Origin of the sequence: Alistipes dispar (genome assembly GCF_006542685.1) — a bacterium.
Lineage (GTDB): Bacteria > Bacteroidota > Bacteroidia > Bacteroidales > Rikenellaceae > Alistipes > Alistipes dispar.
Genome location: NZ_AP019736.1, coordinates 1,854,501 through 1,905,000 on the forward strand (window position 1 = coordinate 1,854,501; position 50,500 = coordinate 1,905,000).

Annotated in this window: 33 protein-coding genes, 3 tRNA genes and 2 rRNA genes (1 of these 38 running past the window's edge); 21 read left to right on the top strand and 17 right to left on the bottom strand. The window is 60.9% G+C overall.

Annotated features, from left to right (window positions below; genetic code table 11):
• Positions 1 to 130: 130 nt before the first annotated feature.
• Positions 131 to 712 (top strand): flavin reductase family protein, encoded by a 582-nt coding sequence (locus FME97_RS07820; protein WP_141428762.1) that lies wholly within the window; start codon positions 131 to 133, stop codon positions 710 to 712.
• Positions 713 to 1,010: 298 nt separating this feature from the next.
• On the opposite strand, the gene FME97_RS07825 is transcribed toward FME97_RS07820, so the two are convergent.
• On the bottom strand, positions 1,011 to 1,895 hold the full coding sequence (locus tag FME97_RS07825; RefSeq protein ID WP_141428764.1) for a helix-turn-helix domain-containing protein: 885 nt from the start codon (positions 1,893 to 1,895) through the stop codon (positions 1,011 to 1,013).
• 212 nt (positions 1,896 to 2,107) lie between these two features.
• On the opposite strand from FME97_RS07825, the gene FME97_RS07830 reads away from it, so the two are divergent.
• From FME97_RS07830 to FME97_RS07900, 15 genes are all read left to right on the top strand, one after another.
• Positions 2,108 to 2,683 carry a DUF3575 domain-containing protein gene (locus FME97_RS07830; protein ID WP_162852161.1) on the top strand — a complete coding sequence of 192 codons (576 nt, stop codon included), beginning with the start codon at positions 2,108 to 2,110 and terminating at the stop codon, positions 2,681 to 2,683.
• Positions 2,684 to 2,694: 11 nt separating this feature from the next.
• Positions 2,695 to 4,215: an OmpA family protein gene (locus tag FME97_RS07835; RefSeq protein ID WP_141428766.1), complete on the top strand. Its 1,521-nt coding sequence runs from the start codon at positions 2,695 to 2,697 to the stop codon at positions 4,213 to 4,215.
• A gap of 63 nt (positions 4,216 to 4,278) precedes the next feature.
• Entirely contained in the window at positions 4,279 to 5,985 is a 1,707-nt protein-coding gene (locus FME97_RS07840; RefSeq protein WP_141428768.1) for an Mfa1 family fimbria major subunit, read from the top strand.
• 159 nt (positions 5,986 to 6,144) lie between these two features.
• Positions 6,145 to 7,149 (top strand): FimB/Mfa2 family fimbrial subunit, encoded by a 1,005-nt coding sequence (locus FME97_RS07845; RefSeq protein ID WP_141428770.1) that lies wholly within the window; start codon positions 6,145 to 6,147, stop codon positions 7,147 to 7,149.
• A gap of 39 nt (positions 7,150 to 7,188) precedes the next feature.
• Positions 7,189 to 9,474 (top strand): hypothetical protein, encoded by a 2,286-nt coding sequence (locus tag FME97_RS07850; RefSeq protein WP_141428772.1) that lies wholly within the window; start codon positions 7,189 to 7,191, stop codon positions 9,472 to 9,474.
• Positions 9,471 to 12,017 (top strand): hypothetical protein, encoded by a 2,547-nt coding sequence (locus FME97_RS07855; protein ID WP_141428773.1) that lies wholly within the window; start codon positions 9,471 to 9,473, stop codon positions 12,015 to 12,017. Before FME97_RS07850 ends, FME97_RS07855 begins: the two co-directional genes overlap by 4 nt.
• Before the next feature lie 9 nt (positions 12,018 to 12,026).
• On the top strand, positions 12,027 to 16,751 hold the full coding sequence (locus FME97_RS07860) for a BACON domain-containing protein (protein ID WP_141428775.1): 4,725 nt from the start codon (positions 12,027 to 12,029) through the stop codon (positions 16,749 to 16,751).
• Between the two features lie 16 nt (positions 16,752 to 16,767).
• A complete protein-coding gene (locus FME97_RS07865; RefSeq protein ID WP_162502067.1) occupies positions 16,768 to 17,745 on the top strand; it encodes a DUF5106 domain-containing protein in 978 nt (325 codons plus the stop codon).
• Positions 17,742 to 18,956, top strand: coding sequence for a clostripain-related cysteine peptidase (locus tag FME97_RS07870; RefSeq protein WP_141428778.1), 1,215 nt, complete (start codon positions 17,742 to 17,744; stop codon positions 18,954 to 18,956). The genes FME97_RS07865 and FME97_RS07870 overlap by 4 nt, the downstream gene beginning before the upstream one ends.
• Position 18,957: 1 nt before the next feature.
• Positions 18,958 to 19,356 carry a hypothetical protein gene (locus FME97_RS07875; RefSeq protein ID WP_141428780.1) on the top strand — a complete coding sequence of 133 codons (399 nt, stop codon included), beginning with the start codon at positions 18,958 to 18,960 and terminating at the stop codon, positions 19,354 to 19,356.
• An 87-nt stretch (positions 19,357 to 19,443) separates the two neighbouring features.
• Positions 19,444 to 19,758, top strand: coding sequence for an HU family DNA-binding protein (locus FME97_RS07880; protein ID WP_141428782.1), 315 nt, complete (start codon positions 19,444 to 19,446; stop codon positions 19,756 to 19,758).
• Between the two features lie 84 nt (positions 19,759 to 19,842).
• On the top strand, positions 19,843 to 21,027 hold the full coding sequence (locus FME97_RS07885) for an OmpA family protein (RefSeq protein ID WP_141428784.1): 1,185 nt from the start codon (positions 19,843 to 19,845) through the stop codon (positions 21,025 to 21,027).
• A gap of 82 nt (positions 21,028 to 21,109) precedes the next feature.
• Positions 21,110 to 21,640 (top strand): outer membrane beta-barrel protein, encoded by a 531-nt coding sequence (locus tag FME97_RS07890; RefSeq protein WP_141428786.1) that lies wholly within the window; start codon positions 21,110 to 21,112, stop codon positions 21,638 to 21,640.
• A gap of 299 nt (positions 21,641 to 21,939) precedes the next feature.
• Positions 21,940 to 22,632: an aquaporin gene (locus FME97_RS07895; protein ID WP_141428788.1), complete on the top strand. Its 693-nt coding sequence runs from the start codon at positions 21,940 to 21,942 to the stop codon at positions 22,630 to 22,632.
• A gap of 249 nt (positions 22,633 to 22,881) precedes the next feature.
• Entirely contained in the window at positions 22,882 to 24,090 is a 1,209-nt protein-coding gene (locus FME97_RS07900; protein WP_141428790.1) for a site-specific integrase, read from the top strand.
• Positions 24,091 to 24,122: 32 nt separating this feature from the next.
• On the opposite strand, the gene FME97_RS07905 is transcribed toward FME97_RS07900, so the two are convergent.
• The 12 genes from FME97_RS07905 to FME97_RS07960 form a co-directional block, all read right to left on the bottom strand.
• Complete coding sequence (locus FME97_RS07905; protein ID WP_141428792.1) at positions 24,123 to 25,220, bottom strand: SGNH/GDSL hydrolase family protein; 1,098 nt, start codon at positions 25,218 to 25,220, stop codon at positions 24,123 to 24,125.
• Positions 25,217 to 26,539 carry an alpha amylase family protein gene (locus tag FME97_RS07910; RefSeq protein WP_141428793.1) on the bottom strand — a complete coding sequence of 441 codons (1,323 nt, stop codon included), beginning with the start codon at positions 26,537 to 26,539 and terminating at the stop codon, positions 25,217 to 25,219. The genes FME97_RS07905 and FME97_RS07910 overlap by 4 nt, the downstream gene beginning before the upstream one ends.
• Positions 26,536 to 28,404, bottom strand: coding sequence for an FAD-dependent oxidoreductase (locus FME97_RS07915; protein WP_141428795.1), 1,869 nt, complete (start codon positions 28,402 to 28,404; stop codon positions 26,536 to 26,538). Before FME97_RS07915 ends, FME97_RS07910 begins: the two co-directional genes overlap by 4 nt.
• Positions 28,405 to 28,423: 19 nt before the next feature.
• Positions 28,424 to 29,854, bottom strand: coding sequence for a calcineurin-like phosphoesterase C-terminal domain-containing protein (locus FME97_RS07920; protein WP_141428796.1), 1,431 nt, complete (start codon positions 29,852 to 29,854; stop codon positions 28,424 to 28,426).
• Positions 29,855 to 29,868: 14 nt separating this feature from the next.
• Entirely contained in the window at positions 29,869 to 31,035 is a 1,167-nt protein-coding gene (locus FME97_RS07925; protein ID WP_141428384.1) for a n-acyl-d-glucosamine 2-epimerase, read from the bottom strand.
• Positions 31,036 to 31,089: 54 nt separating this feature from the next.
• Positions 31,090 to 32,163 (bottom strand): DUF4434 domain-containing protein, encoded by a 1,074-nt coding sequence (locus FME97_RS07930; protein ID WP_141428798.1) that lies wholly within the window; start codon positions 32,161 to 32,163, stop codon positions 31,090 to 31,092.
• A 10-nt stretch (positions 32,164 to 32,173) separates the two neighbouring features.
• Positions 32,174 to 33,556: an alpha amylase family protein gene (locus FME97_RS07935; RefSeq protein WP_141428799.1), complete on the bottom strand. Its 1,383-nt coding sequence runs from the start codon at positions 33,554 to 33,556 to the stop codon at positions 32,174 to 32,176.
• A 61-nt stretch (positions 33,557 to 33,617) separates the two neighbouring features.
• Positions 33,618 to 35,279: a DUF5018 domain-containing protein gene (locus FME97_RS07940; protein ID WP_141428801.1), complete on the bottom strand. Its 1,662-nt coding sequence runs from the start codon at positions 35,277 to 35,279 to the stop codon at positions 33,618 to 33,620.
• A 22-nt stretch (positions 35,280 to 35,301) separates the two neighbouring features.
• Entirely contained in the window at positions 35,302 to 36,960 is a 1,659-nt protein-coding gene (locus FME97_RS07945; protein ID WP_141428803.1) for a RagB/SusD family nutrient uptake outer membrane protein, read from the bottom strand.
• Between the two features lie 19 nt (positions 36,961 to 36,979).
• Entirely contained in the window at positions 36,980 to 40,171 is a 3,192-nt protein-coding gene (locus tag FME97_RS07950) for a SusC/RagA family TonB-linked outer membrane protein (RefSeq protein ID WP_162502068.1), read from the bottom strand.
• Between the two features lie 56 nt (positions 40,172 to 40,227).
• Positions 40,228 to 41,553 carry an alpha amylase family protein gene (locus FME97_RS07955; RefSeq protein WP_141428805.1) on the bottom strand — a complete coding sequence of 442 codons (1,326 nt, stop codon included), beginning with the start codon at positions 41,551 to 41,553 and terminating at the stop codon, positions 40,228 to 40,230.
• A gap of 24 nt (positions 41,554 to 41,577) precedes the next feature.
• On the bottom strand, positions 41,578 to 42,606 hold the full coding sequence (locus tag FME97_RS07960; RefSeq protein WP_141428806.1) for a phosphodiester glycosidase family protein: 1,029 nt from the start codon (positions 42,604 to 42,606) through the stop codon (positions 41,578 to 41,580).
• Between the two features lie 880 nt (positions 42,607 to 43,486).
• Here FME97_RS07960 and FME97_RS07965 point away from each other — a divergent pair.
• Complete coding sequence (locus FME97_RS07965) at positions 43,487 to 44,053, top strand: hypothetical protein (RefSeq protein ID WP_141428808.1); 567 nt, start codon at positions 43,487 to 43,489, stop codon at positions 44,051 to 44,053.
• A 250-nt stretch (positions 44,054 to 44,303) separates the two neighbouring features.
• Here FME97_RS07965 and FME97_RS07970 read toward each other — a convergent pair whose 3' ends face one another.
• From FME97_RS07970 to FME97_RS07990, 4 genes are all read right to left on the bottom strand, one after another.
• On the bottom strand, positions 44,304 to 44,840 hold the full coding sequence (locus FME97_RS07970; protein WP_141428810.1) for a hypothetical protein: 537 nt from the start codon (positions 44,838 to 44,840) through the stop codon (positions 44,304 to 44,306).
• A gap of 1 nt (position 44,841) precedes the next feature.
• Positions 44,842 to 46,128 carry an RHS repeat domain-containing protein gene (locus FME97_RS07975; RefSeq protein ID WP_162502069.1) on the bottom strand — a complete coding sequence of 429 codons (1,287 nt, stop codon included), beginning with the start codon at positions 46,126 to 46,128 and terminating at the stop codon, positions 44,842 to 44,844.
• Positions 46,129 to 46,746: 618 nt separating this feature from the next.
• Positions 46,747 to 46,828 (bottom strand) — tRNA-Leu (locus tag FME97_RS07985).
• A gap of 79 nt (positions 46,829 to 46,907) precedes the next feature.
• Positions 46,908 to 47,522 (bottom strand): signal peptidase II, encoded by a 615-nt coding sequence (locus FME97_RS07990; RefSeq protein ID WP_141428813.1) that lies wholly within the window; start codon positions 47,520 to 47,522, stop codon positions 46,908 to 46,910.
• A gap of 766 nt (positions 47,523 to 48,288) precedes the next feature.
• Between FME97_RS07990 and FME97_RS07995 the strand changes: the two genes are divergently transcribed.
• The 4 genes from FME97_RS07995 to FME97_RS08010 form a co-directional block, all read left to right on the top strand.
• Positions 48,289 to 49,814: ribosomal RNA gene (locus FME97_RS07995) — 16S ribosomal RNA — on the top strand.
• 103 nt (positions 49,815 to 49,917) lie between these two features.
• Positions 49,918 to 49,991, top strand: a tRNA-Ile gene (locus FME97_RS08000).
• Between the two features lie 14 nt (positions 49,992 to 50,005).
• A tRNA-Ala gene (locus tag FME97_RS08005) sits at positions 50,006 to 50,079 on the top strand.
• Positions 50,080 to 50,170: 91 nt separating this feature from the next.
• Positions 50,171 to 50,500, top strand: a 23S ribosomal RNA gene (locus FME97_RS08010) (it continues 2,543 nt past the right edge of the window).
• The 16S and 23S rRNA genes sit together here with 2 tRNA genes alongside, the layout of an rRNA operon.

A 50,500-nucleotide genomic window follows, 5' to 3' on the forward strand; every position in this document is an offset into this window, starting at 1 on the left:
TTTTCTGCCGCCGGGATGCGGACGGGCTCCGGTCTTCGCCCCGTTTGGACGGGTTTCGCCCCGGTGTGGCCGGCGCGTCGTTTGGTGCTGCTTCCGGATTGTGCTATCTTTGTTCCCGAATTCCGATCGTATGAAACAGAACTGGAAACCCGGTACGGTGCTGTATCCGCTGCCGGCGGTGCTGGTGAGCTGCGGCGCCACCCCCGAAGAGTACAACATGCTGACAGTGGCCTGGACCGGGACGGTCTGCACGACGCCGCCCATGTGCTATATCTCCGTGCGGCCCGAGCGGCATTCCTATGCGGTCATCCGCCGCACGGGCGAGTTCGTCATCAACCTCACGACGCGTTCGATGGCGCGCGCTACGGACTGGTGCGGCGTCCGTTCGGGGCGCGATTTCGACAAGTTCCGCGAGACGGGGCTCACGCCCGTTCCGGCCGAACGGGTCGCGGCGCCCCTGATCGCCGAGGCGCCCGTCAGCATCGAGTGCCGCGTGCGTCAGGTGCTGCCGCTGGGCACGCACGACATGTTCCTGGCCGAAGTGGTGAACGTGCAGGCGGACGAAGCCTATATCGACCCCGCCACGGGGCGGTTCTGCCTCGAACGGGCCGAACCGATCGTCTATTCCCACGGCGAGTACTTCGCGCTGGGCGATGCGCTGGGCCGTTTCGGGTGGTCGGTCCGCCGGAAACGGCGGAAGCAGGGGCGGTGACGCTCCGGAACCGCGGAAACGGGGCGATTTTTATTTGGATTTTCCGCAATATTCCCTATATTTGTGAAGTCATGGTCTATTCTCAATAGAGCATGACTTTTTTCTTTTCGGAAAGAATTCTTTTTTACTCGGTGCAAATTTAGCGACTTTCCGCCCGTCGCGGTTCTCCGTACGTTCCATCCTGTTGCCGCTTTCGGTCAAAGTCCGGAAGTCGGATGCCGGGCCGGCGTTTCCGACGGGCGGGCGATCCGGCTGACGCATGACGTATCGGTGTGAATGCCAGTGAGATATTGCGTGACTATCTGCATGACACGTCCTTGCGGTATCTGCGTATCAGCTCCGACGGCGTACAGTGGAAATTCGCTTTGCAGAAGCGGTTGAAGCTGCTGTGCGAGTCGAAGCCGAACTTGGCCATGAGGTCCTTGATCGTCGTCTCCGGACAGGCGATCTCTCCGACGATGCGCTGGCATGTCTGTTTCAGCATCCAGTCGTGGGCCGTGTCGTTGAACTCGCTCTTGAACCGGCGCAGGAAGGTGCTGCGGCTCATGGGCGAGAGGTCGATCAGCTCCTTGAGCGAATGCACCTTCCGGTAGTTTTCGAAGACGAAATTGCGGAAGTCGAACGACCGACTGACGATCGGGTAGAAGAGCCCGGCGATCTCCTCCTTGCTGTAAAACCCGCGCAGATAGAAAAAGAGCTCCCGGTGTTTCATTTCGTGCAGGTGCGCGCAGCTCATGCCGTTCTTCAGGCAGAAGACGAGCAGGTCGAAGAAGGCGGTGAGCGGATACCGGATCTCGGTGGGGCGGAAATCGTAGCGCAGTTGCCGGCACAGCGTGTGATAGCTTTGCAGCACGAGCCGGTCGCAGCCGCTCTCGGGTTTCTCGAAGGCCATGTCCAGCAGCCGGACCCGTGTGAGCGTCCGTCCGCTGAACGCCGCCGAACGCGGTACGAGGATCATCTCGCCGGCCGAGAAGTCGCGGCCCGAGAACTGGTTGCAGTCGAGCGAGCAGCGCCCTTCCAGCAGGATCAGCAGGTGGTTCCTCCGCACGGTGTCGAGCCGTTCCGTTTCGCCGGCTTCGAGCTCTTCGTAGATGAAGCCGCTCCCGACGTCGGCCCGGTAGTGGTTGCAGGTCTGGTGTTCGCCTATATATAATAGGTCGTGCAGCAAAAGGGGGTTTTTCATGGGTCCAATCTGTTATTCGTTACGTTATGTTTCAGCAGTGTTTCAGCAAACGGTTTTGTTGTCGCTTGGTTTCCAGCAGGTTCCCGCTCCGGAGCCCGTCCGTTTCGGAATACGCCGCGCGCTGAAACGTATTTCCGTTTTATGTCGTTGAAAATCAGTTGTCGGCAGCCGGTCCGCTCTATTGAGAATAGAGCAGGGCGGAAGACAACGATATGAACAGAGTTTTACTGCCGTTTCTATTGATGCTGTTTTGCGGAATCGCGGAGGCGCATGCGCAGCGGCTGGCCGTCAAGAGCAACCTGCTCTACGATGCGACGACGACGGTCAATCTGGCGCTGGAGGCGGGATTCTCCGCGCGCTGGTCCGTGGACCTCTCGGGGAATCTCAATCCGTGGACTTTCTCCGGCAACCGGAAGGTGAAGCACTGGCTGGTGCAGCCCGAAATCCGGCGGTGGAACTGCGAGGCGTTCAACCGTGGCTTCTGGGGCGTGCACCTGTTGGGCGGACAGTACAACGCCGGCGGATTCCGGGTTCCGCTGCTGCCGACGCTCCGCCATACGCGCTACCAGGGATGGATGGTCGGCGGCGGCATAAGCTACGGCTACCATTGGTATCTTGGAGCGCACTGGAATCTCGAGGCGACCGTCGGTCTGGGGTATATCTATACGCGCTACGACCGGTTCGAGTGCTACCGTTGCGGGCGGGTCACCGGCCGCGACGAGCACCACGGCTACTGGGGCCCGACGCGTATCGGTATTTCGGTCGTCTATCTTTTCAATCACAAATAACTTTTGTCGGCATGAGGAAATTCTATCTTTTGCTCGTTTCGCTGTTCGTCTCCCTCGCCGGAGGTTCCGGAACGCTCCGGGCCCAGTTCCGCGGGGACATTCGGATGACATGCAAGCGGCTCGACGTGGACCGCGACGATTCGTTGCGGCTGGAGTTCGAGTTCCTGATCCGGAACCGGGCCGTCAATACCTGCCAGAGCTGGACGTTCGTGCCCGAGCTGAGTACGGCGGACGGGAAGCACTTCCGCTATTTTCCGCGCGTGGTGATCAACGGGAGGAACCGGCGGCGGATGACGGATCGCCGGAACCGTCTGACACGCAGGTTTTGGAGCGAGGAGCAGCCTTATCAGACCGTGAACGTGGCGGACGAGGAGCAGACGCTCGTGGACTATGCGGCGGCGGTTCCCTACGAGGAGTGGATGGGAGGCGCCTCGCTCAAATTGCAGGAGGTGCTCGCCTCCTGCGGCGGCAAGCGGCAGTTGCTCACCGTCGCGCTCGGCGACCGGATCGCCTTCCCGGCGCTGGAGCCTTACGTTCCGCAGGTCTCGGTCGTTTACTGCGAGCCGGGGCCCGAATCCAAGCAGCGGCTGGTGAAGGGCGAGGCGTTTCTCGATTTCCAGGTCGGCCGCTCGGCTATCCTTCCCGATTTCCGTCACAACGGCGAGGAGTTGGGCAAGATCCGCGCTGTCATCGACCGGATTCGCCGGGACGGCGACGGTGAGATCACCGATATTTTCATCGAGGGCTACGCCTCTCCGGACGGAAATGCCGAGCGGAACGCCGGTCTTTCGCTGGCCCGCGCCAAGGCGCTGAAGGATTACCTGCAACGGGCCTATGCGCTTCCCGAGGGGATTTTCCGCGTGAGCTCCGTGGGCGAGGACTGGAGCGGTCTGCGCCAGTTGGTCGAGGAGAGCGATCTGCCCGACCGCGAGCGGGTGCTCCGGATCATCGACGGGCCGCTGACGCCCGACGGAAAGGAACAGGCGCTCCGGGCGACGGGCCGGACGTGGCAGCGGTTGCTGACCGATATCTTCCCGCAGCTCCGCCACGTGGACTATCAGGTGCGTTACGATCTGCGTGATTATACTTTCGAGGAGTCGCTCTCCGTGGCCGAACATGCGCCCGAGAAACTTTCGCAAATGGAACTGTACCGCATCGCGGTGTCGTATGCTTCCGATTCCGCGCGCTACCACGGCTTTTTCGACCGGATTCTCGAACTCTATCCGGACGATCCCGCGGCCAATATCAATGCGGCGGCCTCGCTTCTGCAACGGGGCGATGCGGCGGCTGCCGAGCGCTGCCTGGACCATGCGGCCGGGGCGATCGCCGCGCCGGATGCCGCGATGGCCTCGGCGTTCGCCAACAACCGCGGCGCGGCGCTGCTCCTGGAGAACCGGCTCGACGAAGCGGAACCGCTGCTGCGCCGTGCGGCCGACGCCGGACGCGCGGAGGCCCGCCGGAATCTGGAGGAGCTGGAGCGCAAGCGCGGGGACAACGCGCGTCTGGAACGTTATCGGAACATCTCGCAGTAGAATTCCTGCTACTGCCGGTTTTTATTCCCAATTCACTTTTTTGTTTAACTAAAATTTCTCTTTATGAAAATGAAATCTGTTTTGGTTTCGATGCTTGCTCTGGCTGCGGTCTTCAGCAGTTGCAGCAAGGACGGCGAAACTCCCGGACAGGGCGGTCCCGGCGCTATTACGGGCGACACCTATCTGTCCGTTGCGCTGGGCGGCTCCCGTTCCGCCCGGACCTATGCCGCCAATACGGCGGCGGGCTCGGTCGCAGAATCGACCGTCAAATCGGGATATATTCTGACGTTCAACGCCCAGCGGCAGAAACTCGCCGCCACGCCGCTCGATCTGACGAAGGATATCGTGCTGGATCCCGCCAATCAGACGCTGCCCGGACAGCCCTCGGGAAATACGGGCAATATTTCGGCCGGCGAAGCCATCAAGGTGTCCGATGCGACCAAGTACGTGATGATCGTGCTGAATCCCACGCCGGCACTCGAGAAGACGCTGAAGACCGCGACCTCCTTCGCCGAGCTGAAGGACAAGGCGCTTTCGGACATCGCCGACGTCGTGGCGGCCAAGGACGGATTCCCGATGATCAACCAGGGTGTGTTCGACGGGACCAATGCGGACGAAGGGCTCATTGAGTGCTCGGGCAATCTTTTCACCAAGGACAACATGGGTTCCAGCTCCACTCCGCAGGAGGCCGCCAAGGCCAAGCCGGTCTCCGTCGTCGTCGTGCGTCTGGTCGCCAAGGTGGGACTATCTACGCCGATGCAGGAGGTGTCCACCATCTCGAGTCCCAATGCGATCGTGTTGGAAGACGAGGCCGAGAATGCGGCCATCTTCCTGGACGGCTGGCTGCCGAACACGACCAACAAATCCTATCTGCCCTATTCGCCGCTGGTGTACGATGCCCAGAACAATCCCGGAAAGGACCTCTCCATCGCATACCGTCAGGACAACAACTATCCGCTCTCTCCCGCCACCGATTTCGACTGGCTGAAGAATGCCACGCCTCCCTCGGCCTGGAATACGAAGTCCGATCCGGTCTATGTCATCGAAAATACGATGTCCGTGGCCGGACAGAAGGTCATCAATACGACCAAACTCGTGCTGAAAGCCCGGTTCTTCCCCGAGGACTTCAAGGATACGTCCGATGCCTCGAAGTCCGAAACGTGGTTCGTATTCTCTTCGGACAGCGTAGGGACGCATACCGAGTTGATTTCGTACAAGGACATGGCGAATCTGCTGAAAGGCACGGCTTCCGGTTCCATTTCGGCGGATGATGTCAAGATGATTCAGAATTTGATGGGAGAGATCGCGAAAAAGGCCTCTTATGTGAAGACCGGTACACAGGAGGGCGATTACGATGCGCTGTATTCGGACCTGAGCGCTTCCGCTACGCCCAAGAATCCGCTGGACAAGATCGGTTATGTGGCCGCTACGGTCCGCGACATGAGCGATCTTGCCGACTATCCCGGCGCCTACATGCAGATCTATTACAAGGGCATTTGCTACTACGATATTCTCATCAAGCACAATTCGAATATCAAGGATAAACTGGTGGAAGGCAAATGGGGCGTGGTCCGCAACAACTGGTACACGCTGAAGATCGACAAGATCAGCAAGCGCGGCACGCCGTTCATCCCCGATCCCACGGATCCCGATATCGTCGATCCCAGCAATCCGGACGAGAATACGCCCAACGAGGGAACCGACGCTTACCTGAGCGTGACCGTGACGGTCGCCGACTGGACGACCTGGGAGCAGGGCGTGGAGCTCTGACCCTCTTCGGATCAATACGTCTTTTCGATATGTTTATATGAGAAAGGGGCGGCACGGGCCGCGCGGTTTGTGCCGCCCCTTGTTTTTACGGTTTTTTCAAAACGGAGATTACGGATCACCGGCGGCCTCCGGCCTTCGGCGATCGTCTAAAACAGAATTATGTCGTTTCGCTGCATCCAATACCTTCGGCCCCTTTTCGCGGCGCTGATTCCGCTCGCGCTCTTCGGCGCGTGCAGTTTCGGCGATTCGTACGGAGACTGCGGACTCTACCTGCATTTCACCTATGAATACAACATGGCCGCTGCCGATGCTTCCCGTGAGATCGACCGCATTGATCTGCTCGTGTTCGATGCCGACGGAACGTACCTTTTCACCGAGACGGCCGGCCGGGAGGAGCTCGGCCGCACCGATTATACGCTGCCGCTTCACGAGAGACTCTCCCCCGGGACTTACATGTTTCTCGTCTGGGGCGGCCTGTCCGACGACTTCCGTCTGTCGGACGTTCGCAGCGCGACTGCGGACCTGCAACCCGGAAAGACCCGGTTGGAGGATGTCCGTCTGACCCTGACGCGCGTCGCGCAGGGAGTCTGCGATGCGGAACTGCATCCCGTCTGGTACGCCGCACCCCGGACGATCGCCTACGATCCCGGAGCGGGCCGCCGGACGCATACCATAGACCTGATGAAAGACACGAACCGCTTCCGGATTTCGCTGACCGAGGAGGGAACCTCGCGTGCCGACGCCTCGTCGGGCGGCCGGTCTCCCTATACGTTCGAGATCGTTTCGGCCGGGCACGAGGCCTACGACGCGGACAACCGGCCCGTCGGCGCGGACTCCGTGTCGTTCCTGCCGTACCGGATTTCGGGCGACCTGTCCGGCGCGGCAGGCGAACTCAACACGATGCGCCTGCTGGAGGACGTCCCCTGCCGTCTGGTGGTCCGAAGCGTGTACGATCCTGATAACATATTGTGGTCCAGAGACCTGATCGGACTGTTGGAACAAACCCGCCCCTCCGGGATCGCCTTGTTGCAGGAGTACCTCGACAGGCAGGACGAGTGGACGCTGTTCTTCAACTACAAGGGAGATGCGTTTTCGGGAACGTTCGTCGCCCTTTCGGTGACGATCAACGGCTGGACGATCTGGTTTCAGGGTTCCGATCTGTAATGCGAGACTGTTTTGCCTGGATTCCGAATACATAGACCGATGCTGTTGCTCCTGTTGATTCTCCTGTGCGGTTGTTCGCGGCGCTTCGCGCGTTTGCGGCGGAGCGGCGATGCGCGCGTGCAGGTTTCCATGCCTTCCCGGCGCCGGACACCCGAACCGGCCGCCGCGCCGCAGGGGGATACGACGGCCGCCTCCGGACCGATCACCTTCACCACCGAGGACGGCCGCGAACTCCGGCTCGTACCGGCGGCTTACGACGATCGGTTGCAGGAGTCGGTGATGAACCTTCGGATCGAACAGGTGACCATTTCGGTCAATAATATCCGCAATGTGGCCGAACGCAACGGCAAGATCGACCTGGAGTTTTCGGTGACGTTGCCCCGGGAGCTGCTCGACGACCAGTGGCGTGTAGAACTGGAGCCGGTGCTCTGCACGCGACAGGACACCTTTTCACTGCACCGGCTGCTGTTCACGGGCGAACGCTTCCGCCGCTTGCAGCGGCAGGACATGGCGCGTTACGACCGCTACCTGCATTCGATCGTGGACAGCGCGGACTACTTCCGCTGTTTCGCCGACGTCGCCGGATTCGAGTCCTACCTGCATAAGGCGGCGGTCCGGCGTCAGGCCCTGCTGGAGGAGAAGGCGCGGCTCGATGCCGCTGCCGGGAATACCGTCTCCGGGCGGAGCCGGCTCAGCGACCGGCGCGTGTACCGGCGGGGACTCCGCGACCTGCGGCGCCAGGCCGCACGCGAACGGCGCAGCCGGCTCGATTCGGTCGGGGCGCTCGGGCGTGCGGCGCAGGGGCATCCGTCCGATCCGCTCGCGGCCTACCTCGCGCCGCACTACAAGCCCCGGCCGGTGGAGACGCCCGGGTACGTGCGGGCGATCCGTCGCGAGCTTTCGGACAGTTCCGAGGTGCAGCGCAGCCGGATCCGCCGGCGGACGGTGGAGGCCAATATCCGCCTGCTGAGCGACCTGGACACGGCGGCCCTGATGCTCGAATACTACGATCTGCGCAAGATCGAGCGCAACGAGGAGCGTGCCCGGAACAAGGAAGAGGTTTTCCGCCGGGTCGTGCGTTTCCCCGAACTTCCCGGCACGCGGCTCGACACGATCGTGCACGCCGACCGGAGCGTGACCTACCGCTATGCCGAACAGATCGACGCGGGAGAACATACGGACCGGATCCACCTCTTCCTGCGCGGAGCGGTCACGTCGGTCGGCGGCCGCCGCTACGAACTTCCGGCGAGCGATACGCTGACCTATTCCGTGACTTCGATGATTTCGTTTATCGACGATGCGCCGCGTTACGTGCACCGCATCGTCAGACGCGACGCCGAGGCCGACGCCCGCTTTTTCTTCGTCTTTCCCAGGAACGGGACCGAAGTGCGGGAGGATTTGGCCGATAACCGCGCGCAGTTGGCGGCGGTGAAGCGCCTGACGCAGGCGTTGATGACCGATCCGGTCTTCATCATCGACAGCATCGCGCTGACGGCCACCTCGTCGCCCGAAGGTTCGTGGAAGGTCAATGACCGGCTGGCCCGGGAGCGATCCGCAGCGCTGAAGGAGGTGCTGGTGCGCGAGTTTCGGAAGATGAAGGATTCGCTCGGGATCGCCGGCTCCTATGTGCTGGATGCCGGCGGCGGCGTCCGCCGGATCGAGACGGATAACGGCCTGCCCGATCTGCCGGATCGCGTGCGTGCGGGATGGCTGGCCGAGGACTGGGGCCGGCTCGAGGAGCTCGTGCGGGCGGACTCCGCGCTGGCCGCCGACCGGGAGGGGATTCTCGCTCTCGTGCGGAAGGAGGTGGATCCCGACCGGAGGGAGTGGCTGATTCGCAAACGGTTCCCCGCGTCCTACGCATACATGCGCGAAAAGCTCTATCCGCAGATGCGCGCCGTGGATTTCCGCTTCTCTCTGCACCGCCGCGGCATGAAGCGGGACACGGTGTGGACGACGGTGCTGGACAGCGCCTACCTGCGCGGCGTGGAACTGCTGAAGAAACGGCGGTACGAGGAGGCGCTGGCCCTGTTGCGGCCTTACGAGGACCGGAACACGGCGTTGGCCTACATGTCCGTGGGGCTGGACCGCGCCGCCGCCCGCATTTTGGGGCGCGAGGAGACGCGCCGTCCGGACGACGCCGAAGTGAAATACATGCTCGCCGTGGTTTCGGCCCGGCTGGGCGACAACGAACGGGCGGTCAGGAGTCTGCTGCGGGCCGCGGAGTTGCAGCCGCGGCTGCGGTTCCGGGGAAATCTCGATCCGGAGCTTTCCGCCCTGATCCGGCGCTACGACCTGTTTAACGATAATACGGTGAATCTATGATACGGATGGCAATGGGAAGGATCGGTCTGCGCGCGTTTGTCGCGGCCGGACTTCTGGGACTTTACGCTTCGGCCTGCTCGCGGGAGAAGCTGCCGGCGGGAGCAGGCGGCGGCCCCCGCCCGGAAGCGGTTTATCTGGACGTGCGGCTGACAGCCGGCGACGCTCCGGCGTCGCGCGCCATGACGGCGGATGCGGAGTCCGCGATCGACATCGGCTCCCTGCGCGTGCTGGTTTTCGACGAACGGGACCGTCTGTCCGACGTGGCCCCCTGCACCATTCACAATGCTTCGTTCGTGACGTTCCGCCTGCGGGGCAGCGTCAATGGGGAGAAATACCGCGTGGTCATGCTGGTCAATGCGGAGAACGCCCCTTCGGTGGCCGAACTGCGGACGAAATGGATCGGAAGACCCTATTCCGAGCTGGCCGAAGCCTGTTTCTTTTTCGACGTGAACGGGGCGTGGGACACCTCCCTCCGCACCTCTATTCCCATGTGGGCCGGGTTCGAACCGATGGTCGTCGAACCGGATATGCCCTTTCCGAAGAACGTGCGGATGATCCGTGCCGTCGCCCGGGCCGATGTCGGCGTGGGGGTGGACGAGAACGGTATGCCGGACCCTGCGGCGCGGATCGCCGAATTCCGGCTGGACAGCGTCCGGCTGTTCGGCAGCAAGCGCCGCGGCTGGGCGATGCCCCGGCCGGATGCCTTCGTCGCGGATCAGGACGCCGCGCTGACCGAGGCGTCGGCTCCCTCGCTCTGGGTGCCGGAGTACGCTTCGAACGGGCTGCTGCCGGGCGGCGGTTACGATGCGAAGGGCGATGTGGGCGGACTGCTCTATGCGGTTCCGCAGCTCGGCGGCGGCTCGGCGGCGCTTTTCCGCGGGATTTACCTGGCCGAGTCGGCCGAGTTCCCGGCGGATTCGGCCTGTCTGGTCCTCAGCGGCCGTTACAAGTCCGATCCCAATGCTTCGTGGAACGACGTCGAAACGACCTATTACCGTGTCGATTTCTGCCGCGACGTTCGGGACGGCGGCGGGCTCGCGCCCGTGCTGCGCAACCACCGCTATCTGTTCAGTGTCAAACGGGTGTCGGGTCCGGGAATGCCTACCGTCGAGGAAGCGCTGAAGTCGGCGTCGGTCAATCTGGAGGTGGACGTCGAGTCGTGGAACGACTTTCCGGAGACGGAGACCGCCGACAGGATCGTGCCGTTGCATCTGGAGCTGAAGGGACTGGATTTCGCCGGGGACGGCTCGGCCGCCTATGCGGGCGATTACGAATCGTTCCGGCGGCAGGACGGGAACGGCGGCGAGAGCCCCTATCTGGACCGGCCGGATGCCGGCGGCGGGTACGACCGCGAGCGTCTGCTGCACAATGTGGCCGTCGCCGCCTACCGGGCCGACGACGGGACGTTCGACGAATTGCTGGCCTTCGATCGTTTCGACCTGACGAACGGGCGGAACGACCTTTACATCGGGATAAGCCGCAGACCCTATGCCCGGCGGCTGGTCGTGCTGGCTAATTTCGCTCTGGGCACGGCCGCCGGATTGGAAAAGGCGCTCTCGGTCACCACGCTGTCGGATTTCTCCTCCTGGTCGGGATTCCGGCAGGTGTGCGTGCCTTCGGGCGGGCAGCTTTTATGGAACGACCTGCCGTTCAGCGGGATCAGCCGGACGATCGCACCGGAGGAGCTTCGGGAAGGAGCCGTCGCCTCGGTCGATGTGGGGCTGCTCGCCGCCGTCGCGCGGCTGGACGTGGGGATCAATTATGCCGATATCTCCGTCGGGAAGGACGGCGCGGGACAGCCTGCGGGTGCTCCCGGGGTGACCTATCCGTTCTATCTGCGGGGCGTCTATGTCGTGAATTACCGTTCGCACTTCTCCCTGACGCCCGATTTCGGGGCGGCGGACGAACTTGCGGCAGGGACGGTGAAGGACCCTTCGCCTGCGGGTGCGCCGGTCGAAGCCGCCGTTCCGGCCGACATGTTGCGGTATCCGCTCGCCTATCCCGCCGCATCGGCCGACGCCGGACTGAAACACGTGCTGCTGCGGCAGATTTACCTGCCCGAGACGGCCGCGGGATCGCAGACCGTGCTCATCGTGAAGGGCGGGCCCGATGCGTCGGACGACCGGAACGACACCTATTACAAGGTGGTGCTGGACAAGGAGTTGCTGCGGAATCACCGCTACGTGTTGAATCTCAATAATATAACGGCTCCGGGGGCTGCCACGCCCGAGGCTGCGCTGAACGGTTCGCCCGCCGAGGCGGTGTTCACGCTGCTCACGTGGGAAAACCGGGTGGTCGATCTGCCCAACGTCGGGCAATACGTGCTGAGCGTGCGGGAGCAGTATCGGAACGACGTCGTGCACACCTGCGCGGCGGGGGACGTGATCCGCGTGATTACGACCTATCCGACCTGGCATCTGCTCGACGCGACGGACCGGGTGGTTTCGTCCGGCAGCCGGGGAACATCGTATTTGACGGCTCCTGCGAAGGGAAGCTACCGGATCAAGGCCGGAAGTCTCTATTGGAGCCTTACCGTAAAATAGAATCACTCCATGAAACGATTGAATCAGTTGTTGCGAATCCTTTTGCCGTCGGGCGTGCTTGCGCTCTGCGCGGCAGGATGTACGACCGACGGGGTCGATGACTCCCGCTCCGGACGTCCCGGGGCCGTGGAACTGGTGCTCGGAGTCTCCGTTTCGGGCGACAAGGCGCTTTCGCGGGCCATGACCGCGGGGCAGGAGAGCGAGGTGGCGGAACTGACCGCGCTGGTTTTCGGTGCCGATGACGACGGGTATCGCTACACGGCGAAAACCCAGGTGAAAGGCCCCGGCGAATACCGCATCCTGCTGGAACGTCCGGTCGGATCGGGCAAGGAGCGGTTGTATCTGGTGCTGCTGGCCAATTTGGACGAGGAGACGCGGAAGCTGTTGCCCTCTTCTTCCGATGTAGGCGTGTCGGGCGGGACGCTGCTCGAGCGGATCGTATCCGTCTGCGAGGACCGGTGGCCCGCGCAGAACGCGCAGGGCGAGGAGCTGCGCCCGATTCCCATGTGGGCGCAGTCCGGGGCCTTCGAGATCGACCGGGATACGGAGGAGGCCGACGTGAAGCTCGCTCCCGTCTCCCTGCTGCGTGCGCTGGCGCGTCTCGACCTGAAGATCGACGATACGGCGCTCGACGGGAGCGGCATGACGTTCACGCCGACCGCCTTCTTCGTCTGCAATGCCCGGACCTCGGGCCGCGTGTCGCCCGACCCGGCGGTGTTCGACGCATCGGGCAGGCGGGTCACGGCGCCTACGGTTCCGTCCGGCAGCGCGTCCGGCCGGTTCGCCTATGCCTTTCCGGAAGGTTCGGGGGAGCTCGTGCGGACGATTTACCTCTTCGAAGCCCCTGCCGACGATCCGGTGTACGGGATTCTCGAAGGCGTGTTCTCCGCGCCGACCCTTCCGGATCCGGTTCCGTGCTACTATTATGTCGGGTTTCGCGGCAAGGACGACGCGGATACGTCTCCCGTGCTGCGCAACCACCGCTATACGCTCGTCGTACCCGTGAAGGGACCCGGTGCGGTGTCGGAGGAGGATGCGTTGAAGGGAACGCCCGTGGAGGACGTCGCGCTTTCGGCCGTTCCCTGGACCGAAGACTACACCGATGACGATTCGTCGATGGATCTCAAGGACCGGAAGGTTCCTGTCGTGCTCCGTCTGAAGGTGCAGTCCCCTTCGGTCGTCCCGGTGAAGACCCGGGCGGCCGACGCCGCCTCCGCGGGGATGCACGTCTCGGTACTGCAATATTTTTCGGACGGGCAGGACTGGGTGCTGCGGGCCGTGACGTCTTCCCTGCTGGCCGTGTACGATCCGGCGAAGGACGAGTATGTGTGCAGGACCGAACTGATTCGCTCCGATTCCGAACGCGAACAGCGGATCGCGGTCTTTGCGGCGGATGCGAACTCGGACCCGCAGTCCGAGTCCGTCGATGGGGCGAATCCCCAGACGCATCCGTCGATCGGCCGGCTGTTCGAAGCGTACAGCGTCGGCAGCACGGTTTCCGAGGGAACCTATACCTCGTCGGGAATTTCGGCGGCCCGTTCCCATCTGACCGAGGGCGATACGATCGGCGTGAACATGGTGCGGGCTCTGGCGCGCATCGACTTCGGGGTGGGCATGGAGACCGACCCGGCGAAGAATCCGGATTATACGACCGCGACGGGAAAGATCGCCTCGGGTTCGTTCGAGGTGACGAGCGTGTCGCTTTACAATGCCTATAGCCGTTCGGCGCTCTTCCCCGAACTGGGGCATGCCGCGGCGATCGAGGAGTTCCGCAAGGGTCGTGTGTCGCGGCCTGCGCAGCCGGCGTGGAGAAAGAGCAAGCCCGGCTATTTCCTCCGGCAGCCCGTTCCCTTCTCCTATGCCGACAACCTGTCGCTCGGGAACCATGTCGGGGAGTCGCCTCTCGTGGCCTACGGCGATCCGGCTCCGATCGGGGCGGATTCGGTCTGCGAATCGTATCTGATCGTCGAGGGCCGGTACACGGAGGCCAATCTGGACGGGACCTCCACGAATTACCGCAAATCCTATTACCGGATCGACTTCGTGTGCGACGGGAAGCCAGTGCCGCTGTTGCGCAACCATCGCTATATCGTCAATGTCGTCGCCGTGAGCGGTCCGGGAGCCGCCCGGCCGGAGGACGCCACCTCCGAGAACCTGACGGCCGAGATCACGGTCGATGACCAGAATTCGGCCATGGACATCGTCACCGACGGACACTATTATCTGGGTCTGAATCCGCGTATGCTCTTTTTCAACGGGTTGGGTTATCCGACCGAGACCCAGTACGAGGGCGACCTTTCGACCGATGCTCCGGCATGGACCGCGGCGCTTTCGGAGGACTATCCGAAGAACTGGAGCTCGAAGTACGTACTTGTCGATCCTTCGGGTGGGGCCGGAAAGAATCGGCGGTTCGTCCGGGTGAACGACGGTACGCAGGACGGCCGGCTGCCCGAGCTCGTGTCGGATGCGCGTCATGCGACGGTCCGGGTGACGGCCGGCAACCTCGCGGATTCGCTGACGATCATCCAGTCGCCTGTGACGGCCGAGGATTTCCGTTTGTACGTCGAACCGGCGTCGTGCGCTTGCTACGAAACGGAAGTACCCGTGCGGGCCTATATCGACTCCCGGTTCGCTTCGATGGCATGGAGTGCCGGGAGCTTCTGGCCTTCGGGAAGCGCCGTTCCGGGGCATTCGTATTATCTCGGCGAGACGTCGGGCGTGTTCGACGGCGGCATTCAGGGCAGCGGTCCGCAGCAGGGGAAGGCGTTCCGCGAAGTGAAGGGGCGGTTCAACACGTATAATAATACGGCGAACGACATCGTGGTCGGTGCGAAATTTTCCCTGACCGGATACACCCATGCCGCCGTATCGGGTTCCGCACTGGTTACGCAGCATGCGGCGGAGAAGACGCCGCTGCGTGTGAAGGTCACCTACCGGGTGCGTTATACTGCGGTGAATCCATCGACGGGTACGTCTTATTACGGTTCCGAGACGAACGGTTCTTCGGCGATCTATTCGGTCGCATCCGGTTCGGCGACGCAGACGATCGAATTTCCGAACGAGCCCGATCTGGTTTATTATTCGGATGTTAACAGATGGGGTAATAATTTCACACGGGGTGCGGTGATTCAGCTCGCACCCGACTGCGAAATTCCGGAGGCGGATATTTCGATGACGTCGGGTGCCGGTGCGGTTTCGGCTTACGCATTCAGTGCCTATACGGATTTAGGTCAGTTTCTGTCCAGCGATAAGTTCATGTTCGTCCCTTCCGGGGTCACCGAGAACAAGACGATCACCAAGAGCCAAAGCAACTGGTATTACTTGCTGGTTCCGGAGATGACCTACCTGAAGGCCGATGCGAGCGCTACGGTCACCGTTTCCACGAAGTGCGGCCAGTCGCTCAAACTGGTGTTTTCCCGCAAGAAGGCCGTCCCGGCGCTGGAGGCCGTGCCTGCGGAGTTCACCGTTCCCAATACGAAGGGGTCGGACCGGATCGCGGTCCGGGTCTCGCCCAAACACATGGGCTGGACGGTGTCGAGCGATGCGTCGTGGCTTACCGCAACGCCCGCCAAAGGGTATTACAGCCCAGACCCGTGGAGCGTGCAGATCAATTATGAGGCCAATACCGGAGGCGACCGGACCGGGCATCTCACGTTCAGACACCAGGACGGAACGGTCTCCAAAATCGTCACCGTACATCAGACTACGGGTGTCCAGTCGCTGTCGGTTTCCCCCGCATCGCTGTCGTTCGTCCCGAAGGGCGGTTCGCAGCAGATCCAGGTGACGACCGAGAACGGCGGCGGCTGGAAGGTGCAGTCGAAGCCCGATTGGATCACCCTGACGCCGGCGGGCGGCTCCGGCGGCAAGGTGACGGTCGCGTGTGCGAAAAATTCGCTCAAAAACGACGATCCTTCGGCTGTCCGGAAGGGAGAGATCGTGCTCGTGCATACGAAGAATGCGAAAATCGTCCGCAAGATCGCCGTTTCGCAGCCTCATTATTATTTCAAGGTCGAAGGTCAGATTCCGGCTTGGGTCTCGGCCGACGGCGGTTCCTATGCGTTTACGATCACGACCCGCGGAACGACATGGAGTCAGACGGCGACTTCCGGCGGCTGGCTTTCCGATCTTTCGCCCTCGAAAGGCGGCGACGAGACGAGCAGTCTGGTGCGTACGTCCGTTACGTACAAGGTGCAGCCGAACCGCGGCTCGGCCGACGAGTTTTCGGCCCCGCATCGGCAGGGATACTACAATATCACGTGGCCCGGCCTTTATGTGATTTCCTATTACGTGGACCAGTATGCCTGGACGGGCGATCCCGGCATCATGATCATGTCGCCGGTCTATCCGACGCAGGCCAACACCTGCCCGCCGGGCTACCGTATGCCCCGTTACGGAGGCCCCCGGACCTACGATTACACCGAGCGGCTGAAGAACGGCCTGATCGTCGCCGGACTGGATACCTATCCCGGATACTGCCGGTTCTACACCTATCCGGAGACCGACGAACATTCGAAATGGTACAATAACATGAAGCCCGTATGGTTTCAGCCCATGGGCGAGTACAGCAGCTATCCCTATTTCCTGGTGGGCGTGAAGGCCCGTTACGGGGATTCGTGGACGATACCCGATACCTTTGGAGGTATCAATGCTCCCAGCGAGAGCGGCTTATTCTATCCGTGGCACACGCTGATGGCTTTCCGGGTCTGTCTGAAAAAATCGGTATGGGGAAACTGAAATGCAGCGTATGAATATGAAACGGTTTGTCAAATACATGCTCGGAGCCGCGGCGGCGGTCATCGCCGCCGCCGCGCTCGCCGTAGCCGTCGTTACGGTCGGTTTCTACGGGGGATCTTCCGGCGGATCCGAAGAGCGGGCGTCGCGGCCGGATTCCGCGGCGCCGTATGCGGGGCCCCGCATTCCGGACGTGATGGCCGATCCCGCCGAGCGGGCGTCGTGGTTCGTCGAACGGTTCTGGGACGGATTCGATTTCCGCGATACGACGCAGTTGCGGCCGGAACGGCTCGATCCGGCCTTCGGGGAGTTCGCTTCGGCGGCCCTTTACGCCGATCCGGCGGTGCGCGACGCGAGCCTCCGGCGGATGCTGGACAGCGCGGCCCGGGGCGGGGAGGCGGCGTTGGAGCGGTTCGCCTCGCTCGCCGAGGAGTATTTCGGTTCGCGGGACCGGTCCACGCGTTCGGAGGATGCGCTGATCTGCGCGATGGAAAAGCTGCTGGCGATGCCCGGCACGGATTCGCCGCTGCGGGACCGTTACAGGTTTCTGCTGGAGATGGCGCTGCGCAACCGTCCCGGGACTCTGGCCGCCGATATTCTCTTTACGGACAGGCGGGGTGTCGAACGGCGGCTTTCGTCCGTGCGGGCGGAGTACACGGTGTTGCTCTTCTACGATCCGGCCTGCGAGAGCTGCCGGGCCGTGGAACGCTGGATCGCCGGGTCGCCCGTGTACGGTGACTGCATCGACCGGGGGCGGCTGAAGGTCGTGGCGATCTACGCCGGAGACGACCGCCGGACGTGGCTCGACGGGCTCGGGGAGCTGCCCCGGTCGTGGATCGCGGGATACGACCCGCAACTGCGGATCGTGCGGTCGTTGTCCTACGACACGGGCGGCGTGCCGCTGCTCTACCTGCTCGACCGCGACAAGCGGGTGGTGCTCAAGGAGCCGCGGGTGGACGAACTGGAGATGTGGTTGCAACGGAATGCGGTGAAATGATACGGACGATTCTGCTTTTTCTGGCGGCTTTGCCGCTGGTCTCCTGCATCGGGGAGGATGCCGGCGATTCCGCGCCGGAGGGTCCGGCCCGGACGGTGCTGGTGTGGCTCGGGGGCGATAACGACCTGACGGGGGAGGTCGCGCAGAAGATCGAGGCGCTGCGTCGCGGATGGCGCCCGACGGGCGGCGCATGCCTGATCTATGCGGATTCGAGACGCGACGGCGCACGTCTGCTGCGCCTGCGGGGCGGCTGTGCGGCGGCGCCCGAGCCCTATGTCGAGACGGTCGCGGAATACGGTCCGGAAAACTCGGCTTCGGCGGAGGTTTTCGGGCGGGTTTTACGGGATGTGACGGCGGCGTATCCGGCCGATGGTTATGGATTGGTCTTTTTTTCTCATGGGAGCGGCTGGCTCCCGGCCGGAACGCTCCGCAATGCCGCAGGGGAGGCGGGATCTGCCTCTGCCTCCCCGGCATCCCGTTCTCTGGGACGCGACGACAGCGTGCCCGAAGGTGGCTCCGCGGAGATGGAACTCGCGGATTTCGCCGGGGCGATTCCGGACGGCGCACTGGATTTCATCCTCTTCGAGTCGTGCTTTTCGGCGGGCGTGGAGGTCGCCTATGCGCTGCGGCACAAGGCCCGCTACCTGCTGGTCTCGTCGGCCGAGATGCTCTCGCCGGGATTCGCTCCGGTCTATCCGACGGCCCTGCCGCTGCTTTTCGATGCGTCGCGTCCGACGGCCGATGCCCTCGCGGCTTTCGGCCGCGCCTACATGGATTACATAAACACGCTCGACGGCGCTTTCCGCTCTGCGACGCTGAGCCTTGTCGATACGTCATACATGGATGTCCTCGCTGCCCGGATACGGGAATTGCTCGGCAACTCTTCTCATAGGGCTGACATTTCAATCGGGTTGCAGCATTTCGACCGCCCGGGCAGCTACGGGGACATTCCCGCCGTACCGCGTTTCTTCGACTTCGGCCAGTGGGCCGGACGGATCGCGGGAGATGAAGTGAACGCCGTTTTCGGGGAGCAGATGAAACGCACGGTGATATGGGAGGAGAGTACGGAGCGTTTCCTGCCCTCGCAAAACGGTTTTGAAATCCGCTGCCATTCGGGCCTCACGGTCTATGTAGAGCAGCCGGAGCTTGTGAAACTCAACGAATATTACCGCCGGACGGCCTGGTACGGGGCCGTGTGGGGCGGCAACTGATATGGAACGTTACGCTTTGTTTTGGAGTGCGCCGGGATATTGGCCGGCGATGTGTCTGGCGGCGGCGTGCGTCGCGGTCTGCTGGTTCGGAATCAGGTCGTTTGTCATCCGGCGGAAACGCCGCAGGATGGAGGATTACCGGCAATTCGTGACCGACACCTATTGCCGGCGCGGAGAGCGGGTCCCGGCCCTTATCCTGCGCTATTACCGCCGGGAGATCGAAGCGTATAACGAGGCGCGGCGGGGGCTGCCGTTCCGCCTTCTCTGGCGGGAGGAGCCCGACGGGGAGGAGTTCCCGTCCCCTGCGCCGGAACGGTCCGCCGCGGTTCCGCCGGAGAGCGGGGAGCGCGGGCCGGGAGCGGCGCGGGGGACGCCGGGAAAGGGTCGTAAAATCCGATAGCTCTTAGCTCTTCCGTTCGGATCCGGCCCGGGCAGGGCGGCGGATGCGGCGCGGAGGGGCGACAGTTTAACCTTAATAAAATTTCAGATGAACAAGAGAGAATTAGTGAAGGCCGTGGCCGCCGAGAGCGGATTCACCGGCGTCGAAGCCGCCAGGGCGGCGAATGCAATGCTTCGGGTCATCGCGCAGAGCCTGCAACGGGGCGAACGAGTCTCCGTACCCGGTTTCGGAGCCTTTTCGGTCCGCGACCGGAAGGGACGCACGGGACATAACCCCGCGACGGGCAAGGCGATCCGGATCGAGGCCAAACGGGTCGTGAAGTTCAAGCCCGGCAAGGCATTGCAGTTCGATGCGGCGCCTTCGGGCGCATCGAAATCCGTCCGGAAAGGCGTCCGCCGCTGATCGGAATCCATTTTACTAACCGGGCGCCCGTCTCCGGCTCCGGCCGGGATCAGCGGCGGGACGCCGAAAATCTTACGGAAAAATATGAAAAACGCATTTGTCCGCGGCGCATTGGCCGCAACCCTGACGCTCGTCTCGGCGGGTGTCATGGCGCAGGAGAACGGTAACCGCGACGAGCGGGGAGGGATCGTGCGCGGTCCCTACGAGACCAACCGTTTTTTCGACAACATCTTCATCGGGATCGCCGGCGGCGTGAACGTCTATCACGGCGAGAACGATTCGCACGGCGGATTCGGGAAACGGCTCGCTCCGGCGCTGGACCTCAACGTCGGCAAGTGGATCACGCCGGCCGTAGGCGTGCGCATCGGCTATTCGGGGCTGAATGCCAAGGGATGGACCTTCGGACAGACGGCCTACGCGAAGTCCCCCGTCGGGGAAGGATTCTATCGGGAGAAGTTCGGCGTGTCGTATCTGCACGGGGATTTCATGTGGAATCTTTCGGACGCCGTGAGCGGATACAAGCAGACGAGGACGTGGAATTTCGTGCCCTTCCTCGGGGCCGGGTGGGCCCGGTCGTACGGCAACGGGACGTATAAGAACGAGTTCGCCCTGAGTGCGGGCCTGCTCAACGACATCCGGCTGTGCGACCTGTTGGACCTGACGCTCGAAATGCGCCACCTGTTCGTGAACCAGCGGTTCGACGGGGTGGCCCGCGGCGGCCGCGGCGAGGGAATGACCTCGGTGACGGTCGGACTGTCGTTCAAACTGAACCGGCGCGGGTTCCGCCGGGTGAAGCCCGTCGCGGCGCCCGACTATACGCCCTATCTGACCCGTATCGACGCGTTGGAGAATGCCAGGAACATTCTCGAAGCCGAGAAAAAGACGCTCGCCGACGAGAATGCCCGGCTGCGTGAGCGCGAACCCGAGACGGTGCAGGTCGCTTCGGTGTCGGCGACGCCCGTGGCGCTCTTCTTCCGGATCGGGCAGGCCACGCTCGACAAGAAGGAGCTGGCGAATCTGGACTTCTACGTGAAGAACGCCCTCGAAGCCGACAGGGAGAAGGTCTTCACGCTCTGCGGCTCCGCCGACAAGGCTACGGGCACGGCGGCCGGGAATCAGCGTCTGAGCGAAAAACGCATGGAATACGTCTATAAACTGCTCGTCGAGAAGTACGGCGTGGCGAAGGAGCGGCTGCGCAAGGTCGCCGAAGGGGACCGGAACAACCTCTTCGCGGATCCGGAACTGAACCGTGCGGTAATCATCCGGTAGCCGCCGGAGAGAAAAGAAGTGGAAAACCCGGTTCCGGAGGGTGCGGGACTGCCTCTCCGGAACCCTTAAAAACAATGTTTATATGAATAGGAAGAAGATTTTGATGCTTCTGTTCGCCTTCGCGGCGTGCAGTGCGGCCGTTCCGACGGTTTCGGCCCAGGAGAGCGGCTGGTGGATCGGCGGCCGGGTCGGCTATTGGCACGACAAGGTGGAGGGCGTGACCTCTTCGGGGTTTGCGCTGGCCCCCGAGTTCGGTCACGATTTCAATGCGAAGTGGAGCCTGGGCGGCGTGCTCGGATTCGACTACCGGAAAACAGGGAATACGAGCGACGAGGTCTTCGTGATCGAACCGTATGCGCGCTACAAGTATTTCTCCAGGGACCGTTTCACGCTCTTCGTGGACGGCGGGTTCGGTGTCGCTATGGGCGACGGGAGCGGCTGGAAGGTCGGGCTGACGCCCGGGCTGGCGTTTAGGATTTCGGACCGTTTCAGCCTGCTGACCAGCTTCGGATTCCTCGGCTACAAGAACGACTATTACAACGGAGGGGGCGACGGATTCGGATTCGACTTCAGGAGTTCCGATCTGCGGTTCGGATTCTTCTACTCCTTCTGACGACCGGGGCCGATGGCGGACCGGTCGGGAGCTGTATCGAATTGTTGTTTCCGGTCCGTCGTCGCCCCGCCTTTTTCCGGCCGCCGGTTTGTCGGCCGGATTTTCCCGGGCTGCGCTGCGCCGCCCGGGAGGCTTCGGAATCGTGCGGGCCGGCCGTAGTGTCTTTGTCGTCACAAGGATAGTGAAAACCGGCCGCACGGTTCTTTTAAGTGAAACTTTCTAAATTGCTATGGTTCCGGATGGCCCGGCCCCGTCCCCGCGGAGGACGGTCCCGGCGTCCGGATCGGACGAAATCTGTTATGAAGAGACAATATGTAGCGGAAGCATTGGGCACGATGGTGCTCGTGCTCGCGGGCTGCGGTGCAGCCGTGTTCAACGGCGGGGCGGCGACGACGGCCGCCGTGCTGACGATCGCCTCGGCGTTCGGTCTTTCGGTCGTGGCGATGGCCTATACGATCGGCCCGGTTTCGGGCTGTCACATCAATCCGGCGATCACGCTGGGCGTCTGGCTGAGCGGACGGATGAAGAGCGTCGATGCCCTGTGGTACATGGCCGCGCAGATCGCGGGCGCAGCAGCGGGTTCCGCGATTCTCTGGGTCGCGGTGCACGGCGGACACGTGGCCCCGGGCGCGACGACGACGGGGGCGAACGCCTTTGCGGCCGGAAATCTTCTTCCGGCACTGGTCGCCGAGACGTTCTTTACGTTCGTGTTCGTGCTGGTGGCGCTCGGTGCGACCGATGCGAAGCGGGGGGCCGGCGATTTCGCCGGACTGGTCATCGGTCTGACGCTCGTGCTGGTCCACATCGTCTGCATCCCGGTTACCGGGACGTCGGTGAATCCGGCGCGTTCGATCGCCCCGGCTCTGTTCGAGGGCGGCGAGGCGCTGTCGCAGTTGTGGGTGTTCATCGCGGCGCCTTTCGCCGGCGCTGCCCTCGCGGCGGCGGCCTGGAAGGCGTTGTCGGCCGGCCGGCACGCCGGCGCGGACGCCTGATCCTCCGCGCGGAGCCTTCGGCTCATGATACCGAACGGGGACCGCGCCACCGCCGCGGCCCCGTTCCTTCATGCGAATCCGTTTCTCTCTCCGGATGCGGTTCGCCGTTTTTTCTTCCGTTTTCCCCTTTTGCGGAGCGTTTCGCCGGATCGCGCGGGACCGCCCGGAGTGTCCGAAAAATTCCGAATGTGTTTCCGAATCGTTTCTTACAGGTGTGAAATTGCCATATTTTTGTGAAAATCCAAGAGTATGGCGAGTGTGAAGTTGTTGTTGAACAGGGACCGGGCATTGCGGGACGGTTCCTATCCTTTGGTTTTTCAATTGATTCAGAATCGACGGAAACGGTTGATCTATACTTCGTTCAGACTGTTTCCGGAGGAGTTCGACGCGGTGCGGGGCAAGGTCCTGGGCGGACCGGGTTCGCGGCGCGGCGAGCGGGAAGTGCAGCGGATGAACCGGCAACTGTCGCAGCAGCGCCGGAGCATCGAATCCCACATCGCGGCCCTTGAGGCGCGCGGGTCGGGGTACAGCGTCGAGGAGATCGTTTTCCGGTATCGGGCCGACCACGGAGGGCTGGGGCTGCTGCACTATATGGACGTGCAGATCGAACGGCGGCGGCAGGCGGAGCGTTACGGCATGGAGGCGGCCCTGCGGCACACCCGGGCTTCGCTGGCGGCGTTCATCGGGCTTCGTGCGGTGCGTCTGGCGGACGTGAACGCCCGTTTTGTCCGGGAATACGAAGATTTTCTGCTGCGCCGGGGCGTGAGCCACAACACGATCTGCTATTACATGCGCAACCTGAAATCCGTCTGGCGGCAGGCCGTGGACGACGGTTGCGTGCCGGCCGGCGTACATCCGTTCGAACATGTCCGCTCGAAACCCCGGAAAACGGTCAAACGGGCCCTGGACCGGCTTTCGCTGCGACGGATTCACGATGCGGAATTTCCGGCGAATTCCCGCCTGGAGTTCGCCCGCGATCTGTTCCTGTTCAGCTTTTTCAGCCGCGGAATGCCCTTCGTGGACATCATCTACCTGAAAAAGAGCTCGGTCGGCAACGGCGTAATCAGTTACCGGCGGCGCAAGACGGGGCAGTGGCTCCATGTCTCGCTGACGCCGCAATTGAAGGCGTTGATCCGCAAGTACGCCAACGAGTCGGAGTATGTCTTCCCCGTGTTGCAGGGGACCGACGGCCGCGACCTGCACCGGCAGTACCGGCTGGCGCTGGAGCGCGTGAACCGCTACCTGAAGCGCATCGCCCTCGAATGCGGCGTCTCCGTGCCGCTGACGACCTATGTGGCGCGCCACAGTTGGGCCACGCTGGCCCGGGAGTCGGGAGCCCCGGTCGCGGTGATCAGCGAGGGCCTCGGCCACACGTCGGAGAAGACGACGCAGATCTACCTCAAGGAGTTCGACCGGCGGATCGTGGACCGCGTCAATGCCGTCGTGTCGAAACTCTGAGGCGATCCGGACGGCCCGGGGCCCGGGCGGGGCTATTCGATCGGTTTCGCCTCCGCCTCCCAGCCCGTGAGCGTCGAGACGTAGGGAATCAGGAGCATCGCCAGTTTGCGCTGCCCGGTGTAATTGGGATGCGCCGACGATCCCAGGTCGCTGCCGTCGTTGCAATATCCCGGCAGCACGGCCGTGAAGTGCAGGTTCCGTACGACGGCCGCGCGGCAGATGTCGCGGATGAAGGTGAAGGCCGGCTCCCCGACCCGCGGGGCCACGCAGAGTATCGGCGGGGTATCGCCGTAGGCGTCGCGCAGCGTGCGGAGGATGCGCGTGTAGGCAGCCGCGAACTCTTCGCGCGAGGGGTGCGGCTCGGTCGAAAAGTCGTTCGATCCCAGGTTTATCACTATGATGTCGGGTCGGTACGGCGAAGCGGTGAAATTCCAGGCCGGCAAGGGCGACTCGTCGAACGTGTTGCCGAGACGGTCGGCCATCGTATTCTCCGACACGGTGTTCCGGTCGCCGTAGTTGCGCGCCGCTCCGCGTCCCGAGTGGGCGATGAGCGTGTAGTCGGCGCCGAAGTAGCGGGCTACGATGCAGCCGAACGCCTTGTCGCAGTTTTCGGTTTCGGGTTCGAAGGGTTCGTCCTTCGAACGGCCTTCGGTCCCGTAGCCGCAGGTCAGCGAGTTGCCGATGAACTCGATGTGGCGTCCGGGCGATGGCGGTGCGGGGAGCAGCCGTCCGTTCCGTGCGAGTCGGAATGCGTGGAGCGTCGTGCGCCCCTGTTCGCCCTCGGTGCGTTTCTGCATTCGCAGCGTGTGCTCTCCCTCGCCGAGTCCTTCGGCCAGCACCACGAGGGAATCCGTGCCGAATGTCGCGACGATGCCGGCATCGTGTCCGTCGAGGGTCAGGTTGTAGTAATTCCTTTTCGTGTCCGAGACGCGCACGGCCAGCGAACCGCCTGTGAAACGGCATTCGAAATAGGTTCCGCTCCAGTCGAAACTCACGCTGCCGCCGGTCGTCTCCGTACGTCCCACATACCGGATTTCGGGGGATGCGGCGGGCAGCTCCCCGCTCTCCTCCCGGGCGGGGACGGTGCCGGCGCACAGGAGCGCCAGCACCGCCAGTGCGGAGAGTCTCATCGTCCCGCCTCCCCGGTTTCGTAGGCCTCCACGGCCCGTTGCAGCGGACCCCACCAGTCGCGGTCGATGATGTGGACGATGTCGAAGACCATCAGGCCGTCCGATTCGCGGAGGTTCATCTCCACGGCCCGCTTGAACTGCGTCGTGTCGCGCTTGTAGTCTTCGACGTACATGCCGCCGTAGAAGGGCTTGCCGTGCAGCAGCCGGCGCGAGTAGCGGCAGCCGCCCTCGACGCAGAGGTGGTCGCCCTTCGAAACCTCGCTGTCGGTCTCGTTGCGGTGCAGGCCGTTGCTGCTGCGGTATTCGTCGATCGTGACGTTCCAGTAGTAGTTGCCGTTGGTGTAGATGTCCAGCAGCTCGGCATATCCGTAATTCCTGTATTCGGGCGTGGCCCATGCGTACTCCTGCGAGGGATCGTATTCCCGGCTGGCCCAGTTCACCCCCACTTCGAAATAGGAGGGATACCATGCGCCCGTGTAGGCGCCGAACTTCAGCCCGGGTTTCACGGCTTTCAGCTCCTCGCGGGTGCGAGCGAAGAAGCCGTGGATGACCGAGGCGCGCCACTCGATCCACTTTTTGAACCAGGGGCCGTCCGTGCGTTTCCAGCCGCCGGCGCCGTCTTCCTCCCATGCGTAGATGTCCTCGGGAAACCGTTCCAGCTTTCGGCCGATGTACCGTTCGAAGGCTTCGCGCGAGAAATCCGAGAAATCGGACTGGATGTTGTCGTAACGGGCGCGGTCGAGCAGGATGCCGTCGAGGTCGTACTTCCGGGCTGCCTCCTTGAAGAGGGCGATCTCGTGTTCCTGCACCTCCGGGAGCGCCGGATTGACGAAGAGCACCTTCTTGCCGGGAATCTCCAGTTGCGGTACGAGCCCCCTGCCCGGCAGGTAGTTCACCGCCTGCCATTCGGGACGGCCGTCGTATAGGAGGCCGCGGCGGAAGACGCCGTTGCCTTCGGCGAAGGTGTTGAACGAGCCGTAGATTTCCATGCCGGAAGCATGCGCGGCGTCGGTGAAGGTGCCGATGAAGTCGAAGTCGGGGCGTCTGACGCCCTTCCATTCCTTGAGCCGGGGAGCGTATTCGCTGGGGTAAACCACTTCGCTCGAAGTGCCCTTGATGTCGAGCACCAGCGCCGTCATGCCGGCCTCCCGGCATTTCCGGACGTAGTGGCGGATCGAGTCGGGGTAGCTGAAACGCTCCCAGTTGGCTGAACAGTCCAGCCACATGAGTTTGGGTTTCACGGGGGCGGATGCGCTCCGGCATCCGGCGGCTCCCGCCGCGGCGAAAGCCAGCAGGAGTACGGTTGCGAGTTTTTTCATTGCGGGTTCTCGTTTGTTGCGTGTATATAGTTTCCGTATATGTCGATCCCGACCGAGCGGAACGGGTCAGCCAGGGCGTCGATGATCAGTGCGCATTCGATGCGCGTGAGGGGCCTTGCGGCATCGTAATCCGCGAGCAGCCCGGCAGCTTTCTCGTGCACCGCGGCGGCCGTATCTTTTCCAAGGGCCTCGGAAAGCATCGCGGCCAGCCGCGTGCCGTTCACGGCCGCCGGGTCCGCCGATTCGGCCACCGCGGGGTAAACAGCATGCAGTCCGCAGCGCAGCTCCGCCTCCGAAACGTGTTTTCCGGCGTCGAACCACGTCTGGTTCGACCATCCCACGTTCGCACCGCGTCCGCGCAGAATACCCGTCACCCCGATGCGCTGCATGGCCTTGAAGCGCGGGTCGGTCGAGGGCATGTCGAGGTACGGCAGCAGGTAGCCTCCGTCGTCGAGAATCACCTCCTGCACCCTGCGGACCGGGACCTCCGAAGGTTCGCAGCCATCCGCCGCGGCCAGTGCGGCCAGCGCTCCGGCCGCCTGTCCGATCTGCAACACCACGGGCTGCAGGCGCGTGGAGCCGTTCACCAGGTTGGTCACCGAGATGGATTTCTCGGCCACGATCAGCCCCGGCTGCGACGCGGGCAGCATCACGCCCAGCGGCACGCCGTACGAGGGCACGGGATGGAAATAGAGGTTCGGCAGCGAACTCCACTCCGGATAGCGCGTGTGGTGCTGGTCGATGGGGTAGTCGCCCACGCCGATCGCCGTGCGGTAGAGCGTGTTGGCGTAGGGGTCGGTGATGTCGTTGAGCGTGAAGCGCACCAGTCCGTGAATGCGCCGCGATTCGCGGTGGTAGGGATAGAACGGCAGACGGTCCCCGGTGGGGAACTCGTCGTCGGCAAGGCCCAGCGTGCGGAATCCCAGTTCGGTCTGGAGGAAATGGACGAAGCACAGCGTGTGGTTTTTCGCCCGCCGGACGGCTTCGGCACGCTCCGCGGCATCCATGTCGATCATGTTCACGTAGTAGTCGTTGCCCTCGATCGGCCAGTTTATCATGTATTTCCCGCCGGGGAGTTTCCCGTAGGTAATCATCTTTTCCCGGGGCCACATGCGGTCCGGCTCCTTGGGTGAGACGCAGAGCGGGTTGATGCAGCAGCAGGCGAACAGCGCGGAGTCGTAGCCTTCGGGACGCGGAATCGTGACGTCGCGCCCGTAATCCTTCAGCACGGCCACGTAGGTCAGGTCCTGCACGATGTCGTTCGGGGCTTCGAGCGCCTCCTTCTCGCCGGTCTCCGACGTGGCATCCATGCCCACATCATAGGGTACGTCCAGCTCCCGGGCCACGTCGCCCAGTTCGGTGGCGTCGATCAGCACGCGGGCCGCGATGCGCTCGCGTTTCCCGCCGCACTCGATCTCCAGATGCCACACCCCGTCGCGGCGGTCGAATCCGGCGGCCGTCGTGCGGTAGCGCACTTCGAGGTTCGGCTCGCGCGCCGCCATGCGTTTGAACAGGCTGTCGCCCACCGAGGGCTCGAACAGTATGTTGCTCACCCACCCCGTCCGGAGCGCTTCCGGGCCGCCGTAGTGCCGCTCCAGTTCGCTCCGGAATTCGTCCCAGATGCCGCCGCGCAGGGCGTAGTTGCCGTCCGTGGCGCTCACGCCCGCCGAGGTGAGCATGCCGCCCAGCCAGTCGAACTCCTCGACGAGGAGTGTCCGCGCCCCGAGGCGCGCCGACTGAAGGCCCGCGGCCGCCCCGCTCGTCCCGCCGCCCACGATCACCACGTCGTAGCGTGCGGGGGCGTTGCAGGACAGGAGAAACAGGGCGGCTGTCAATGACAGGTACTTCGTTCGTAATGTTTTCATGTGTCGTGTCTTTGCCGGTTTATTTCAGATCGAGTGCCGCCGTGCTCCTGCGGCCGAAACGGTCGGTCGCCGAGACTTCGACCCGCGAGGCCCCTTCGGGCAGCGGAACCCGGTAGTAGTGGTCCGATTCGGAGGGAGCGATCCATTTGTGCTCCAGCCGGTCGGGGTCGGAGTAGAGCCGTGCCGCTTCCGGGTCGTATGCCCGGAACCGTTCGGCAGGGCCGCACGGCCTGCCGTCGATTTCGAACTCCACCCGCCAGGCCGGGTCGCTGGCCCAGATATTGGCTGCGGCATACTCCTCGAACTGCGGGCATTCGCGCCCGTCGTACAGTTTTATCTGGTAGTCGGCCGGGTGTCCCGTCGATTTGTAGTACCATTCGATGCGGTCGCCGTCCACTTCGTAGATGCCGTATCCGGCCGGGGTGCCGTCGGTGCAGAGCGATCCCTGCCACCATGCGCCGCTCAGGGCGGGCGTCACGTGTTCGTACAGGCCGGGAGCGATCGGCTGGTTGCAGGTCGTGTGCGTATGGCCCGAGACGATATGTGCCCGGAAGGGTTTCAGCAGTTCGTAGAGCGCCCGGTGGTTCGCCATCGTCAGGGAGGCGTTGTCGTAGCTGAACTGCTTGCGGTCCGCCTCTTCGCAGGTCGAGGGGATGTGCAGGCAGACGACCACCGTGGAGCCGGGGCGCACGGAAGCGAGGTCCTTCTCCAGCCAGCGCAGTTGCCGCTCGTCGAGATAGCCGATGTAGAAATACTCGCGTCCGATGTAGAAATTGTCGTTGAGCGCTACGTAATGGATGCGGCCGACGTCGAACGAATAGTAGGTCGGACCGTACGTATCTTCGAATTTCGTGAAGGAGGTTTCGTGGGACCGGCCGTAGAGCGTCATGTCGTGATTGCCGATCACGTTGCGGAAGACGAGTCCCGTCCGGGCCATCACGTCGTTGTACTCGCCGTAGAGCGAGTGGTCCAGGTGCACGATGTCGCCGCAGCAGATTCCGTGGAACGGCAGGCCGCCGTAGCCGCGGACCGTGGCTGCGATGTCGTCGGCCGCCTCGGCCAGTTGCGGGAACTCTTTCCGGGCGTATATCTGCGGGTCGGCGATGACGATGAACCCGTGGCGCGTATCGTCGCCCGGGCGGCGCAGCAGCCGGAAGTCGCAGGTCCCGCCTCCGGACGGCAGCGGCCGGAAAAAGCGTACGACGCCCTCTTCCGTCGGGGCGTCGTACCCCGCCGGCACGCAGACGAAGACGAACCGGCTTTGCGCATCGGCTTCCAGCGTGTAATATCCCTTTTCGTCGGTCCGGGCGAATCCGTCGCCGTCGGAGATCCGGACGTTCGCCACGCCCCGGCCGTCGCAGACGACGCGTCCTTTGACCGTAACCGTGCCCGCAGCCCATGCGCAGGCGCTCCAGAGCGATAACAGGATCGCGAATAACGTTCGTTTCATCTTTTCGGTCGGTTTTATTTGCATTGTTCGAGGATCTTCCATATCTGGAACAGACCTCTCGGTACGTGGAAGCACCCCTTCCATTTTCCTCCCTTCAGAGGCAGGAGGACCTCGCCTCGCCGGTTCAGGTATCCGAACCACTCGGGGAACTCGGGGTCCTTGAAGTGCTCCCACATGTATTGGTGCAGTTTTTCGAACCAGTCCAGGCATTTCTGGTTTCCTGTGAGCTGGTATCCCTTTATCATGGCTATCGCGGATTCGATGTGCACCCACCAGAGCTTCTGGTCCCACTCGAGCTGCTGCTGGGGATGTCCGAGGCGGTCCATGAAGTAGAATATTCCGCCGTACTGTTTGTCCCATCCGTATTCGATGGTCCGGAGCGCTATTTCTACGGCGCGCTGGATCAGTTCGGGGCGTCCGAGTCTTTTTCCGAGGTCCATTATGAACCACATCGCCTCGAGCGAGTGTCCCGGATTTATCGAGCGGCCCTCGAAGGAGTCCACCAGCGAGTTGTCCGAGGCGGAAAGGTTTTCGACGATGAGACCGAGGTCCTTCTGGTAGAATACGTCCATTACCTCGTGGAGGCATACGTCGATCGTCTCCTCGATGAGTTTGGGGTCTATGAGCTGTTCGATTTCGAGGGCGAGGTTGCAGAGGATCATCGGGAGCGCGAAATCCTTCATCGGTCGCGTTCCCGGGTGAGCCTTTGTCCACTTACCCTTTGGATTCGAGCGTTTTTCGAGTATCCGGTCGAATGTCTTCTTCGCGATCTGCGCGTATTCGTCGTTTCCGGACGCCATTGCCAGTTGTGCGAAAGCCATGGTGGCGAATGTGTAGGAGAAGATGTTGTAGGGGTCTATGATGGGCTTGCCCTCGCGCGTCAGGGAGAAGTACCAGTCGTATTTTCCGTCGTGTCCGTATTTCCGAAGGAACTCGCCGCCCTGGATGGCGCAGTCGAGCCACTCCTTGCGTTTTTCGACCTTGTTGCAGAGCATCGAGAAGAGCCACACCTCGCGGCCCTGGAGCCAGATGAACTTGTCGGTGTCGTATACGCTTCCGTCGCGGTCGAGGCAGGAGAAGTATCCGCCGTAGGTTTTGTCCTGGGAATGTTCGAGCCAGAAGGGCAGTACGCTGTCCATGAGTTCCGACCGGTATTGGTCGGCCAAATGTTGAAAATCCATGGTTCTGTCGGTGTTTTTTGGGTTGTCGTATCCGTTGCTGCGGCCGTGCCGCCGTCATCGGTCCGCATAGGGGTTGTCGATTCCGAAGTAGTCGCAGTAGCGGTCGTAGAGGTGTCCCGCCTGCGGGTAGGCCGAGTGGGGACTCATGAAGTGTGAAAATTCGAACGTGATGACGTTCCGCATTCCGGCTCTCCGGGCGGCGTCGAGTTTGAGCAGCAGCTTCTCCCACTTGATCGGCAGGAAGCGGATCGGCATGTCGCGGTCGAACGATTCGAGGTTGGTCCAGCACTCCATGCCGTATTTGTCGGCCAGCGCCTTGTTCACCGTCAGGTAATCGTACAGCTCGTGGTAGTCCACCTGTCCGTCCTGGAAGGCGAGGATGTCCACCGCTCCGGCGATGTTGCCCAGAATCTCGTTCCATTCGCGGCGATGCTCCTCGACCGAGAGGGCCCGGTCGCCCGACATGACCTGATCGGTCTTGATGCCGTGGATATAGGGCGAGATCATCGTCTTCAGCCCGCCGGAAATCTCCTTGGCGTGGCGGCCGAGCTCGGCGTAGATGCGCGACATGTTCTTCGTGCGACGGCTGATCTCCTGCGACAGATACCACCCCTGGAACGATCGGTGATGGCCGTATTTGGCCCACACTTCGTCGATGAGTTTCCTGTTCAGGTCGATTTCGCGCTGGAAGAGCCCTTCCTGCCAGTATTTGCCCGAGTCGTAGATGCCGAAGTAGAAGGCCATGTCGTATTTGTCGGCCAGCGTGAGGAACATTTCGACCAGATCCGCGGGCGGGTAGTGGACCTCCTCGCTTTCGAGCAGACACTCGAACGGCGCGGCGATCCAGCGGCCCAGTCCGGCGCGGATCAGCACCACCGTGTTGATGCCCATGTGCTTCATCGCCCGAAAGTCGGCGTCCCATTCGCGCACGCCCCAATTCTGATGGGGAATGTCCCAACTGATCTCGTCGAGAAAGGTCGCCCGGATGGGGATGGCTTCGAGGATGCCTTCGGTGCGGAAATCGTCGTCGGAGAGTTCGCAGGCTCCGGAGGTCTCCGCCGGCGGATTCGCCGGGGAGCAGGCGGCCAGCACGAGCGCCGCCGCGAGCAGTATGATCGGACGTTTCATCTCCGGAGGGCTATTTGTCGCTCAGGGCGTCGATTCCGGCCTTGACGTACGACCACTGGTCGGCCTTCTTCAGGTGGATCATGTCGAAGAGGAAATAGCCGTCGCAGGCGTTGATGCAGGCGCTCACCGAGGCGGTGACGGCGCGGTTTTCCTCTTCCTGCGTCACTTCGTCGTCCGGGTCCCAATTCCCCACGTCGGGACCTCCCGCCACCAGCGGGCAGGCGCCCGTCGTGCGCTCCTTCGCCAGCCGGCAGAAGCCCTCCATGGTCCATTCGGTCGTTCCGTTGACCCGCGTCGGGGAGGCGTAGGCCCCGATCAGCATCTGGTCCATGAGGTCGGCGTAACCGTAGTCCATGTATTTCTTCGTCGCCCAGGAGAAATCGGCCGAGGCATCGTAGTCCGGACTGGCCCAATTGACTCCCACGTCGTAGTAGCTCGCATACCAGCCGCCGACATAGACACCGAATCGGAGGGACGGATTGACCTCTTTGACCGCGGCCCGCGCTTTGGCCATGAAGTCGCGGATCACCTTGGCGCGAAATTCGATCCACTGTTTCAGACGGACCGGCTCGGGCGAGGGGATGCCCGACGTGTGCCCCGCAGGCAGGATGTCGCCCGGGAAGTCGGCGACCGCCTCGCCGATGTATTTCTCGAACTCCCGGCGCGTGTAGTCCGAGAAGTCGCTCGTGAAACCGTCGAAACGGCCGCGGTCGAGGAAGATGCCCGTCAGTCCGTCGTAGGCGGCCAGGTCCCGGAGCATCGAGCAGATGTATTCCTGCACTTCGGGCAGCACGGGGTTGAAGAACTTGGCCGCCTGGTCCGTGGACATGATGTTGGTGATGCCGTTCGCCAGATTGAGATCGGTGGTCCAGGCCCGTTTGTCCGCGTCGCGGAACACGACGCCGGCGCCGCCGAGCGAGGTCAGGTTACCGCCCGTGAAGGTGTTGATGGCGGCGTGGATGCGCAGTCCCAGCTTCGCGCCTTCGTCGATGAAGGCTTGCAGGTAGTCCCAGGTCGCCGTGCGTTCGATCTTCGAGTAGCCTTCGGGCAGCCAGGCCCCGAGCCACTCCACCTGCTCGACCGCAGAGGTGCGGAAGAGCGCATCGCCTGTCGTGGGACGCACGTCCACCACGATGTCCGTGAAGCCGGCGTCCCGGGCCTTCGCCAGATCGCGGGCGATGTTCTCGCGGCTGTTGGCGAAGTCGGGAAAGTTCGCGGCGGCATCCACCCAGATGAACCGCGGTTTCCCGGCGACGGGTTCCGGGTCGGGTTCCGGTTCCGGATCGGGCCACTCCCATTCCGGGGTTTCGGGGTCCGAGCCGCACGAGACGGCTCCCAGCGTCAGTGTCAGCGCTGCCAGGGCCGTTGCGGCCCGTTTGACATGTCGTTTCATGGTCTGATTCTTTGTGATTTTGGACCGGTATCCCCGGTCAGGGGGATACCGGCAGGTCGCGTCATTTGTCGATGCAGTCGAATTCCCAGGCCACCAGCGCATTGGTGTTGGCGTCCGTGTAGTAGAGGTTCAGCTTGTAGCCGTCGGCCGAGGCCGTCATCAGGACGTCGCCCGTGGCATTGACCACCGCTCCGGCGGGTTTGTACTCGTTCGAGGTGAATACCCGTGCGGGCGACGTGTCGCAGGCTCCCGTCAGTTGCTCGGGCGTCGTCACGTCGAACATGTAGGTCTTGAACTCTCCGTAGGTGAAGTGCGCGCCCGTGTAGATGGCCGCATAGCGGGCGTTGTTGAAGGCGCAGACGTCCACGCAGTTGTAGTTCGAGTTGGCTCCCCACTGCGAGGTGGCGATCGTGTTGGTCACCGCACCCGTGGCGTCGATCCGGTAGAGGCTGTTGGCGCTGTAATAGGTCAGGAAATACGGATCGTCGGGGTTGGCCGAGTAGGCTTCGACATCGGCGTGGCCGTTGCCGTTCCAGCCGGCGGTGGCGCCCGTCACGGAGATCATCTGCGGTTTGGCCGCGACGCCTCCGGAGATCGTCCAGCGGAGGAACTTGCAGACGGCGCCGTTCCAGGTGTAGATCACGGCCGTGACGATGGCGTCGCCCTTCACGTCGCCCTGCACCGAGATGTGCTTGCCCATCGAGGCGCCCGTGGCGTTGGTGTAGGAGAGCAGCTCCGTCGGCGTGTCGTCGGTCGATGCCGCCGTGTAGATTCTGAACGTGGCGTTCGGATCGGCCAGATTCGCGTAGAGGATGTTGCCCGCGTCGTCGGAGGTCATGCCGCCGGGGGCCGCTGTGCCCTTCATGTCGAGCGTTCCCAGATAATCGCCCGTCGCACGGTTGAACAGGTACTTGTCCGCGCCTGTCGAAAGCACGAGCTTGGAGCCCGATGCCGCGAGCGAGTAGTTCTTGTCGCTGCCGTTTACGATTCCGAGCTTGTCGAGGGAGACGTTCTGCCAGATTTCGGTTTCGCTGCCGGCACGCCAGCCGTACTTGATCTTGGGGGGAATCTCCTTGCTGACCGTGTAGATCCGCTTGGTCACGCCGTCGTGGGCCGTGACGGTGAATTTCATGCCCTCGCCTTCGTAGTCGTGCACTTCGGCCGGGTCGGGCGAAATGGTGGCGTGCGGGGAGAGGGTCGCCTGAGCCGTCACCGCCGAAAGGTCGTCCGCCGAAATCAGCGAGATCGTGTTGCGGTCGTTGTCGATCACGCCCTGGATCGACGGTTCGTCGGTGGCGAAGGAGATGATTTCGCATTTGTCCGACTTCTTGATGTTGCCCGTCACGCAGAAGTCGCGTTTCGAGCCGTCGGCGCGCGTCAGCGTGAACCAGTTCTCCTGCGTCAGGTCCAGCGTGCCGAGCCGCGGCGTGATGAAGCAGTTGTCGTCCAGATTCGCCGTGACCCGCATTTCGGTGATCGAGGTGGTGTTCGTCGAGTTCTCGGGGTAGTAGTACGGGATGTCGATCACGATCCGCTCCTCCCCTTCGGTCGGCGTGGCGGTGAATTTGGCCAGCGGGTCGTTCTTATACTCCCCGGTGGAGAATTGTGCCGAGATGCTGTTGAGCCCCAGTCCTGTGTCCGAGGGGGTCAGCTCGTCCGGCTCATGGCAGCCGCCCAGGCAGAGCAGGGCCGCCGATGCGAATGATATGATGCTGTTTTTCATGGGTTGAATCTCTTTTTGGGGGTTATAACCACTCGGGGAACTGCTTGACGGCCGCGTTGTTGCTCAGCTCGGTTTCGGGCAGCGGAATGCGGTAGAGCTTCTCCTCGAACAGCCGGTCCTGACGGTCGCAATCGACGTAGGTATAGACGAACGAGGCGCCCTGTTTCTCGATTTTCAGTCCGTGCACGCGCATGCCGGTATAGGCCGTATGAGCCAGCCGCCAGCGGCGCATGTCCCAGTAGAGGTGGCCTTCGCAGTAGAGTTCGATCTTGCGCTCCTGACGGATAGCCTCCATCAGCGCCTCGCCGGACTTGTCGGTGTAGGGCAGACCCACGCGCTCGCGGATCCGGCGCAGGTCGGCGTTCGCGCCGTCCGCGTTGAGCCTGTAACACGCTTCGGCATGGTTGAGGATCACTTCGGCGAGCCGGATGGCGATCCAGGGCTGCGTGCAGGCCTTCGAATAGTCGGTGTACTCCTCGTCGAGCATCTTGCGCAGGTAGTAGCCGGTCGTGGTGCGCCCGTTGAGCGCGGAGCCGTCGTCGAAGACGGCGTAACCGTCCGTGCCGTTCACGAAAGGCTCGAGCGTGCGGCCTTTCCATTCGCAGCCGTTATAGAGTATCGAGGCGTGGAAACGGGGCTCCAGTTGTTCGTAGGGCGGCGTTTCGGTCGTGCCGGCTGTCGTATCGTGCCACGGCGTCCAGTCGGGGTGGCCGCCCGTCGAGGCCAGCTCGTACGATTCGACCATCTCCTGCGTCGGGGTGGCCCGGCCGCCCATCGTCGTGTTGTCGCCGCCGGGCATGAAGAGCTGGTCCCAACTGTGGTTCGGTCCGCCGACGAGGTAGTTGTATTCGAGGATCGACTCGGTGTTGCCGTCGCTCATCGACGTAAAGGCTTTGGCGTATTCCTCCGCCGTCTTGCCCGGCATCAGTTCGTAGCCGAGTTTGAACACCTCCTCGGCGGCGTCTTTGGCCGACTGCCATCGCTCGGCGTAGAGCATCGCCCGCGACAGCATGGCATATCCCGCTCCCGAGGTGACGCGGCCCGCCTCGCCGTCCCATTTGGGCGGGAGGTTCTTGGCGGCGAAGGAGAGGTCCTCCTCGACCATGTCCCAGCCCTGTTCCGCCGTCGAGAGCGCCTTGTTCTCGGTGATGGCCAGCAGGTCTTCGTCGTAGAGAATCACCTCCGGCGTGCGCTTGAGCAACTGAAAGTAGAGGAAGCCGCGGAAGAAGCGCGCTTCGGCCTCGAACCGCGTGCGGGTCGGTCCGTCGAAGTTGGTCCCGTACTTTTTCAGTCCGTAGAGGAACTCATTGACGCGGCGGATGCGCGTGTAGGTGTCGTCCCACGCCCCGAAGTGGAAGGCTGCGGTAGGAGCCGCCAGGCCGCCCTCGGCGAAGGCGATGATGTTGGCGAATCCGACGTTCGTACCGGGGGTCGCGGAGCCGAACTTGAGCGTTTCGGTCAGCCCCTCGGTCAGCCCCACCTGACTGTCGCCGGTCTCGAAGCTGCCGTAGCGGGAGATGTAGGGATAGAATCCGTTTACGTACTGGGTCACGTAGGTCGGGTCGCTCCAGACGATTTTTTCCGACACTTTGTCCGTCGGGTTCATGTCGAGCCAGTCGTTGCAGCCCGCCAGGGCGACCGTCGCGGACAGCAGAGCGATATGTGCGATTTTCTTTTTCATGGGTCTTGGATTTTGTCTGTTAGAACGAGATTTCGAGGCCGCCCACGACCGTGCGCTGCTGCGGATAGTATCCGTTGGTCACACCCGGCCATTCGGGGTCGATGCCCTCGGGCAGTCCCGACCAGGTGCAGAGGTTGTTGCCTTCGACGTAAACCTTCACTTTCTGGATGCGCAGCTTGCCGGTCCACGCTTTCGGCAGCGTGTAGCCCAGGTGCACGGACTTCAGACGCAGGTACTTGCCGTCGCGGTACCAGAACGACGAGGCGTAGGCGTTGTTCGTGTTGGGCGGGTTGAGCGACAGACGCGGATATTTCGCGTCGGGATTCTCGGGCGTCCAGGCCTGTTCGACGAGGTAGCGCGGCGAGTTGGCTCCGGCCTTGAAGGGACGGGTGAAGATCGTGTTGTCCTCGTTGTGGTTGTAGTAGGTTCCCGTCAGCGAGACGTCGCAGACGGCGGCGCCGATGAACAGGATGTCGAACTCGAGGCCCTTCCACGAGGCGTTGAGGTTGATGCTGCCGTTGAACTGCGGGCGCTGGCCGCGGCCGATGTAGGCGCGGTCCTGGTCGTAGGTGATCGCGCCGTCGCCGTTGAGGTCCTTGTACTTGATGTCGCCGACCCGCGGCCGCGAGCCGGAAATCCACGGCGAGCGGTCGATCTCCTCCTCGCTCTGGAAAAGCCCGTCGGCGATGAAGCCCATCGTCATGTAGCGGCTCTTGCCGATGCGCTTGGCGTAATCCGGGGTGTTGGGGCTGTCCTGATAGCGGAGCCAGCGATCCTTGGCCCATGTCAGATTGACGGTGACGCCGTACTGGAAATCCTTGCCGATGTGGTTGCGGTGGGTCAGCCGGACGTCGATGCCCCGCACGTCCTGCGCGTTGTTGTTCACGTAGGTCGGGTAGTAGCCGCCCATCGACGCGGGTTTGCCGGAGTTGGAGCCCAGAATGTCGAAGATGTAGTTGTAGAAGGCGTCGAACTCGACTCCGAGTCTGCCGTTCCACATGGCCAGGTCGAACCCGACGTTGTAGGAGTGGTTGCGTTCCCAGGTGAGCAGCTCGTTGGCCACCAGCGAGGTCATGATGCCGTTCTGGCCTGCGCCGCCCAGCACGACGCTCGGGGCGCTGCTGACATTGGTAAAGGTGCTCAGGAAGGCGTATGCCGCCGAGCCGTTGTCGTCGCCCAGCGAGCCGAACGAGGCGCGGAGCTTGAAGTTATCGACCGCCTTGCGCAGCGGGGCGAAGAAACCTTCCTCGGACATGCGCCAGCCGAGCGACACGGAGGGGAAGAAACCCCAGCGGCGGCCCGAGACGTTGCCGATGAACTTGTACGATCCGTCGTAACGGCCCGAGAACTCGACGAGGTATTTGTCCGCGTAGTTGTATTGTCCTCGGAACACGAAGCCCACCTTGCGCGAGGCGTCGCTCGAACCGCCGATCGGGTCGTCGGCCGGCGTCGTCGCGAAGCCCAGCTCGGGCAGTTGCGGGAAGGGGATGTCCTTGCCCGAGGCCGAGAAGTTGTTGGTTTTGTAGTCGCGCGTCTCGACGAGCGCCAGGAGATCCACCTTGTGCTTTTCGGCGAAGGTGTTCGTGTAGCTGATGCTCGCCTGCGAGGTGATGCGGCGCCACTGGGTGAAGCCCTCGGTCAGGTTGTTGGTCTTCTTGCCGGTGGCCACGTTGGCGTTGTTGCGCGGGTCGGAGGCTTTCGAATAGGTGATTTCCGAACTGGTCGAATTGGGCGTGCTGGCCAGCATCACGAAATAGGGCGTACTCAGGATCTTGGAGGTGGTCGTGCTGCGGTCGTAGGCTCCCATGACCTTCAGCCGGAGTCCCTTGACCCACGGAAGATCCCACTGGAGGGTGGCATTGGTCTGCACGGAGACGGTCTGCGACTTCGAATACCCCGACAACTCGGTGGCTGCGATCGGGTTGATCGTGTTGCCGTAGTCGTTTTGGCTGGCCGTGGGAACTCCCTCGTACTCCTTCGGCAGGTAGGGATGGGCGTAGGCGGCCTGCTCGGCTACCGAGAGCCACGGGGCGCTCGATACGCTCGTGCCGGAGGTTCCGCCGGCGGCGAATCCGGGCGATTTCTGGTCGCCGACATGGCCGGCGACGCCGAGTGTGAAGGTGAGGCTGCGGGCGATCTTGGCTTCGATGTTCGTGCGCAGGTTGTAACGGTCGTAGTCGAAGTTCTTGATATTGCCCGTCTGGTTCATGTAGCCCAGCGAGGCGAAGTAGTTGATGCGGTCGCTGCCGCCCGTCGAGGTGACGCTGTGCTGCTGGGTCGTGCCGGTCCCGAAAATTTCGTCGATCCAGTTGGTGTTGCCCCAGCCGTTCGTTCCTTCGCGCATCATCTGCACGTGCCGGGCCGTGAAGATCGGCTTCTGGCCGTCCAGCTCGAGCGCCTTGTTGTACCAGTAGGCGTAGCCGGGGCCGTCGAGAAATTCGGGATAGGAGGTGTTGAACGAGGCTCCGTAGGACCCCTTGTAGGTAAGATTCATCGTCCCCTGCCGGCCCTTTTTCGTCGTGACGATCATCACGCCGCCCGCGGCTTCGAGACCATAGACCGCCACGGCGGCGCCGTCCTTGAGCAGCGATACCGACTCCACGTCGTTGGGGTCGATGTCGTTGATCGAACGCTGCACGCCGTCCACGATGTAGAGAATGCCCGACTTGGCGCCGCGGATGGTCATGCTGGCCTGGTCCGCTCCGGGCTGTCCGGAGTTCTGCACGGAGATCAGACCCGGCAGGCGGCCGGCAAGTCCCTGCGAGATGTTGGCCATCGGCATCTTCTGGAGCTCCTTGCCGTCGATCTGCGACACGGCGGCCGTCACGTCGGCGCGCCGCTGCGATCCGTAGCCGATGACGACGACCTCGTCCAGCCGGGCGGAGTCCTCTTTCAGAACGACGTCAAGCGCGGAGATTCCCCCCCCCACCGGAATCTGCTGCGAGACCATTCCGATGTAGGAGAATTCCAGCGTGCCGTCTTTCGGAACGGCGATCGAATACCGGCCCTTCGTGTCGGTCGTCGTCCCCTGGGTCGAGTTGGCGACCACCACGGTCACACCGACGAGCGGGTTGCCCTGTTCGTCCGTAACCGTACCTCCGACGGTGGACTGGGCGAAAGCCGGCCCGGCTCCCGCCAACAGCAGGAACAGCGTCCATAGACACGTCCTCGCCGCCAGAGAATTCCTGAATCTGGAGAAAAACTCTTTCATAGAATTACATGGGTTTAAGGTTGGATTGTTTGGGTTTGTTATGGAAAGATTGCGTTTCAGTCGTTACGTGACGGGTCTCCGGCCGCGATGCCGGCCTCCAGTTCGGACCACCAGCCCCGGTCGATGATGTGCACGATGTCGAAAAGCATCAGTCCGTCGGTGTCGCGGAGTGCCTGCGCCACGGCGCGGGTGAATCGTTCGGCATCGTCGCCGTACTGATCGACGTAGATCGACCCGGTCACGGGCACTGCTCCGGCGGTGATCTTCTTCGCCCATTCGGCGCCGCCCTCGATGCAGTACCAGTAGCTCTGTTCGTCGGTCATGCCGGCTTCGGTGCGCTGGCCGACCGCTTCGTTGGCCTCGTCAACCTCGGCTTTGGTCACGAGCGTGTAGTAGAGCCCCGTCATGTAGATGTCCAGCAGTTCGGCGTACCCCGTCCGTTTGTATTCGGGTGTGGCCCAGTCGAAATACTGCGCCGGATCGAAGCGCTCGCTGGCCCAGTTCACGCCCACGTAGTAGTAGGTCGGATACCAGGCGCCCGTGTAGTCGCCGATGAGCAGCCGGGGATTGATCGCCTTGAGCTGTCTGCGGGCCTCGACGACGAATTGCTTGATGACCGAGGCGCGCCATTCGATCCATTTGCGGAAGAGCGGCCCCTGCGACCAGCTCCACGTGCCTTCGGCGTCCTGCGACCAGCGCAGAATGTCCCCGGGGAAGTCGGCGACCGGCTCTCCGGTATAGGCTTCGAACGCCTCCTTCGAGAGTTGGCTGAAATCGGAGGTGATGTTGTCGAAGCGCACCCGGTCGAAGATGATGCCGTCCGCGTCGGGGTATTTTTCGGCGAACTCCCTCAGGATGGCCAGCTCGTATTCCCGCACTTCGGGGTTCGCCGGGTTGAGCATGCCGTTGTAGTTGCTCTTGATCCGGCTGATCGGCACGATGCGGCCCTCGGTGTAAACCTGCGACTGCCAGTCGGCGTGTTCGCCGTAGATGATGCCTCGGTCGAAGTAGTTGTGGCCTCCGGCGAAGACGTTGAGCGAGCCGTGGACCCGCATGCCCCGTTTGTGGCCTTCCTCGATGAAGTGGCCCAGCATGTCGTAGTCCTCGGGGCGCGTCACGCCCTCCCATTCGCCCATATAGGGGGCTATGTCGCTCTTGTAGAGCGTTTCGCCCATGATCGACTTCACGTCCACCACCAGGTCGGTGAAGCCCATGTCGTGGAGCCGGGAGACGTAGTGGCGGATCGAGTCGGGGTGGCTCAGCCGTGCGTAGTTGGCCTCGCAGTCGAACCACATGTAGAGCGGTTTCGGCTCCTGTTGCCGTTTCGCGCATGCGACGGCGGCGAGCGCCGCCGCGAGGCAGAGAAGGAAAAGTCGTTTCATGATGTTGTAGTTTATTCGGATGGATCAGTTCGTTTCGGAGATGACGATCGCCGTGGAGACGGCGCGCTGGACGATCGTCTCGGCATCGCCCGTGTCGCTCGGCCGGTTGAGCACCGTGCCGTCGCATCCCACCATCGTCGAAGAGCCGCCGCCGTCGAGGTTGATCGCTTCGACTGCGCCCAGCGCGATGAGTTTGTCGGCCAGCTCCGCGAGCGTGAAGCCTTCGCTGCCGCGCATTCCGCGTCCGTCGCAGACCAGCAGCAGCAGTTTCCCGTCGGCCGTCGCGCCGACCGCCGTGCGGGGCTGGCGCGATGTTCCGGCGATCCCTCCGCCGTCGAAGACCTCCCGCCAGTAGCACTCCTCGGCGACGTTGCGCCCCTCCTTGACGAGCATCGGGCCGCCTCCGACGGCTTCCTGCGGGGTCCAGAGCGCGGCACCCGGGGTTTTCGAAGTCGGCGGGGCGGGCATGTACGTTCCGGTGCGCTCGTCGTTGTCCAGCGGCGAAGGGAAGGCGTAGGGCCGGTTGCCGTCGTCGGATACGCAGTAGATCCAATGGGTTTCGAACTCCCCGGAAGCCATCTGCCCGAACGAGGCGCGCACGGGATAGACGGTCTTGCCGTCCCGGGTGACCGTCTGGTTTTCGATGGATTCGACGACACCTCCCGAGACGAGCAGGCTCAGCGAATTGCCCGCCCACCAGTATCCGGCGTTGGTCGTCACGCAGGGTTTGCCCCTGTTTTCCGAGTCGAAATCCGCATGGATGCGTGTGGGGGTCTTCTGTACGGGGAGATGCACGGCGTTGAAACGGAGTTTGGGGTTGGCTTTCGGATCGGCGGTCGCCACGAATCCCAGGCATCGCTTGCCGTCTGCCAGGTCGTCGGCGAATTCCGTTACGGTCAGTCCGTGGGGGTAGGTGTCCGGTTCGGGTTCCGGTTCGGGTTCCGGCCCGTCGGGAAATTCGTATTCGGGCGTGTCCGAGTCGTTGCCGCACATGCTGCAGGTCGCCGAGACGCAGGCGGCGAGCAGTGCGAAAAAGACGAATTTGCGTTTCATGGTTCGGTTAGCAGTTGAGGTTAGGTTCGGGTCCGTTTGTTGAATAAATCGGTTCTTTGAGTACAAATATAGTAATTGATGTTATTAAAACAAACTTTTATCGTAATATTTTTTACGATCATGCGGGGGGGGGTGAAATGTATTTTATAAACTTGGTTTACCTTATATATAATAATTTATAAATGATTCGTGCGGGATATGCCGTTCCGGAACGGAAATACGTTCCGGGACGGAAACGAAAACAATTTACTATGCTCCCGTTTCGGACTGAAATTTTGGGGCAATCGTTCCGCCGGACGTCGGGCGGGCGGAAACTTCCTGCATCCCGGGAGTCGCTTTTATGTTATCGGGATACGGCGGGTCCGCGAATTGCCGGGGTATTCCGGTCCTGTTTGAAGGAGAGAAAGTTTGGACGATTTCCTCGGACCTGCGGCTGATTCGCTTTTCCGGCGATGCCTGCGGGAAATATAATTTGGTATTTTGATCCGGATTGTATATCTTTAACCTGTAAATAAATAGTGACGGGAGCCGGGTTCGGTTCGTCGGTAAAAAGACCCTCCGAATGCGGCGAAAAGATTCCAGAGACAATCCATACCGATCAGATAACCTGTGCATTCGAGGATGGAATAACGATCGGAGACGAAGCAATCGAATGGTCGCATCGACACGGCGGTCGGTGCTCGTGAAACGGGGCGTACTTCGGGGACGGATCATACCCGGCTTCTTCGTGGACGGAGTGACGGAAAACGCCGTCAGGGAAGGAGCCCCTGAGCTGGCTCGCATCTCATATGATGTTAATCGAGTCCGGGGAGATGAAAACGGAACCGCAATTCAGTGAAGTCCCGGGCAGCGGACTTTGAAAAATATACAAATTAACTTTATGAAGCTACTGTTTATCACCGTTTTCGCTGTTTTAGGGGTAAGCGTCTGTCCAGGACAGACGCTGGCCGATATTCTGAACAGCCAGTATGATGACAATCCGATCCCCACGGTGCCCGTTGAGTACACCTTGCCCCGGTTGGCAGCGAAAGCGCCGTTCGTACAACTTTTCAATTCGCTTCTGCTGGCGACCGGGCACCGCGTGTTCCATTCTGATGAATATGAGGCGGACGAATACATTCTGATGAGGATAAAGGCCGAGGACCTGGAGATCGAGATGTCCGGCTCCTTGTGTCGTTATCCGCACGAAACGAAATCGCCTATCGGGTGGATGCCTTTTCACGGAAAGACGATCATCTTCAGTGGCGACAATCCCGGGCTCTTCACTCCTACGGAGGAAACGAGATGCTTCCGGTACAAGGATTATCCGGAAAACTCCCTGTATGGTCTTGAGGATGACGACCGGCCTGAATGGTATTTCCTGTATTCCAAGGGCCGGTATTTCGGAGGAACGTGGGAGTTGATAATTTATCCGGATGGAGATGTCATCCCATTCCCATCCGAATGAGGCTCGGTTCTTCCCGTCAAGGGTTGCCGGAACGTCCGGAGAGGTTTACGGTCTGTATGTCCCGAGAGCAGCAGCCGTTGTGATCCCGATTTTCCGGTCGAGTTTCAGTATCCGGTGCGTTGGCCGGATATATGGGTGTCGTATCGTGATCCTTTTCTTGTATGAAGTCGGGGCCGGCGGTGTTCCGATCCGGTGTCATGGTATAAAAGCCAAGCGATAACAGGCTGTCTGTTATCGCTTGGCTTGGAAGTTATTCCAGGGGCGCATTCAGGACTTCCCGGATTTCGGGTTCATAAAATCTTGCTATATAAGGAGGAGTGTCGGGAATGTCAATCCGATCCATGATGTATTCGTACAGTTTCCATACGTTTTCATAAGTGAATAGTTCGATCGGCAATTGAATGCGAAGAGCGTGTTTCTCCAATGGTAAATCGTGATCATTATATCCATATTCATATTCTGATATATATTGATTTTTAAATGAGTAACCTGCATATGGTTCGAAATAGGCACCTTCAACCAATTCAAATATGTCTACCGCGTTATTTTTATTCCGCACTGCTTTTTTTAAGATTTTTTTTGCCCAGCGTTTATTCTTCTTGAAAAGATCAGAAGCGACGTCCGCTATTCCATCTTCTTTTAAAACATAGTATTTATGCTTTTTTTTATATATATATTCCTGACCTCCATCTCCGTCGAAGATAACTACATTACTGTCCTGTGCCATTCCCATCATTGTGCCGGACAAAGCGAGGAGTACCGTGCTCCAAAATATAAACCGTTTCATATTATTTGTACAAGTCTTCTAAGATACTGAAAGATACGATTGCTTCTATTTTCTTGTTGTCGAATACGATTATTTCTTTTGTTCTCATTTGAAATAAATATCCGGTTGCAGTTCCTATTGATTTATGATCTTGCCGGCTCGGGAACCGGCTGGACCCTTTTAATGGGCCGAGGTTTTTCGATCCGCTCGAGTGGCTGTGATAGACACTTCTTGCTCCTTTCGGATTGATCGACACCGATGCGTGCTTTCCGGACTCTCTGACTTCGCCTTGAGAAACATTTGCAATCTGTCCTTCATGATTCACGATCCCTCCGTATTCCCTGTTGTTATTGTCCGAATCGCCCCCGGTGCCATCGTCTTTTATGGTGTTTCTCATTTTCTTGAGCGTGGGGACGGACTCTATTTCCATGATATTCTGCATGTGCGGTCCGGACAGATTCCCTTGTCGGATCGCATTTTCCGTGTCGATTGCCGCTTGTTCCGAAATTGAGTTTACCCGAAAGTCATGTTCATACCCAGCAGCTCTGATTACGTAGGTTTTATCGCCTTTTCCGGTATCATACATCAGGTATCCCAACGAATTATAATATTTGTCGTACACGGATCCATCCGGATCAATATTTCCTATCGGATCGTTTCCGCAATATATGTAGGGCGAACTTCCCGAATACTTTTCGCTTTTCGGGTCGGCCGTGTTCCATCCGATTCTGAATTCAGGGTCCATCATCCGGAATCCGAAATCGACGTACGGTATGCCGACGAATACCTGTTCCTCCTTTCCGTTGTATCGGTAGCGATTGTCGGAAATAAGGGCTTCGGCATCTTCCCATCGCAGGCCGAACGGATAGTAGTCGTCGGTTTCCGTCGCTTCTCCCGAAGCGGGATCCACGACGGCGCGCACGCTTCCCAGATGATCCGTCACGAAAAGATGCGTTTGGATACCGTTCGATGTCACGACGAACCGGCCTCCGTTGAACCCCGCGCTTTCGAGCGATAGTTTTCCGTCACGTTTCCCGTATACCAAAGAACCCGAATAATAGAGTCCGTCGCCGCCTGGCTCCGTCGCCGAGAGTTTCGTGCTGTCTGCAAGGTACGAATAATTTGCGGATAAAGTCCCTTTTTTCTCGACTTTTTGTATCATATTCAGACAATTATATGTAATGTCGAGATCGTTGGCCCCATCGTGCGTCATATTTCCGTTCGCATCGTAGCCGTAATCGTACACCGCTCCTGCATCGGCTATCGAGGCGATGCGGTTTCCCGTGTAGGAATATTCGAGATCGTTCAATGTCAGTCCGTTCCCGGTCCGCATCAAGGTCCGGAGGTTTCCGTTCGCATCGTATGTCAGTCCCTTTTCCGCGAAACGGTCCGTGAGGGCTCCGGCTTCGTAATGCCTGGTATCCGTCAGACGGGCGAAGCTGTCATAGGCGAATGCGTAGGTGTTTTCGTCCCGGCTCGTCCGGTCGTCCGGAAGATTCTCGGTTTCGGTTTTGGTCGGAGAAAAACGATTCCGGACAGGAAGACGAACCGGTTGAAGGCAGGATGGAATGGCATGAATCGACAGGAAATCGGCCGTACGGGAGTGTGGGGGAGGGGGCCGGGCGGATGCGCTGCACGGAAACGTGCGATCTGGTCTCGGCGCATACGGTCCGTCGATCCTTTGCCGCGAATCTTCTCGGGACGAAAGATGTGCCTTTCGCTGCGATCTCGAAGGCATTGGGGCATAGCAAGATTGCGACTGCGATGCGCTATTTGCGTGTGGGCGTGGAGGAAAACGCTCCGATTCTCGCCGGGAGCGGCTGCTTCAGACTGTCTGCCGGGGCTGGCGACTGACCGGATTCCCGGGATTTCATCATACAAATCATCATACACAAAAGAAAAGGCGCTGAACATCAGCGCCTTTTCGTGCCCAGGACAGGAATCGAACCTGCACGCCTTGCGGCACACGCACCTGAAACGTGCGCGTCTACCTATTCCGCCACCTGGGCGTTACCGGAGTTTTCCGGAATTGCGGTGTGCAAAAGTAATACTTTTTTTTGAATTACCAACTCTTTTTTGCGAAAAAAACTATTTGCTGAAGAATTTATATTGAAACAGAAGCAGATAGATTGTCGCCACGGAGATATAGGCATCGGCCAGGTTGAAGATGGCGCCGAAGAAATAGTTGTTGCTGTCCACGAGGAATTGCAGCAGGCGCGGTACGCCGTTCCATTGAAACAGCGGGAAATAGAACATATCGACGACCTTGCCCATCATGAAACCGGCGTAATGGCCTCCGAACTGCGCCACGGAGAAGGGAGTCGATTCGGAGAATACGAGCCCGTAGAAGGCGCTGTCGAAGATGTTGCCCAGCGCCCCGGCGACGATCAGCGCCAGGCCGATGAATACGCCTTTGGGTGTGTCTTTGCGTGTCCGGTGAAGGTGAACCATGAACCAACTGACGGCTCCCACCATTGCGATCCGGAAGATGCCCAGCATCAGCTTTCCCCAGTCGAAACTGCCCCGCGTGGCGATGTGCATGCCGAAAGCCGCCCCGTTGTTTTCGATGAAGCGCAGTTGGAACCAGTCCGGGAAGACGACGATCGCCTCGTCGAGGTGCATGTGGGTCTTGACCCAGATTTTGAGCGCCTGGTCTGCGAAGAGCAGCAGAAGGATAAGGAGCGATATTCTTTTCGGATTCATTTCGTTCGGTTTTTCCCGCAAAAATAGTAAAAAATCCCTTATTCCGGGAATCCGGGGCGAGATTGCCCGTCGAAGCGGTAATCCCGGAGGAACAGTGCGGGCGGGACCGAAGCGGATTCCGGGCCGGACGGGCGGGCCGGTTGGGCGGACTCCTGTCGGAGAAGGTCGAGCGGGGCGGGGATTCGATCCGGTTTCGGAAAGAGAACGGCGGGGACGGATTCGTTTCGGCGCGGAGATCCGGACGGAATCTGTCGGACGTAAGTCTATACGGACTTTCTATTATTTATTATATAATAGGTGTGAAGCGGTTTTCGGTATAAAATGAAACTTTTTTGCAAAAAATATACGAAATTATTTGCAGCTTCGGAAAAAGTCGCTACCTTTGCATCCGCATTTGAGAAATAACGGTTCTTGCAAATAAGTCGAAGGTTTACAATAAAGGAGTCGGAGACGGGTTTGTAGCTGGATTTCAAGAGAATGCAAAGTTCTTGAAAAAGTTTTTGGCGGTTTGAAAAAGATTGCTTACCTTTGCAATCCGTTTCGGAAAACGCCCGAAAGGGCGGTCGGAAAAAATCTTTGAAAAAGATTTGGCGGATTCAAAAATAGTACTTATCTTTGCAATCCCTTTCGCAATATAATGCGAAACTTTTTTAAAGCGGTTCTTTGAATTACTGGTTATTTGAGAGAAAAGAAATGTAGTATTTATCTGTCATTTCCTTTAAAGGAAGCGAATAGTCAGGACTCTAACGATACATTTGATTTTTTTACAATGGAGAGTTTGATCCTGGCTCAGGATGAACGCTAGCGGCAGGCTTAACACATGCAAGTCGAGGGGCAGCATTCGGGTAGCAATACCTGAGATGGCGACCGGCGCACGGGTGCGTAACGCGTATGCAACCTACCCATAACAGGGGCATAACACTGAGAAATTGGTACTAATTCCCCATAACATTCGAAGAGGCATCTTTTCGGGTTGAAAACTCCGGTGGTTATGGATGGGCATGCGTTGTATTAGCTGGTTGGTGAGGTAACGGCTCACCAAGGCGACGATACATAGGGGGACTGAGAGGTTAACCCCCCACATTGGTACTGAGACACGGACCAAACTCCTACGGGAGGCAGCAGTGAGGAATATTGGTCAATGGACGCAAGTCTGAACCAGCCATGCCGCGTGCAGGAAGACGGCTCTATGAGTTGTAAACTGCTTTTGTACGAGGGTAAACTCAGATACGTGTATCTGACTGAAAGTATCGTACGAATAAGGATCGGCTAACTCCGTGCCAGCAGCCGCGGTAATACGGAGGATTCAAGCGTTATCCGGATTTATTGGGTTTAAAGGGTGCGTAGGCGGTCTGATAAGTTAGAGGTGAAATCCCGGGGCTTAACTCCGGAATTGCCTCTGATACTGTTGGGCTAGAGAGTAGTTGCGGTAGGCGGAATGTATGGTGTAGCGGTGAAATGCTTAGAGATCATACAGAACACCGATTGCGAAGGCAGCTTACCAAACTATATCTGACGTTGAGGCACGAAAGCGTGGGGAGCAAACAGGATTAGATACCCTGGTAGTCCACGCAGTAAACGATGATAACTCGCTGTCGGCGATACACAGTCGGTGGCTAAGCGAAAGCGATAAGTTATCCACCTGGGGAGTACGTTCGCAAGAATGAAACTCAAAGGAATTGACGGGGGCCCGCACAAGCGGAGGAACATGTGGTTTAATTCGATGATACGCGAGGAACCTTACCCGGGCTTGAAAGTTAGCGACGATTCTGGAAACAGGATTTCCCTTCGGGGCGCGAAACTAGGTGCTGCATGGTTGTCGTCAGCTCGTGCCGTGAGGTGTCGGGTTAAGTCCCATAACGAGCGCAACCCCTACCGTTAGTTGCCATCAGGTCAAGCTGGGCACTCTGGCGGGACTGCCGGTGTAAGCCGAGAGGAAGGTGGGGATGACGTCAAATCAGCACGGCCCTTACGTCCGGGGCTACACACGTGTTACAATGGTAGGTACAGAGGGCAGCTACCCTGCGAAGGGATGCGAATCTCGAAAGCCTATCTCAGTTCGGATTGGAGGCTGAAACCCGCCTCCATGAAGTTGGATTCGCTAGTAATCGCGCATCAGCCATGGCGCGGTGAATACGTTCCCGGGCCTTGTACACACCGCCCGTCAAGCCATGGAAGCTGGGGGTGCCTGAAGTTCGTGACCGCAAGGAGCGACCTAGGGCAAAACCGGTGACTGGGGCTAAGTCGTAACAAGGTAGCCGTACCGGAAGGTGCGGCTGGAACACCTCCTTTCTGGAGAGTGCGACTATTTCGCAGACAGAAGATGCTCTTTCTTTTTCTCTCGAATCACCTGTAATTTTTAATGTTATACCGAGTGGGGTCTTCCCGCGGATATAGTCCCGTAGCTCAGTTGGTTAGAGCACTACACTGATAATGTAGGGGTCTGCGGTTCAAGTCCGCACGGGACTACGCCGATAACACTCGGGGGATTAGCTCAGTTGGCTAGAGCACCTGCTTTGCAAGCAGGGGGTCAAGGGTTCGACTCCCTTATCCTCCACTCGGATCGGGCGACCGATCGACGTTCATTGACATTATTGAGGAAATAAGATAAAGTCTTTTGCACTGCAATAGGGGTGTAAAAGAGTTGTAAGAAAGTATATAAGGGCGTATGGGGAATGCCTAGGCTCTTGGAGGCGAAGAAAGACGTGGTAAGCTGCGAAAAGCTCCGGGGATTTGCAAACAAGATTTGATCCGGAGATCTCTGAATGGGACAACCCGGCAGGTAGAAGACCTGTCATCCGGCGACGGAAGCCAACCCTCTGAACTGAAACATCTTAGTAGGAGGAGGAAAAGAAAGAAACATCGATTTCCTAAGTAGCGGCGAGCGAACGGGAAGCAGCCCAAACCGGATTTGTTACGGCAAATTCGGGGTTGTAGGACTGCGATATTCAAACGACAATGAACTGGAACGATCTGGA

Excerpts from the sequence above, each read along its gene's own strand:
- FME97_RS07915 (WP_141428795.1), bottom strand. The coding sequence starts at position 28,404 with ATGAAAACATTACGAACGAAGTACCTGTCATTGACAGCCGCCCTGTTT.
- FME97_RS07990 (WP_141428813.1), bottom strand. The coding sequence starts at position 47,522 with ATGAATCCGAAAAGAATATCGCTCCTTATCCTTCTGCTGCTCTTCGCA.
- FME97_RS07965 (WP_141428808.1), top strand. The coding sequence starts at position 43,487 with ATGAAGCTACTGTTTATCACCGTTTTCGCTGTTTTAGGGGTAAGCGTC.
- FME97_RS07925 (WP_141428384.1), bottom strand. The coding sequence starts at position 31,035 with ATGGATTTTCAACATTTGGCCGACCAATACCGGTCGGAACTCATGGAC.
- FME97_RS07955 (WP_141428805.1), bottom strand. The coding sequence starts at position 41,553 with ATGAAACGACTTTTCCTTCTCTGCCTCGCGGCGGCGCTCGCCGCCGTC.
- FME97_RS07835 (WP_141428766.1), top strand. The coding sequence starts at position 2,695 with ATGAGGAAATTCTATCTTTTGCTCGTTTCGCTGTTCGTCTCCCTCGCC.
- FME97_RS07830 (WP_162852161.1), top strand. The coding sequence starts at position 2,108 with ATGAACAGAGTTTTACTGCCGTTTCTATTGATGCTGTTTTGCGGAATC.
- FME97_RS07890 (WP_141428786.1), top strand. The coding sequence starts at position 21,110 with ATGAATAGGAAGAAGATTTTGATGCTTCTGTTCGCCTTCGCGGCGTGC.
- FME97_RS07840 (WP_141428768.1), top strand. The coding sequence starts at position 4,279 with ATGAAAATGAAATCTGTTTTGGTTTCGATGCTTGCTCTGGCTGCGGTC.
- FME97_RS07950 (WP_162502068.1), bottom strand. The coding sequence starts at position 40,171 with ATGAAAGAGTTTTTCTCCAGATTCAGGAATTCTCTGGCGGCGAGGACG.
- FME97_RS07940 (WP_141428801.1), bottom strand. The coding sequence starts at position 35,279 with ATGAAAAACAGCATCATATCATTCGCATCGGCGGCCCTGCTCTGCCTG.
- FME97_RS07825 (WP_141428764.1), bottom strand. The coding sequence starts at position 1,895 with ATGAAAAACCCCCTTTTGCTGCACGACCTATTATATATAGGCGAACAC.
- FME97_RS07865 (WP_162502067.1), top strand. The coding sequence starts at position 16,768 with ATGAAACGGTTTGTCAAATACATGCTCGGAGCCGCGGCGGCGGTCATC.
- FME97_RS07905 (WP_141428792.1), bottom strand. The coding sequence starts at position 25,220 with ATGAGACTCTCCGCACTGGCGGTGCTGGCGCTCCTGTGCGCCGGCACC.
- FME97_RS07880 (WP_141428782.1), top strand. The coding sequence starts at position 19,444 with ATGAACAAGAGAGAATTAGTGAAGGCCGTGGCCGCCGAGAGCGGATTC.
- FME97_RS07860 (WP_141428775.1), top strand. The coding sequence starts at position 12,027 with ATGAAACGATTGAATCAGTTGTTGCGAATCCTTTTGCCGTCGGGCGTG.
- FME97_RS07945 (WP_141428803.1), bottom strand. The coding sequence starts at position 36,960 with ATGAAAAAGAAAATCGCACATATCGCTCTGCTGTCCGCGACGGTCGCC.
- FME97_RS07850 (WP_141428772.1), top strand. The coding sequence starts at position 7,189 with ATGCTGTTGCTCCTGTTGATTCTCCTGTGCGGTTGTTCGCGGCGCTTC.
- FME97_RS07970 (WP_141428810.1), bottom strand. The coding sequence starts at position 44,840 with ATGAAACGGTTTATATTTTGGAGCACGGTACTCCTCGCTTTGTCCGGC.
- FME97_RS07870 (WP_141428778.1), top strand. The coding sequence starts at position 17,742 with ATGATACGGACGATTCTGCTTTTTCTGGCGGCTTTGCCGCTGGTCTCC.
- FME97_RS07910 (WP_141428793.1), bottom strand. The coding sequence starts at position 26,539 with ATGAAAAAACTCGCAACCGTACTCCTGCTGGCTTTCGCCGCGGCGGGA.
- FME97_RS07960 (WP_141428806.1), bottom strand. The coding sequence starts at position 42,606 with ATGAAACGCAAATTCGTCTTTTTCGCACTGCTCGCCGCCTGCGTCTCG.
- FME97_RS07855 (WP_141428773.1), top strand. The coding sequence starts at position 9,471 with ATGATACGGATGGCAATGGGAAGGATCGGTCTGCGCGCGTTTGTCGCG.
- FME97_RS07920 (WP_141428796.1), bottom strand. The coding sequence starts at position 29,854 with ATGAAACGAACGTTATTCGCGATCCTGTTATCGCTCTGGAGCGCCTGC.
- FME97_RS07875 (WP_141428780.1), top strand. The coding sequence starts at position 18,958 with ATGGAACGTTACGCTTTGTTTTGGAGTGCGCCGGGATATTGGCCGGCG.
- FME97_RS07845 (WP_141428770.1), top strand. The coding sequence starts at position 6,145 with ATGTCGTTTCGCTGCATCCAATACCTTCGGCCCCTTTTCGCGGCGCTG.
- FME97_RS07885 (WP_141428784.1), top strand. The coding sequence starts at position 19,843 with ATGAAAAACGCATTTGTCCGCGGCGCATTGGCCGCAACCCTGACGCTC.
- FME97_RS07930 (WP_141428798.1), bottom strand. The coding sequence starts at position 32,163 with ATGAAACGTCCGATCATACTGCTCGCGGCGGCGCTCGTGCTGGCCGCC.
- FME97_RS07935 (WP_141428799.1), bottom strand. The coding sequence starts at position 33,556 with ATGAAACGACATGTCAAACGGGCCGCAACGGCCCTGGCAGCGCTGACA.
- FME97_RS07900 (WP_141428790.1), top strand. The coding sequence starts at position 22,882 with ATGGCGAGTGTGAAGTTGTTGTTGAACAGGGACCGGGCATTGCGGGAC.
- FME97_RS07820 (WP_141428762.1), top strand. The coding sequence starts at position 131 with ATGAAACAGAACTGGAAACCCGGTACGGTGCTGTATCCGCTGCCGGCG.
- FME97_RS07895 (WP_141428788.1), top strand. The coding sequence starts at position 21,940 with ATGAAGAGACAATATGTAGCGGAAGCATTGGGCACGATGGTGCTCGTG.